Source organism: Chromobacterium sp. CCUG 30098 (assembly GCF_059916605.1).
In genome coordinates this window covers 1-56,697 of the sequence record NZ_JAUCGS010000014.1, presented here as the reverse complement: position 1 = coordinate 56,697, position 56,697 = coordinate 1, and the positions used below count along the sequence as shown (strand labels likewise).

Genomic DNA, 56,697 nt, shown 5'->3' with positions numbered 1-56,697 from the left:
CCTTCATCATCGTGCTGGTCCACCAGGCGATACGCGATCCGTTGACCGGGGTCTTCTCGCGCCGCAGCGGCGAGGAAATGCTGGGCCTGCTGGAGTTGCAGGCTCAGCGCAGCCGGCAGCCGCTGAGCCTGGCCTTCATCGACCTGGACCACTTCAAGGCGATCAACGACCACTACGGCCACCTGGCCGGCGACCAGGTCTTGCGTCATTTCGCCGAGCTGATGGAAGGCAGGCTGCGACGCAGCGACGTGCTGGTGCGCTGGGGCGGCGAGGAGTTCGTGCTGCTGATGCCCGGCGCGCAGTTGGCCCACGCCGCCCAGGTCATCGCCCGGCTGCGCGCCCAGGGCCTGGGCGAGCGGCCGGAAGGCCATGCGCTGACCGCCAGCATCGGCGTGGCGGAGTTGTTTCAAGACGGCAGCGCCGACTGGCGAGCCTTGGTGGATTTGGCCGATACCCGCATGTACCGCGCCAAGCAGACCGGGCGCAATCGGGTAGTGATCTCCGGCTGAAGCTTTACCCGCCGGGCGACTTTCCTTATCGTGGGCGGCATGACCGTTCTGACCGCCCCGCTCCTTCCCCGCTCCCGCGGCGTCGCCGCCGCGCTGCTGCTCAGCCTGTTGGCCCATGGCGCGCTGCTGTGGCTGAGCAAACCCGGCGGCCGCCCGGACGCCGCCGCGGCCCCGCCGCTGCGGATACAGCTGCGGCCACCGGCGCCGGCCGTCGTCCCGCCGCCGACGCGCCCCGCCGCGCCCGACCCCTCTGCCCGAAAACCGGCCGCTGCCCCGCGGCATTCAAACGCGGCGACGCACATCGCGGCCGCCGGCCCCGGCAAACGCAGTGTCTCAAGAGGGCGCGACGCTTCGGCGCCCGCCACGGCCTTGACCTTGGGCGGCCTGCGGCAGCAAGTGCGCGAACAAGCCGCCGCAGCGCCGGAAAAAATCGCCCCGCTGCCGGCCGACCCCGCCAAAACGAAATTGGCCCGCTCGATCGAGCGGGCCGAAAAACCGGATTGCAAAACGCGTTACGCCGGGCTGGGCCTCTTGGCCATCCCGGTGCTGGCGGTGCAGAGCACGCGCGAGGACGGCTGCAAATGGTGAGCCGCCCCGGCTTCCTCAAGAGGCCGCGTTCGCCCGCGTCACCCAGTCCTGAGTGGCGTCGGCGGCGCGGAACTCGCGCACGGCCTGTTGCAGCAAAGCAAACGCCGTCGGCGCGTCCAGCCGCCCGCAGGCCTCGTCCATGCTCGCCAACAAATCCCGCATCTCCGCGTCCGACAAGCAGTATTCCTGAGCGCGCATGATGCGTTCGTGATCGGTGGCCAGCACGTTGTCGCCGATCAGCAACTCCTCGTACAGCTTTTCCCCCGGCCGCAGGCCGGTGATGCGGATTTCGATGTCGCCGCCGGGACGGGCCGCGTCCTTCAGCTCCAGACCGGACAGATGCACCATGCGCCGCGCCAGATCGATGATGCGCACCGGCTGCCCCATGTCCAGCACGAACACGTCTCCGCCGTCGCCCATCGCGCCGGCCTGGATCACCAGTTGCGCCGCCTCCGGAATGGTCATGAAGTAGCGGGTGATGTCGGCGTGGGTCAGCGTGATCGGCCCTCCGGCCTTGATCTGGGCGCGGAACAGCGGCACCACCGAGCCGGAGCTGCCCAGCACATTGCCGAAGCGCACCATCACGAAACGGGTGGCGCTGCCGCGCGCGTGCCGGGTCTGCAGCGTCAGTTCCGCCATGCGCTTGGTGGCGCCCATCACATTGGTGGGACGCACCGCCTTGTCGGTGGAGATCAGCACGAAGGTGTCCACGCCGCAATCCTCGGCCGCGCGCGCGGTGGTGTCGGTGCCGAACACATTGTTGACGATGCCGGCCACCGGGTTGTGCTCCACCATGGGCACATGCTTGTAGGCGGCGGCGTGATAGACGGTGTCCACCTTAAAGGCCCGCATCACCTGGACCAGCCGCTGGTAGTCGGTGACCGATCCCAGCACCGGGGTGCGCGCCGGCGCCGCGGCGGCGCGGCCCAGTTCCTGGTCTATCGCGTACAGCGCGTATTCGGACTGCTCGAACAGGATGATACGCGCCGGCTGGTTCTTGGCGATCTGGCGCACCAATTCCGAGCCGATGGAACCGCCGGCGCCGGTGACCATCACCACCTTACCGCGGATATTGCGCGCCAGCAGTTCGGGCTTGGGCGGCACCGGGTCGCGGCCCAGCAGGTCTTCGATCTCGACCTCTTTCAGCTCCTCCACCCGCGCCTCGCCGGACACCAGGTCCGCCATGCCCGGCAGCCGCTTGATCGGCACCCGCAGCAGTTCCAGGGTTTCCAGTATCTCGCGCTGGCGGCTGCGGCTGACCGAGGGCATGGCCAAGAGAATGCATTTGGCCTCCAGGTCCTTGACCAGCTGCGGCAGATCCCGCGGCGGATGCACCGCCACGCCGCGGAAGGTGCGGCGATGCAGTTCGGGGCTGTCGTCGACGAAGGCCATCGGCCGATATTCGCGGCCGGCCTGCAGGGCCAGCATCAGTTGCACGCCGGCATGGCCGGCACCGTAGATGATCACGTGCTCGCGCGGCGCGTCCACCGCGTCGATGCGGCGCACCAGGCCGCGCAGCAGAAAGCGGCTGCCGCCGATATAGGCCATGGCGAACACCCAGAAGATGATCACCGAGGTGCGCGGCATCGCCCAGATGTGAGCCATCTGCAGCACCGCCTGCAACACCAGCACCGACAAGGTCACGCCGGAGAACACGGTCAGGATGATCTTGTCGTCCAGATATTTGAGCACCGCGCGGTACAGGCCCAGCTTGATGAAGATGGGGATGGCCCACAGCGGCGGCACGATGAAGATCCACAAATGCGGGTTGAGCTTGGGATCCCAGTATCCGCCCAGGCGCAGGAAGACCGCGCTCCACAGCGCCAGCGGCAGCAGCAGCGCGTCCATCAGCGCCAGCATCGCCATCTTGTTGTGGCGGGAGAAGGCGAGCAGTTTTTCAAACATGGTCATTCTTTCGCGTCCGACGGCCGTTGATACAGCGCGTCCGGACAACATTCCTCATTATCTTGGCCGTCGCCCAGGCTCAGCAGCGCGAAGCCGTGCGCCTCGTAGAAGCGGCGCGCGCCCGCATTGGCCTGGAACACCCACAGCCGGCAGGCCGACGCCGGCGGCGTCAGCACCCGATCCAGCAAAGCCGCGCCCACCCCGACACCGCGATGCTCGGCGCCGACATAAAGCTGATCCAGCCATAACACGCCGTCTTGCAGCGATGCGGCGGCGAAGCCGGCGATATCGCCATGCCGCTCCGCCAGCCAGACATCGCCCGCCGGCAGCAGCGCATTGGCGAACCAGGCCTGCACCGCCGCATCACTATGCGCCAGCGGCGCGTAGCTCATCTCACGGCGACAGGCCAGATAAATGTCCGTTAAAGCGACGGCATCGCCGGGTTCGGCCAAGCGGATGGAAATCGTCATCGGCTGACGATCTTCATCAGCGTGGCGACGATGATGCGGATATCCTCCGCCAGACTGTGGCTTTCGGCATAGCGCACGTAATAGGCCAGTTTTTCCGGCAACACCTGCTCGATGTAGGCGCGCTCCGGGTCCTCGGCCCGACCCAGGATTTCGTTCTCGTCTATCATCTTGATCGACGCCCAATCGGTGATGCCGGGGCGCACCGACAATACGATGTCGCGGACTTCGTCCGGGTAGTGGGCGACGTATTTGGGCACCTCCGGCCGCGGGCCGACCAAGCTCATATCGCCGAACAACACATCGATCAACTGCGGCAGTTCGTCCAGCTTGGTCTTGCGCAGCAAGCGCCCGGCGCCGGTGACGCGCGCGTCCGCGCCCACGGTCAGCTGGCCGTGGCGCTCGGTGTCCACTTGCATGGTGCGGAATTTGTGGATGCGGAACAGCGTGCCGCTCCGCCCTACCCGCACCTGGCGGAAAAACACCGGCCCCGGCGAATCCAGCTTCACCCACAGCGCCACCGCGAGCAGCGGCAGCGCCAGTGCGGCCAGGCCCAGGCCCGCGGCGACGATGTCGAAGCCGCGCTTCAGCAGCCGCGAACCGTGGCGACGCGGACGGCAACACGGCGGCAGCAAGCCGCCGCTGTCTGAACCCCGCTCGCTCATGCGCTCAGGATCTCGCGCACCGCGGCGATGACCCGGCTTTGGTCATCGTCCGTCATCCGGGTGTATAGCGGCAGGGTCACTTCGGCCTCGAAGGCGGCGTCGGTCACCGGGAACTGTTCGCGCGTCAGCTGATAGCCGTCGCGCCACACCGGCTGACGATGCAGCGGGATGAAGTGCACCGAACAACCGATGCCCTTTTCCGCCATCCGGGCGATGAAGTCGTCGCGGCTGACGCCGGCCTCGGGCTTGATGCGCACCGGATACAGATGCCAGGCGTGGTTGCTGCCCGCGTCCTTCGGCCGCGCCGGCAGGATCAGCGGCAGGTCGGCCAGCTCGCGGTCGAAACGCTGGGCCATCGCCTCGCGCAATTCCTGGAAGCGGCGGATTTTCTTCAACTGGTGGATGCCCATCGCCGCGGCGGTGTCCGGCATATTGTATTTGAAGCCCGGGGCCACCACTTCGTAGAACCAGGCCGGTGTCTTGGACACGTAGCGGTCGAAGGCGTCGCGGCTGATGCCGTGCAGACGCATCACCTTGCAACGCGCGATGATGTCCTTGTTCTTGGACACCACCATGCCGCCCTCGCCGGTGGTCATGGTCTTATTGGCGTAGAAGCTGAACACGGTGACGTCGGAGTCCAGGGTCCCCACCAGCTTGCCCTTGTAATAAGTGGGCAACGCATGGGCGGCGTCTTCAACGACCTTCAGCCCGTGCTCGCGGGCAATGGCGATGATCTCGTCCATCTCGCAGGCGAGGCCGGCGAAGTGCACCGGCATGATCGCCTTGGTCTTGGCGGTGATCGCCGCGCGGATCGCGTCCGGGCTGATGTTGAAGGTGGCCGCGTCCATATCCACGCATACCGGGTCCGCGCCCAGGTAGCGCACCACTTCGGCGGTGGCGGTGAAGGTGTAGCTGGGCACGATGACTTCGTCGCCGGGGCCGATGCCTATCGCTTCCAGCGCCAGGTGCAAGCCGGCGGTGGCGGAGTTGACCGCGATCGCCTCGACGCCGTCGCCGATGAACTGCGCGAAGTCGGCCTCGAACTGCTTGGTCTTGGGACCGGTGGTGACCCAGCCGGAGCGCAGCGCATCGACCACTTCGTTGATTTCGTCCTCGCCGATGTCCGGCAAGGCGAAGGGCAGGAATTTTTGTTCGCTCATATCATTCTTTCCGCTATCGTAAGCACGGCGGGCCTCGCCTGCCGTCATATGAAATCTTTTAGCCCCGCCCGGCGCCTTAGCGTCGGCAATCTCCAGAATCACCGTCATACGGCAACACTCGCGGAGCCCCCAAGCGCACGACTTTCAACAAACGCGCCGTGTCGTTCACGTCGCTAGGTGTCAAGTCGGCGATATAACGATCCACCTGCACCGTCGCTTTGCCCCTCAGTTCGCAGGTCTGTTTCAGCTTCAGCAAGGGTAAGACATTAAACATGCGTTTGGCCTGGGCGGTATTCTCAAAACAGAACCAACGACTTCTATCATCGCCTCGCTCTCGCGGAATCCGCTTCGCGGACGATTTCGTCGGCGTGAAACAGAATTGATCGCCCACCATATCCATATCGCTTGCGCCACGGGCGTAAGCGTATTCCCCCTCCAGCTGCACCGAGCCGGAATAGAAATATTGGCTACCTTCCACTTTCTGTTTCACCAGACCATCGGCGCAAGCCGGAGTCACGCATGCGGCGACCAGCAAGCCTAGATCCTTTTCCACCTTGCCAAAGTACTGCAGCCGCTTCTTGTAGGCGTCGCGTACGCACAAGGCATCCTCGCACTTGTTGCGCACCTGCTTCAGCCAGCGCGCTTGCTCTTTGCCGTAAGGATCAAGTCGTTTGCCGGTATCGCCGTCTATGCCTTGAGTCTCACCCTGAATCACGGTGAAGCGCTTGGCCAGTTCCGAATCCAGCGACGACAGCTCTGCGTCGGCACAGATCATTTTCTCCACCTCCAGCTTGGCGTAAGCGCAGTTGAAGCCGGCGGACTGGGCTGGCAGCGTAACCAAGCCTATGCAGACGGTCACCCCCGCCATCCAGATTTTCTTCATCATATTGTTCTCTTTCTTCTTATCGCCACATCTAGCGGAACACCCGAACACAGGCCTCCTGGCTACAGTTCGGTTACCGCGTCACCGCCGCTAGGAAGCGCCGCGCCAGCACCGCGTAATCATGATGCTCCAGCACATAGGCCTGACCCGCCGCGCCCATGCGCACGCGTTCCTCGGCCGGCAGCGCCGCCATCCGCCGCGCCGCGTCGGCAATCGCGGCCGGATCCTCGGCGCCCACGCTGATCCCGGCGCCGGCGTCCCTCACCATATCGTTGCCGGCTTCCACCGAGTGGATCACCGGCTTGCCCGCCATCAGGTAGTCGAACAGTTTATTGGGATTGATGCCAAAGCGGTAGATCGGTAGCTTGCGCCAGCCTATGTAGAGCGCATCGCACTCCGCCAGGAAGACCGGCACGCTGCGTTTGGCGATGGATGGCAGCAACATCACATTGTCCAGCCCCAGCTCGGCCGCGCGCGCCGCCAAGGCCGCCTTGTCCGGACCGTCGCCGACCAGCACGAAAGTCACCGGCGCGTCCCGCATCAGCGCCGCCGCCTCCAGCAGATAATCCAGCGCATTGGCCAGGCCGTGCCCGCCGGCGTAGCCGATCAGGAAGCGCCCCTGCGCTTTCAGTTCCGCCAGCCGCATCCGGTGCTCGGTCGGCAGGGCCTCGGCCTCGCCGCGCCATTCGGCGACGTCGACGCCGTTGGGGATCACCGCGTACTTGGCCGGATCCATGCCGTGCGCCACCATATAGTCCTTAGCGCAGGGCAACATGGACACCACGGTGTCGGCCTTGCGGTAGCCGAAATCCTCGGCCCATTGCAGCAGACGGATGAAGGGATGTTTGGGCGACATGCCGCCCACCTCCACCGGGGTCAGCGGCCACAGATCATGCACCTCGTACACCAGCCGCGCGCCGGTCTTGGCGGCGATCCAGGCCGCCGGCACCGTGTCCAGCGGATAGGTGGACGAGGCGATCACCACATCCGGCTTCCACTGCTTCAGATAGCGGCCGGACAAGCCCATCACCCGGGCCAGAAAGCTGAAGATATTGAGCACGCGGCCAATCCCGTTGCCCTCGTAAGGGCGGGTCTTGCACCAGGTATAGCGGATGCCGTCTATGTCTTCATCCCGGTATTTGCCGTCCAGCTGCGGATGGGCCTGGCGCAGATGGGAGGCATCGGCGGCCAGCATATTGACTTCATGGCCGGCCTGCGTCCATTCCCGCGCCAGATAGTAGGGACGGAATTCCATGCCGTGCCGGGGGCTGCCGGCATAGTGGTTGATGTAAAGAATTTTCATGGTTTACAAGGTTGCGTACAGCTTGATCAGCTTGTCGGCCTCGGCCGCCCAGCTGTATTTGTTCAATACCGCCTGCTTGCCGGACTCGCCCAACGCGCGCATGCGCGGCTCGTCGGCCATCAGTTCGTTGACGGCGGCGGCGATGGCGGCCGGGTCCTGCGGATCCACCAGCAGGCCGCAGCCGGCGTCGTCAACGATCTCGCGCCACACCGGAAAGTCCGACGCGATCACCGGCATGCCGGCGGCCATGTATTCGAACAGCTTGATCGGCAAGGCGTCGACGTAGTTCGGCGTAGGGAACAAGGTCACCAGGCCGATCTTGCTCTTGGCCAGCACCTCGGCCACGCCCTTGCGGTCCAGCACGCCGAGGTCGTTGACCCGCGCCCAACCCGGCCGCGCCGATACCCGGGCCTTCAGATCGCTCTCGCTCCACGGCCCGGCCAGGTTCAGCCGTGTCGCGGTGTCCGGCAAGGCCTCGACGATGGGTTCGATGCCGCGGATGCGCGAGATGCCGCCGATATAGCACAACTCGTTGCGACGCTGCTCCCACGGCGTGTCGCGCACCAGTTCTTCCAGGATGGGGAAGTTGCACACGTCCAAGGCGCGCGCGCCCAGCTTCTCGAAGCGCTTGCGGATGTGCGGCGTCGAGGTCACCACCGCGTCGAAGCGGCGCGCCGCCCAATCTTCCAGCGTCTCGAAACCGCTGGACACCAGGGGGCGCACCGCGCCGGGTATCCAGTGCTTGGCCAGGATCTGGCGCGGCACGTCTTCGTGCACGTCGTACACCACCTTGATGCCGGCCTGTTTCAGGCGCAGCGCGGCGGGAATCAGTTCCGGGTCGTGGAAGTGGACCACGTCAGGGCGCAGCTTCAGCGCCGCCTGATACACGCGCTTGACCGTGCCGGTCATCCGCGCCAGACGACCGCCGGTTTTGGGGCCGACGTCGTGGAAACGCACACCGCGGTTGATCTCCTCGCCCTGGCCGTCGGCCACGATCAGCGTCACCTCATGCCCGGCGGCGGCCAGGCTCGCGCACTCCTTGATGAAGATGCGGATGTCGTGACGCGGATGGGCGGAAGTGAGATGGGCAATTTTCATGGGTAAACCTTGTTTACGCCACGCAAACACACAGAAGGGACTTCGGCTTTACATCGCATCCTGCCTGCGGCAAGGCCAGCATGGCCTGGAGATGGCGATGCCGTTTGGTCCCTGTCTTTCCGTGTGCTTCCGCGGCTAAATTCATTCCTTAAATCAGCTCCCGGTACAACTGGGCGAAGCCGGCCATATTCGGCAGATGCAGACCCTTGTCCGCCACCAGCCGGCGGTTGAGCGCGGCGATTTCGTCCAGCCGCGCATCCTCGCCGGCCAGTTCCATCGCGCGCAGCAGTTCCTCGCCCAAGCGTCCGACGTCCTCGGCGATCACGCCGTTGAGGCCGTCTATCACCCATTCGCCGTTGGCCGGCAGATTGGACAATAGCGGCAGGCAGCCATGGCCCATCGCCTCCAGCAGGCTGACGCTGGTGGCGTCCGAACGCGGCACGCTGACGAAGACCCTGGATTCGGCATACATCCGCCCCAAGGTCGCGCTGTCGACGAAGCCGGCGAAATCCACGCGGCTCAGGCCCAGCTCGGCGGCCAGGCGCTTCAGGGCCTCGGTCTCGCTGCCGCTGGCGGCCACGGTCAAGCGCCAATCGCCGAAACGCTCGCACAGCTCCACGCTCTGCCAGGCGCGCAGAATGGCGTCGATGCGATAGAGCGGCTTGTGCAGCCGGCAGGACAGCACCCTCTTGCCCTTGTCCGCGCTGGCCGCCGGCTCCGGCATGGCGTCCATGCCGTAATTGAGCAGGCGGATGCGGCAGCCCTCGCCGGCCAGCTCGCGGATTTTCGCCGCCATGTGCAGCGAATCCGAGGTGATCGCGTCGGCGGCGGCCAGATTGGCGCGCACCATCGCCCGCATCAGCCGGCTGCGCTCCGGCAGCAAGAGCACGTCGGAGCCCCAGGCGGTCAGCGCCATGGGCAAGTCCAGGCTGACCGCGGCGCGGCTGCCGTGCCAGGCCACGCTATTCGCCTGATGGATGTGCAGCAGCTGCGGCCGCGTTTCGCGCAGCCAGGCGCGCAGACGCGACACCGTGCCCAGCGCAGCCAGACGGAAATCCACGCGCAGGCTGCCGGCCAGCAAGGGGGCCACGTCGGCCGGAACCTCGCCGTTGCAGGCCAGGTAGAGCTGGTCCACATGCGGCGCGATGCCGCGCAGGAAACGCCAGGTGTGCACCGAGGCGGAAGCCAGCACCGCGACGCTGGCGATCTTGTCCCTCACCGGCTCAGTCATGCGCCCAGGCCTCGTACAAGGCCAGCAGCTCGGGATGTTCGTCCAGCCACTTGGCGTCCATCTCCCGCGTATCGCCCACTACCCGCGCCGGATTACCGGACAGGATGGCGAAATCGGGATACACGCCGGCCGGCACATAGCTGTAAGCCGACACCATGCTGCCCTTGCCCAGTTCCACGCCCGGCATCAGCACCGAGTGCGGGCCGACGAAGCTGTACGGGCCCAGCTTGGTGGGTTTTTTCAGATAGCCGACGTGATTGTTGCTCTCCAGATAGCGGTCGCCGTACAGGCGAATGGCCACATGGCTGGAGTGGGTCAGCAGCGAAACATAGTTGGTGATCTGACAACCTTCGCCGATGTAAAGCCCGCCGGAGGCGTCGATCAGATTGAAATGGCCGATGTAGACGTTGTCGTCCACCATCAGCTTGCCGACATGTTCGATTCGGGTCATGTTGGACACCCGGGTGCGTTTGAGGAACACCCCGTCGCCGCGGGTGAATCCATACACCATTCTGGGCTGCACCCACGCCGACAGGCGGAAACGGATGCGGCTGAATAGAGCGTGCCAATTCATCGGGCTGCCTTGTAAAGCCATGCAAAATAAGCCAGGAAATAAGCGGCCATCACCACCGACACCAGTTGGAAGGTGGGCACCGCGTCGTTCCACAGCGAAAAACCCGCCCACATCGTGCCCAGGAACAACAGGGCCTGCAGCAAGGACCACAGGAAGGCCTGACGCTGGCGGTTGATCACCGGCGGCACCATGCCCAACGGCGAGGCGACGAAGTGGAACAGGATGTAGAGCGACATCGCCTCCGCGTAGCGGCCGGCAGTGGCCCAGTTCTGGCCGAACACCAGCGAGAACAGGGGTTCCCCGGCCAGTTGTATCACCAGGAAGGGCAGCAAGGCCATGCCGCTCAAAGTCAGCATCATCTTGCGCAAAATCGGGCGCAGCGGCTGCCCTTGATTACGGGCGTCGGCCAGCTCGCGGTAGGCCACTTGCGCCACCGCCTGGCCGATCAGGGCCGCCGGCAGCTTCAGCACCCGCATCATCAGGCCGTAAAAGCCCACCGAGGCGGTGCCGGCCAGCATGGTCAGCGCCACCAGCGTCGCCGAATCCAGCAAGGCGGTGCTCAAGGCGTGCGGCGCATTGATCTTGGGAAACTCGATATAAGCGCGCGCCACCTCGCGCATGCCGGCGCGGCTGAGTTCGTGACGCCAGGCGAAGCGGCCCTTGAGGTCCTGCCAGGTTTGCGCCAGCAAAGAGCCGAACTGGCCGGCGAGCTGGCCCAGGATCAGGCCGGCGGCGCCCGCCCCGGCCCAACCCAAGCCGACCTGGGTGGCCGCCATGCTCAGCGACTGCAGCATGCGGCCGTTGGCGTTGGCCTGGTAGCGGCGGTGGCGGTTGTTCCAGTTGGTCCAGGCTTGCATCAAGCCCGCCAGCGCGACGGACAGCGGCAGCAGCAGCAGCCAGGGCTCCAGCTCCGGCGCGCCCAGATGGCGGGCGATATGGGCATGGCCGTCGAAGGCCACCGCCACGCCCACCAACAAGGACAAGGCCAGCGCGCAGGCGATGGACAGGCCCATCAGATTGCCGGCCCGCCTCTCCTCGGCCGGCAGCACGATGGCCATCTCGTAACGGGCGGTGGCCAGCACCGCCAGCGTGGACAGCCAGGAGACGTAGACCGCCTGCACCCCCACCTCGTGCGGGTTGTACAGGCGGGTGATCAGGGGCGACACCAGCAGCGGAATCACCTGCGCCACCGCCGCCCCGGTAATCAGAGTGACGATGTGGCGGATGAAGCCGCTCTTGGGCAGGCGGGACAACAACAGGCCCATGCGCTCAGGCCAGAGCCTGCTTGACCGCGGCGACAATGGCGTCTTGCGTCGCCTCGTCCAGGAAGGGGTGCATGGGCAGGCTCATCACGCGGCGGCCGGCGGCCTCGGACAGCGGGAAACTGCCCTCGGGCAGGTTCAGATGGGCGAAGGCCGGCTGCAGATGCAGCGGAATCGGGTAATGCACCGCGGTGGGCACGCCCAGTTCTTTCAGCTTGGCCTGCACCGCCTCGCGATCGTCCACCTCGATGGTGTACTGCGCGTAGACATGGCTGTTGCCCTCGGCGATCACCGGCACCCGCGCCACCTCGCGCAGCAGCGCGCTGTAGCGCGCGCCGATGCGTTCGCGCGCCGCCACTTCGTCGGCGAAGCTCGGCAGCTTGGCCAGCAACACCGCCGCCTGTATCGTGTCCAGCCGGCCGTTGAGGCCGATGACGGGATGGTGATAGCGGCGATCCTGGCCGTGCACGCGGATCTCGCGCATTTTCTTGGCCAGCGCGTCGTCGTTGGTGAAGCAGGCGCCGCCGTCGCCGTAGCAACCCAGGGGCTTGCTCGGGAAGAAGCTGGTGCAGCCTATGGTGGACAGATTGCCGGACTTCTTGCCGCGCTGGCCGGCGCCGAAGCTCTGCGCGCCGTCCTCGATCACCGCGATGCCGTGCTTGGCGGCGATGGCGTTGATGGCGTCGAAATCGGCGCACTGGCCGTACAGGCTCACCGGCATGATGGCGCGGGTGCGCGGCGTGATCGCCGCTTCCAGCAGCGCCGGGTCCAGGTTGTAGCTGATCGGGTCGATGTCGACGAACACCGGCTTGGCGCCCAGCAACGCGATCATCTCGCCGGTGGCGATGAAGGTGAACGGGGTGGTGATCACCTCGTCGCCGGGGCCGATGTCCAGGGCCATCATCGCGATCAGCAGCGCCTTGGTGCCGTCGCAAACGCCGATGGCGTGCTTGGCGCCGGTGTATTCCGCCAGCCCCTGCTCCGCCTCCTTCACTTCCGGCCCCATGATGTACTGGCCATGGTCCAGCACCGCGTGGATGCGGGCGTCGATATCGGCTTTCAGATGCTGGTATTGCGCTTTCAGATCAATGAACTGGATGGACATAAGAGGATCAACCCCAAATCAATTTTTGAAAGATATCGCCCATATAGCGACACGCGGAACGACGGAGAAGCGCCCTGAAGCAAGGCCGCATCAGGGGGGCTTGTCAGTCGTTCTTGAGCGGCGAGCAGTGATTGCCGCCCACCTCGTAATGCTTGGCGCAGGCCGGGCAGCTATGGGTGCCGATATCGTTGGCCAGCCGTTCGCCGCAGGAACACATCCAGCCAATGCGCTTGGCCGGCGTGCCCACCATCAGCGCGTAGGCCGGCACATCGCGGGTCACCACGGCGCCGGCGCCGATAAACGCGTACTCGCCTATGGTGTGGCCGCACACCACGGTGGCGTTGGCCCCGATGGACGCGCCTTTTTTCACCAGGGTGCGGCGGTATTCATGCTTGCGCGCAACGTGGCTGCGCGGATTGTTGACATTGGTGAACACCATGGACGGGCCGCAGAACACGTCGTCCTCCAGCGTCACCGCGTCGTAGATGGATACATTGTTCTGCACCTTGACGTTGTCGCCGATCAGCACGTCGTTGCCGACGAACACGTTCTGGCCGAAGGAACAGCCGGCGCCGATCTGCGCGCCGTCGCAAATATGGGTCCAGTGCCAGACACGGGTGTTCTCGCCGATCTGCGCGCCGTCGTCGACGATGGCGCTGGGGTGGATGTGAACCTGGCTCATTTTTGCCGCTCCCATTTGTCCAAAATCTTATCCAGGCGGATTAGTTGTTGCTCGGAGCGCGCCATGGACTGCTCCTGGCGCTCCAATAATTTCTCGCTGCGCGACCATTGATCTTCCACGCCGCCGGATTGAACCGCGCGGGCGTCGGACTGGCGTCCTGCCTGCTGATGGCTGTTGAAGGCCGAGAACATCAGCATCAAACCGCCGCCGACCAGCCAGAACCCCAAGCCCCACAGCGCACCGTCCAGAATCTTCCGCATCATGCCTAGGCCTCAGTAATCCAAAGGCAGGCTGACGCGGCGGCCATCGCGGGCGGACAGATACATCGCGATCAACAACTCCAGCGACTTCAGCCCTTCGCGGCCGTCGGTCTCCGGCTCGGCTTCGCCGCGCATGGTCTTGATCACATTGTCGTAGTACAGCGGATGACCGAAGCCGTAAACGCTGGTGGTGGCGTAGCTGGCCTGCTTGATGTCCTCGTCCATCGCGTGCGGCTCGGAAAACTCCCAGTGCTGGATTTCGTTGACGGCCATGCCGCCGACGCGCACCGAGCCCTTCTCGCCCAAGATGGTGATGCTGCCTTCCAGGTTCTTCGGATAAGTCAGCATGGTCACGTTCATGCTGCCCAGCGCGCCGCTGCGCCATTTGACGCTGACGGTGCCGGTGTCCTCCACCTCGATATTGCGCGCCAGCGTCGCGGTGTAGGCCTGCACGCTTTCCACCGGGCCGATCAGCCAGTCCAGCAGATCCACGTAATGGCTGGCCTGGTTCATGAAGGCGCCGCCGTCGAACTCCCAGGTGCCGCGCCAGCCGGCCGCGTCGTAATACTCCTGCGGACGGGTCCAGAACACATTGACGTTGACCATGTAGACGCGGCCGAATCGCTTCTCCTGCATTGCCCGCTTCAGGAGCTGCAAGGTGGCGTTGCGGCGGTTTTGCTTGACCACGAACAGATGCTTGTTGGCGCGGTCGGCGGCTTTGACCATTTCCAGGCCGTCTTCCCAGCGGGTGGCCATCGGCTTTTCCGTCATCACGTGGAAACCGGCTTCCGAGCAGGCGATGCTCTGGCTGGGATGCAGGCCGGACGGCGTGGTCAGAATCACGATGTCGGCGTCGGTCTTGGCCAGCATGTCAGCCAGATTGGCGTGGCCGCGCGCGCCGGTGCGCTCCTCCGCCGCCTTCAAGGCGGCCGGGTCGATGTCGCAGACATCCACCAGCTCGGCGCGGTCGGCGTGCTTTTCCAGCGCGCCGAAGTGGTTCTGGGCGATACGGCCGCAGCCCACCAGCGCAAAGCGGATCTTGCGGTCGGTAATCGGAGGAAGGTGCAGAGAGTGCATGAGTTTAAACCCTAAATTCAGTGAGCCACGGAAGCACACGGAACAACACGGAAGCCCCCAAATACCCAAGATACGAGAGAGCCCTCAAGTCATCGTGACCTGCGGGCCCCGGCTTTGTCCGTGTCTTTCCGTGGCTAAAAACAATCAGGCCTTGACGATATTGTCCGCCGGCTCCAGATACTTGCCCCGGCTGTCCACCACCAGCTGCGCGTGCGCCTTGATCTGCGCGTAGTCGAACTTGTCGTGGTCGGTGGCCAGCAACACGCAGTCGTAGCCGGCGATGGCTTCATTGCTCAGCGCCACGCTGGACAGCTCGAAACGGTGCTCGCGCATCTTGGGGAACACCGGCACGTGCGGATCGCTGTAAGCCACTTCCGCGCCCAGATCGCGCAGCTTTTCCATCAGGAACACCGACGGGCTTTCGCGCATATCGTCGACGTTCTTCTTGTAGGCGATGCCCAGCACCAGCACGCGGCTGCCGTTGATCGCCTTCTTGCGCAGATTCAGCGCGGCGGCCACTTTGGACACCACGTAGTCCGGCATATTGCTGTTCACTTCGCCGGCCAGCTCGATGAAGCGGGTGTTGACCCCGTATTCGCGCGCTTTCCAGGTCAGGTAGAACGGGTCGATCGGGATGCAATGGCCGCCCAGGCCCGGGCCCGGATAATAGGGCACGAAACCGAAAGGCTTGGTGGCGGCGGCGCGGATCACTTCGTGAATGTCGATGCCCATCTTGTCGGCAACGATCTTCATCTCGTTGACCAGGCCGATGTTCACCGCACGGTGGATGTTTTCCAGCAGCTTGGTCATTTCCGCGGCGCGGGTGGAGGACACCGGCACCACCTTGTCGATCACCGCGCTGTACAACGCCACGCCGATTTCCTGGCAGGCCGGAGTTACGCCGCCGCACACCTTGGGAATGGTGCGGGTGGTGAAGTTGGGGTTGCCCGGATCTTCACGCTCCGGCGAGAACACCAGGAAGGCGTTGTCGCCCACCTTCAGGCCGCGCGACTCCATGCGCGGCAGCAGTTCTTCATCGGTGGTGCCCGGATAGGTGGTGGACTCCAGCGACACCAGCTGGCCTTCGCGCAGATAGGGCACCAGGCTGTCCATGGTGTTGAGCACGAAGGACAGGTCCGGCTCGCGGTATTTGTTCAGCGGCGTCGGCACGCACAGAATCAGGGTATCGGCTTCCGGCACGCGGCTAAAGTCGGTGGTGGCCTCGAAGCCGCGCTCCAGCGCGGTGGCGATGCTGTCGGCGGAGATATGTTCGATATAGCTTTGGCCGGCCATCAGGGCGTCCACCTTGCCCTGGTCGATGTCGAAGCCCAGCACTTTGTAGCCGACTTCAGCGAAACGCAGCATCAGCGGCAGGCCGACATAGCCCAGGCCCACGATGCCGATGACAGCGGATTTGTCTGCAATCCGATTGAGCAGTTGCTGCTTGATCACGGTGTAAGTCCCAACAGTATGTAAATACGATAGCGGCGGACCGGACATTCAGGACGAGCGGCGCGGAAGCGAAATCGCCCGCGCCGCGCCTGTCCTAAACTGTCCGGTCCACCGCCATAAAGTTCATTCAACGGCAAGCCAGCTTGCCGTTTTCCGTTTCTGTCCGTACTGATCTGCCTCAGAGCTCTCTGCATCCGAACTCGTTTCGTGCAGCGCGCCATCCGTCCCAAGCCGGCGTGGCCGTAATGCCGGCATTATACGCCTCTTCCCGCGCGTCATTGGGTAAGCAAATGTACGCCGGCGCCCCGCTTCAGACCAGTAAATGCCCCGCCGTGTGCTGATTGGTCATTTTCAAACGGCTGACGAAATCGACGAACTCCAGACCGAAGCGCCCCTCCAGCTCATCGGCCCGTTTTTTCAAGGCCTCCCACTGCGTCAGCGTCGGGCTCTGGCGGAAAGCCATCACCGCCACATTGCCGTGGCTGGCCGCCGGCAGTTCCAGCACCCGGCCCTCGAACACGTTCAACAGGCGCTCGATGAAGGACTGATAACGCTTGTCCCCGCTCCACCAATTGGTGACGAACACGCCCTTGGGGCTGAGCGCGCGCTTGCAGTCCTCGAAGAAGTCCTCGGTGGTCAGCGCGTCGACGATCTGCAGGCCGTCGAAGCCGTCCACCAGGATGGCGTCGGTGGAGCCGCGGAAGATCTTCACGTAATCGGCGCCGTCGGCCTCGACGATCTCGAAGAAATCGCCCTCCTCCGGCAGCTGGAAAAAGGCGCGCGCCACCGCGATCACCTGCGGATTGATGTCCACCGCCACGCTGACCGTGTCCGGCAGGTATTCATCGATGAAGCGGGCGAAGGAACCGCCGCCCAGGCCGATCTGCAAAATATGCTGCGGCGCGTCGTTCCACAGCAGAAAACCCATCATCGCCCGGCTGTAACTGAGCACCAGGTCGGCCGGGTCGTCCAGATCCATGGAACTCTGTATCGTTTCCGAGCCCAGGTGCAAAGAACGGATATTGTCCGCCTCCGAGATCTCCACCTCCGGCATTTCCTCCACCGCGGGGCGCACGCGGCGGCGGAACGGATGCAAGGCCCTACGCGCCACAGCCCGAGTCCTCTCCCGCCGGTTTGCGCGAATCCAGAATGCTGATGGTGCGCTTCTTCGGTGCCGCGTCGGCCTCGTCGTCCTGCGGCGGCGGCGGATCGCGGAATTCTTCCTTGTCGAAAGCGGTGTCGCCGTCCTCGAACGGCGCGTCGCCGGTCTTCAGGCCGGCGAAGTCGAACAGGCCGGTGTCGGCCAGATGGGACGGCACCACGTTCTGCAGCGCGCGGAACATGCTCTCCAGACGGCCGGGGAAGCGGCGGTCCCAGTCATTGACCATGTCCTTGACCACCTGGCGCTGCAAATTGGGTTGCGAGCCGCACAGATTGCAAGGAATGATGGGGAATTCGCGCAGCGCGGCGTAGCGCTCGATATCCTTCTCGCGGCAGTAAGCCAGCGGGCGTATCACCATGTGGCGGCCGTCGTCGGACACCAGCTTGGGCGGCATGGACTTCAGCTTGCCGCCGTAGAACATATTCAGGAACAGGGTGTGCAGAATGTCGTCGCGGTGGTGGCCCAGCGCGATCTTGGTCGCGCCCAGTTCGTCGGCCACGCGGTAGAGAATGCCGCGGCGCAGCCGCGAACACAGGCTGCAAGTGGTCTTGCCTTCCGGCACCAGGCGCTTGACGATGGAATAGGTGTCTTCTTCGACGATGCGGTATTCGACGCCGATGGAATCCAGGTATTCCGGCAGCACGTGCTCGGGGAAGCCCGGCTGTTTCTGGTCCAGATTGACCGCCACGATGGAGAAATCGATAGGCGCGGACTTCTGCAAGCCGCGCAGAATGTCCAGCAAGGTGTAGCTGTCCTTGCCGCCGGACAGGCAGACCATCACGCGGTCGCCCTCTTCTATCATATTGAAGTCATTGATGGCGTCACCCACATGGTGGCGCAGGCGCTTGGCCAGTTTATTGCCTTCAAACACGGCCTTTTTGGCCTTGTCGTCGAGGACGCTGCTTGCTTCGGACATGGAGTACGGCTAAGAAATTGAAAAACAGGCGATTTTACTTTTTTTCCGCGGCGAAATCCACGACGGCGAACAAGGCGCGCGCGCGGCCCGCCCGCGCAGCGGCTACAACACCACGCTGCGGCCGCCGTCCACCGCCAGAATCTGACCGGTGACGTAGCCGGCGTCCAGCAGCAGAAAGGCCACCGCCCGGGCGATGTCCTCCGGCACTCCGGTGCGGCGCAAGGGAATGCTGGCCTCGATCGCCGCGCGCTCCGCCGCGTCGAAGGACGCGTCGTCCTCCGGCCACAGATTCACTCCGGGCGAGACCCCGTTGACCCGCACCGCCGGCGCCAGCTCTATCGCCAGGCTGCGGATCAGCTGCGCGTGGCCGGCCTTGGCCAGGTTGTACACCACATGGCGGGCCATCGGCCGCTCCACGTGGATGTCGGCGATGCCGACAATGGCGCCGCGACGCTTGGCCAGCTCAGGCGCCAGCGCCTGGGACAGGAATAGCGGCGCCTTCAGATTGCTGCCCATCAGATCGTGCCAGGCCGCCTCGTCGATCCGGCCCACCTCGGTGGGGAAGAAGCTGGACGCGTTGTTGACCAGGCCGTCCAGCCGGCCGAACGCCGCCACCGCCCGCGCCGCCAGCGCCGGCAAGGCCGCCGTGTCCAGCAAATCGCCCTGCAGCAAGCGCGCGGAATCCGGCCGCGCCGCGTTCAGTTCCGCCGCCAAGGCCTCCGCCTCGCCGCGCGAACCGCGATAGTGCAACACCACCCGCAGGCCGCGCGCGTGCAAATGCCGGGCGATGCCCGCGCCCACGCGCCGCGCCGCGCCGCTGATCAGCGCCACCCGCTGCTCTCCTGTCGTCCCCTGATCCGCCATTTCCGCTCCTCTGAATCTTCGCCCGCCGCCGCAGGCTCCCACACGCGCCTTACGCCGCGATGACGCCGGCCGCGCGCTCTATTTCTTGCCCATGCACGGCTGGGCCGCCGCCAAGGCCGCCTGGCTGGACGGCGGCAAGACGAAACGCGCCACCAGCTTGCCGTGCTTGCGGCTGGCGCCGTCTATCGTCACCAGCAGTTCCTTGTGCGCGGCGGACTGCCAGGCGAAGAACTCGCCCCGCGACGGCCACTCGAACACGAAGCGGCCGCTCGCCTCGTACCAGCCGGCGAAATGACTGTCCACGCCGCGGCGCAAACCGGCCAGGTTCAGCTTGAGCTTGCGCCGCTCGCCCAGGCCGCCCGGCCCCTCGTACGGACGCACGTCCCAGCCGCCCAATTGATCCGACACGTGCAAGGACAGCCGCAAGGGCGGGCTGTCCGCGCGGCAAGCCACGTCCAAACGCGCCGGAAAGCGGCTGCGTCCCACCGTCGCCTCGCCGTCCAGGCTGGCCACTTGCAAAGGATTGTCCGGATACGGCTTCGACACCGCCCACTGCGGCGCCGCCAGCGCCGGCCCCAGCAACAGGCCGCCCGCGCAGCCGGCCATCCAACGGTAAAATCCGCTCACCCTCTTCTCCTGTCCGTCAGTTTCCACCACAATCGCGGCACATTGTAGCAGGATGACCGCCATGACCACCTTACCCGCCGCCAGCGCCGACGCGCTGGCCACCAGCCAAAGCCTTGTCCACGCCATTCAGGCGGAAATCCGCCAGCAGGGCGGCTGGATGCCGTTCTCCCGCTACATGGAGCTGGCGCTGTACGCGCCCGGCCTGGGCTATTACGCCGCCGGCAGCCGCAAGCTGGGCGCGGCCGGCGACTTCACCACCGCGCCGGAAATGAGCGCCTTGTTCGGCCGCGCGCTGGCGCGCCAGCTGGCGGAACTGCTGCCGCAAACCGCCAATGTGGTCTATGAGTTCGGCGCCGGCACCGGCAAGCTGGCCATCGACATTCTCAGCGAACTGCAAGCGCTGGACGCGCTGCCGGAACGCTATTGCATCGTCGATCTGTCGCCAGACCTGATCGAACGCCAGCAAAGCAATATCCGCCAGGCGCTGCCGCAACTGGCCGAGCGCGTGCAGTGGCTGAGCCAGCTGCCGGAGCGGCTGGACGGCGTGATCATCGGCAACGAAGTGCTGGACGCCATGCCCTGCGAGCTGATCCGCTGGAGCCCCGAGGCGCAACAGCGCGGCGTGGCGCTGGACGGCGAGCGCTTCGTCTGGGAAGACCGTCCCATCCAGGATCCGCAACTGCGGCAACTGGCCCAGGCCATCCAGCCCCAGCACGACGACTACGTGTCCGAAATCAGCCCGGCCAATATCGGCTTCCTCCACACCCTGGCGCAAAAACTGGATCGCGGCGCCGTGCTGCTGCTGGACTACGGCTTCCCCGCCGCCGAGTACTATCACCCGCAGCGCCATATGGGCACGCTGATAGGCCATTACCGCCACCACACCGTGGACGATCCCTTCTTCCTGCCCGGCCTGATGGACTTGACCTGCCACGTCGATTTCAGCGCGGTGGCCCAGGCCGGCATAGACGCCGGTCTGGACCTGATCGGCTACACCACCCAGGCTCAATTCCTGATCAACGCCGGCATCACCCAGTTGCTGGAGCAGCTGGACCCGGCCGACGCCGCCGGCTATCTGCCGCAGGCCGCCGCGGTGCAGAAGCTGCTGTCGCCGTCGGAAATGGGCGAGTTGTTCAAGGCCATAGGCTTCGGCAAGGGGGTAAGCATAGACTGGAGCGGTTTCCTGCGCGGCGACCGCTGCTACACCCTGTAAGCCGGCGGCCGCGAGAATCTTGTTGACAGCCGGCTTTCGGCTGCGTATATTTCGCGTCTCGGTGCACTCGTGCATCGAAAAACGTGGCGAATTAGCTCAGTCGGTTAGAGCGACGGAATCATAATCCGCAGGTCCGGGGTTCGAGTCCCTGATTCGCCACCACAGTTTGCGAAGAGTTGTTTTCGACAAGTCTTCACGGCGAATTAGCTCAGTCGGTTAGAGCGACGGAATCATAATCCGCAGGTCCGGGGTTCGAGTCCCTGATTCGCCACCAAAATGAAAAGGGTCAGCGCAAGCTGACCCTTTTCGCATTCCCGCCGCCTTCGGCCCCTTCCCGTTTATCCACATATCCGCACGGCTACGCGAAGTTATCCCCAGCCTCCGCCCGGCTATAGTAAAGCATCCCCCGCCGGAGCCTCGCCATGCGCCGACTTTTCCGCCTCGCCGTCCACGGCCTGGCCTCTGCCGCGGCGCTATGCGCCGGACCGGTCCCGGCCGCGCCTCAGCCGGCCGTCAGCGCCTGCGTCCGGGAATTAAGCGTCGGCTGGGACAGTTGGCCGCCTTACCACTATCTATCCGCGCGCCAGCAACTGGACGGCTACGCCGTCGCCGTGCTCAACGAAGCCGCGCGCCGGACCGGCTGCCGGCTCCACTACCAGCAAATGCCCTGGCCGCGGACCTTGCTGAGCCTGAAAAACGGTCTGGTGGACGTGGCGATGGAGGCGCTGAAAACACCGGAGCGCGAGTCCTTCTCCCACTTCGTCTGGGCCTACAGCCCCACCACCGTGCGCTTGTGGAGCTTGCGCGGCCGCGCGGCGCAATGGCCGACGCACCGGCTGGAAGATTTGGGCAAACACGGCAAGCTCATCCTGGGCGTCACCCGCGGCGACAGCTACGGGGCCAGCCTGGACGCCTGGCTGAAACTCCCGCCGCCAAGCGTCGCCGTGGACATCGGGCCGACGCTGGACATCAATATCCAAAAGCTGCGAGCCAGGCGGCTGGACCTGTTGCTGGCCAACAGCGCCACCCTGCGCGCGGCGCTGCAGGCCGAACCGACGGGAGCGGAGATCGTGCCGCTCGCGCCGGTCTGGAATATCGGCGGCGCGTATTTCATCTTCAGCAAAAGCAGCGTGCCGCAGCCGGTGGCGGACGCTTTCCGGCAGGCCCTGACCGGCATGCGGCGCGACGGCTCGATCCAGACGCTGTATCAGCGCTACTTCGAAGCGCCGTATCCGGAGGAATGAGCCGGCGCCGGCCGCCTCACTCCGCGCCGCCGCCCTGCAGCCGCTCCGCCAGCGGCGACAGCAGGGTTTCCGCCAGCTGCGCGAACAGAGGATCGTCCAGGGGCTGTTGATTGCGGAAGGCCAGCGCGATCGCCGCCTCGTCCTTTTGCGCCATGCCGCCTTCGCGGACAAAGCCGGGGTCCCATTTTTCCAGCGCTTTCCGCATCGCCTTGTCGCGCCGCTCCGGCTCCGCCGCCAAAGCTTCGGCATACGCCCAGCTGGTGCGGCCGAACCAGGGCAAGGCTTGATCCTGGCCCTGACGCCAGCGCGCCAGCCACGGCTCCAGCAAGGCCAAGGCCTCCGGCTCGTCCTCCAGCAGCAGGCTGCCCGTGTCGTCGTAGCAGGCGGTGCGGCAGACCACGCCCGGCGGCCGCGCCGCGCACAGAATCAGATGGCTCAGCCACAGGGCCACGCGCTGGGCGGCGTTGATCTTGCCGACGACGAAATCCAGCTGGCCTTCGGGGCGCAGCCCGGTGAGCTCGCCCACCAGGGTGAGGCCGGCCGCATGCAGATGGACCGGCTGCGGCGGCAGAACGTCCCGGCTCAGCGCGGCCGGCAGCCGCGCCGCCAGCTTGACGCTGGAACGCGCCTCCTCCACCAGCCAGGCCCGGCCCAGCGCGGCCGGCGGCAGCAGACCGGCGGCGGCGACGCGCTCGCGCACCGGCGCTTGCGGACGGCGATGCAACATGGCGTCCACCAACTGCCTACGCACCACCTGGCTGGCGTCGCCGTCCACGGCGAAAGGCTCACGCACCGGCAGCTCCTCGTCGCCGCCGAACAAACGGATGGCGAGCCGGTCCGCCAGCCAGGCGCGCACCGGATTGCGCCAGAAACGGATGAAGTCGTGCAGATTGACCACGCCGCTGAGCGCCGCCGGCGGCAAGGCTTCGGCGAACGGCCGCGGCGCGGCCTCCGGCTGCGACAGGGCGGCGGCGAAAGTGGGCTCGAAGCTGGCCAGCCGCGGGTCCGCGCCGTCGTAGGCGGCGGGCGAGAACGGCTGCAGCGGGTGGCGCACCGTCAGCGCCCGGCCAAGATCCTGGCCGCACATGGCGGAGAAGCAATCCAGCAATTCGGCGATCAGCGGCGAGGGCGGCAGGGTTTCGCCGCTGCGGGCGGACTGGCCCACATAGGACAGATAGAGCTTTTCCCGCGCGGAGAGAATGGCCTCCAGGAAGAGGTAGCGGTCGTCGAAACGGCGCGAGCGGTCGCCGCGGCGCGGATGGCGCGCCACCAGGTCGAAGCTGACCGGGCGTTCGTCGCGCGGATAAGCGCCGTCGTTCATGCCGATCAGGCACAACACGCGGAAGGGAATGGAGCGCATCGGCACCATCGCGCAGAAGGTGACGCCGCCGGACAGAAAGCCCAGCGGCGAGGCCAGGGTCAGTTTGCGTTTGAGCCAATCCCGCACCGCCGGCAGGCCCACCTCTTGCTCGAAGCCGGCCAGCTCGGCGTCCTCCGCCAGTTCCGCCAACGCGGCGCGCAATACCTCCAGCGCTTTCTCGTCGTCGGCGTCCGCGTCGAACAGCCGCTCGCAAGCCTGTTGCAAGCGCTCCGCCCACCGAGCCGGAGCGGCCGGACGCGCCCACTCCTCCGCCACGCGCTCCAGTTCGCGATAGCAGGCGGAAAAGCGCCCCAGCGCTTCCGCCAACTGGCCCTGAGCGCTGCTGTGCGGCAGCAGGCCGGCGTACAGGCCGCTGTCGTCGCCGGCCAAGGCCGGCGGCAGCACCGCGCCCAGCAACAGCCGGTCCAGGCCCCAGCGCCAGGTGAACAGCGGATCCGCCGGCAAACCCAGCGCCGCCTTGTGCGCGGCGTTCCGTCCCCAGCGGATGCCGGCCTCGCGCACCCATTGCTGCACAAAGGGCACGTCGGCGTCGTCCAGGCCGAAGCGGCGCAACAAGGCCGGCGCGTCCAGCAAGGCCAGCACCTGATCGGCGGCGAAGCGGGAGTCGGCCAGGTCCAGCAAGGCCGCGTAGCTGGCCAGCAGCGGTTCTTCGCGCGCGATGCGGCGGTCGGCGATGCTGTAGGGAATGTCCGGCGCCGCGTCCTCCTGCGGACGAGCGCCGAACACCGCGTCGATATAAGGCGCGTAGCTGTTGATGTCCGGGGTCAGCACGGCCACGTCGGCGGGATTGAGGCCGGGGTCCTCGCGGAACATCGTCAGCAAGCGGTCTTTCAATACTTCCAGTTCGCGCATCGGCCCGTGGGCGGCGTGGATCTGCACCGAATCATCGTCCGCCGCCAGCGGACGCGGCGCGTCCTTGGGATCGTTCAATTGCAGGATGTCGCGCTGCAAGCGCGCCAGCAGCGCGTCGCCGCGGGGAATGTCGAATAGGGGCCGCGCGTCCAGCTCGCTGTCTTCGGCGATCAGTTCGAAGAAATCGCGGCCCTGCTTGCCCAGCGAGGCCAACAAGGGATGGCCCTCGGTGGCGAACAAATCCCCCTTCTGCTGCAGCTTGAGCTTGCGGCGGGCGTCGACGATGTCGCCCCAGTAAGCTTCGCAGGGATTGAGGGTGAACAGGCAGACGTCGGTAAGCTGGGACAGGCGCTTGACCAGGGCCAGATACATCGGCGCCAAGCTGGCGATGCCGAACAGCGTCACCCGCTCCGGCAGATGCTCGGCCCTGAGTTCGGCGAAGAACTCGTCCAGCATGCGCACGCGGTGGCGGCTGGGATCGCTGTCGGCCAGCCGCCGCCACAAGGCGGCCTGCCAGGCCTCGTCGTCGCCCAGGCCCAGCAACTGGCCGGCCTCCCAGGCGCGGATCCAATCCGGCCGGAACACCAGATATTGGTCGAAGATGTCGGCCACCTTGCCGGCCAGCTCGAAACAGGCGGCCTCGCCGCCCTCCAGATAGCGCGACAAAGCGAGAAAAGGCTCGCCCTCCAGCGTGGGCAGCAGCTCCATCAGCCGCCAGCTCAGCACTTCCGGCGCGAACGAGGATTTGCGCGGCAGATCCGGCATCACCCGCTGCATCAGCCGCCAGGCGAAGGCGGCCGGCAGCACGAAGTCCAGATTGGCGGCCACGCCGTTGCTGCGGGCCAGGTCCAGCGTGATCCAGCGCCCCATGCCGCGGCTCTGCACGATCACGGTTTCCGGCGCGAACGAGTCGGACAGCGGCAGGCTCTGGCTCATGCCGCAAAACAGCTGACCCAATTGCTCCAAGCGGTTGGACTGGTAAAGAAGCAGCATGCGGGGATAGGCGGTAGGTGAAATCAGCCCAAGTGTAGCATCCGCGGCCCGGATCGGCCGCATGCGCCGCGCGCGGCAGATTATGCCGCTAGGCGGCGCTCAGACGGCGGCTTGCTTCTCGCCAAGATATTTACAAAGCATATTGATGCCAATCAATACCAATGTGAGTCCAATAACGCTAAAATATGACGTTTATTTAGCAAGGCGATGTCGTGAGCGCATCCGTCCGGCCGCAAGGCCATTCCGGCTTCACCCTGATCGAGATGATGGTGGTGGCCGCCATCGTCGGCATCCTGCTCTTGGTGGCGGTGCCGTCTTATCAGCGCCATGTGCAGGCGGCCAAGGCCAATACCGCCAAGAGCGATCTGATGGCCCTGAGCCTGGCGCTGGAAAACCACAAACTGCTGCACCTGGCCTATCCCGCCTCCAGCGCGGACAACGCCAGCGCCATCCGCGCCGCTTTGGGCAATAACAGCTGGCAGCCGGCGCAAGCGGAATTCAGCTACCGCTACCAGCCGCAGGGCGCGTCCTTCCTGCTCACCGCCAGCGGCGTCAGCTCTCAGTTGTCCGGCTGCGTGCTGAAGCTCGACGGCGCGGATCAAAGCGCCAACACCAGCAGCGCCGACTGCCGGACCCAATGGTGACCCCGCCCCGCCGCCAGCGCGGCCTGACCCTGATGGAGCTGTGCGCGACGCTGGCGCTGATCGGCCTGTTGGCGCTGCTCAGCGTGCCGCTGGCGCAAGGCTGGAGCGACGCCCACAAACTGGCGCTGGGCCGCAGCCAACTGGCGCGGGCCTACGCCCAAACCCAGGCCGCGGCGCTGAGCAATCCGCTGGCGGCCGCGCCGGACCAGCCCGCCGCGGTGCTGATGTCCAGCGCTGAAGGCCAGCTGTGCGTCTTCGCCGGCGCGCCGGCCAGCGGCAGCCAGGGCGAGCGTTGCCACGGCGCGGCGCTGTGGCGCGCCGCCGCGCCGCGCCCGGTGAGCTTGGGAAAAAGCTGCCTGGCGACCCCGGCCGCGCAATGCCTGGCCCTGAACAACCAGGGCCAGCCGCTGGCGGCGCAGGCGGCCGGCGTCGCCTGCGGCACGCGGCCGGCCTACTGCATCCGCGGCACGCAGCAGGAGCTCAGCGGTGATTTGTAAAACGCAAAGCGGCCTCAGCCTGCTGGAAAGCCTGATCGCCATGTTGCTGCTGATGCTGACCGGCCTCGGCATTGTTTTCGTCAACGCGCGCAGCCTGGGCAGTCAACAGCAGCTGCAACAGCACGCGCTGGCCCTGAGCAAGGCGCGGGAACAACTGCAACAGGGCGGCCTGCCCTGCGACAGCGCCAACGACTGGCCGCTGGCCAGCGGCGTCAGCGCCACCGCGCGGCTGAGCTGCAGTTCCGCGCCCGCGGTGACCCTGCGCGGACAGCCGCAGAACGGCGGCGCGGACATCAGCGCCAAGGCCGCGCTGAGCGGCCGGACCTTGCAGCTGCGGGACGCGGCCTCCTCCACCCTCAGTCTGAGCAATCATGAATAAGCGCGCCGCCGGCTTCAGTCTGCTGGAGCTCTTGATCGGCATGCTGCTGGCGCTGATCACCACGCTGGCGATGCTGACCCTCTACCGCCAGACCGCGCGCAGCGTGTTCGATCCGGACCAGGGCAGCGCCAAGCTGGCGCAGCGGGACGGCCAATTGATGGCGGCGCTGCTCAGCGTGCAGCAGCAGGCGCAGGAAGCCGGTTTCGGCGCCGCCGGCGGCCGCGAACAAAACCTGCAACTGCTGTCGATAAGCGATTTGAGCGTCGACGCCGACGGCGCCGTCTCCGCGCTTAGCGCCGCGCCGGCGGCTTCCGGTGCCGCCAACGCGGCGGTCTGGCGTTACCGTCCGCAATTGGACGCCGGCGCTTACGCCTGCCGCGGCGTGGCCAGCGTGGACGGCGCCGGCCAGAGCAGCGTGTTGTACCAGTTGCAGGCGGACGACTGCGCGGCCATCGCCGACGCGCTGACCCAGCCCTCGCAATGGCGGGCGCGGGCGCTGACCGGCCCGCTGCCGCCGCGGCACAAGCTCGGCATGGCCTTGCGGCTGGAACAAGCCTGCTGGCCCTACGCCGTCGCCGCGGCGGCGAGCCAGACCTTTCCGCAGCTGCTGCTCAACTACGACAACACCCTGCAAGGCGAGAGCCGCAGCTTCGCCAGCTGTCTGACCAATCTGGCGGCCCCCGCATGAAGGCCCGTTCCCTCCCGCCGCGCCGGCAGCGCGGCGTCGCCGCGGTGCTGATGGTGCTGCTCACCGGCATGGCCCTGACCGCGCTGGCGCTGGGCGGCATGCATCATCTGCGTGGCCAGCAGGAACTGACCCGCTCGCTGCGCGGCAATAGCGAGGCGCAATGGCGCGCCTGGACCGGCGCGGAACTGGCGCGGCAATACCTGTCGGCGCTGACACCGGCGCAAATCAAGGCGCTGGAGCTGGACGGCGCGGCGCTGAGTCTGGAGCGCGCCAGCTTGCCGCCGGAAAGCCAGGCGCTGGCCGACGCCCTCCAGATCAAGCTGCTGCCGGCGCCGCGCGCCGCCGGCGCCGTGATCGAGGACGACAAGGTCGCCGCCTGGATCATCGCCCGCAGCGGCGACGCCACGGTGACGCTGGAGGTGGTCTACCAATTGAACGGCGCGCCGACGCCGCCGGCCGCCAACGCCGCGGCGCAAATCCGCGGCGGCCTGTCCACCAGCGGCAATATTGTGGTCACCGGCGCCAAGGACGCGCTCTTGCAAGTGGAAGGCGCGGTGGACACCAGCGGCAGCCTGAGCGGCGTCAGCGCGATCCAGGCCACCGGCGACATCCTGTTCCAGGGCAATCCGGCCCGCGGCGACGGCCAGGCCCCGCTCAGCCTGTGGAGCAACGGCGACATCCGCGTCAACAGCGGCCAGTTCCTGACGCTGAAAGCGCGCGGCAACATCGTCATGGGCAGCGGCAGCGACGTGGAGACCGCCGCCGCCAACGGCTCGGTCAGCAGCAGCGGCGAACGAGTGGGCCGGCTGTCCGCCATCGGCGACGTGACCCTGGCCGGCAACGTCGCCGTTTCCGCGCAATTGCTGAGCCAGGGCGATGTGCGCACCAGCAGCAGCAACCGGCTGAACGCCTTGCGCGCCCAGGGCCTGCTGGACAGCCGCGGCAACGCCAATATCGACGACGGCCTCATCGGCGGCGCCTTCACCCACAACGGCGCGCAGATCTTCGACGCCGCCGGCCAAGCGCGCCAGCCGCCGCCGAACACCGTGCGGGTGCGCCATCAGGCCGGGCTGAAAGTGCCGCTGGAGCCGGTGCCGGAGTTCCGCCTGGGCGCGACCCGCGTCAACGCCAACGATTACCGCGACGCCGCCAACCTCATCGTCTACTGGGATGCGGCGGACCGTTCCGCCGACGCGCTGCAGCGCATCCGCGTCCGGCTGCAACATGTGGCCGGCGTGCCGGACGGCGCGGTCTACCGGCTGGGCCGGCAGCGGGCCGACGACTGGCAGCGCAACGATCTGTGCCCGGCCTTGCAAGCCGACGGCAGGCGCTGCGCCCCGGTGGCCGGTCAGCCGGCCTTGCGGCTGTGCGAGAGCGACGCGGAGAGCTGCTTGTCCGGCAGCACCGCGCAGCAATGGCTGCTGCGCCTCAAGCCGCCGCAAGGCATGCTGCCCGGCGTGGCGCTGTTCGAAGGCAATCTGTCGCTATACGGCCGGCTGGACAACGCCATTCTCGCCACCGGCCACATCGAAACCAGCAGCAATGTGGAACTGTGGAGCCTGCGCCAGGCCGGCGCGGCGCGCGTGTGCCGCAGCCCGGACTTCCCGGACGTCTATCCGCTGAACCACTGCGCCGCGGACCGGAACTCGCTGCGCGAATCCCCGCTGCTCGGCATCGCCCTGCTGGCCGGCGGCTACGACGCCGCCCAGGCCTTCGGCGGCGGCAAGATCCGGCTGGGCGCCAGCAACCGCATCCACGGCGCGGTGCTGGCCGGCGACACCCTGGACACCGCCGGCAGCACCCATATCTTCGGCCCGGTCAGCGCGGGGCTGCAAAGCCGCCCGCCCGGCGCGCCGCCGCCCTCCCGGCCGCTGAACAGCCTGGGCGCGGAAACCGTGATCGACATCAGCGGTCAGAACGGATTGCCGGGCGAAGGCGGCGGCGGCACGCCGAACCCGCAAACGGGCGCGGCCCGGGTATTATGGGCGCGCTATCGTTAAGCGCCGTCTAAGAGCCTGTTTACGATCCGCCATGCCTTGCCAGAGCGTAAACCCGTTCTCACTCCTCAACTTTGGACGCCTATGTACCCTTATCTGATCGTCAAACACGCCCATATGGGCTTCGCCTATCTATCGATCCTGCTGTTCGCCGTGCGCGGCGGCCTGATGCTGGGCGGCAAGCAACACATCCTGGCGCTGAAACCGGTGCGCATCCTGCCCCACGTCGTCGACACCCTGCTGCTGGTCTGTGCCATCGCCCTGGTGGTCATGGGCGGCTGGCCCATTCTGCAAAGCCCCTGGCTGCTGGCCAAGATCGTCGGCCTGGTGCTGTACGTGGCGCTGGGCACCATCGCGCTGCGCCGCGGCAAAACCCCGCAAACCCGCTTGATCGCCTTCCTCTGCGCGCTGGCGACGGTGTTCTACATTGTGCTGGTGGCCAAGACCAAGCTGGTCTTCCCTTTCTTCTAGGCCCTCCGCCTGCGCTTGACCCAGAACAAGGCCCCGCGACGCGGGGCTTGTTATCGTCGGCGGGTTTTGAACCGGACCGACCAAGATGGCTCTGCACACATTCCTGCCCGAGCTGGTCTGCCCCGCCGGCAGCCTGCCGGCGCTCAAGGCCGCGGTGGACAACGGCGCCGACACCGTTTACCTGGGCCTTAAAAACCAGACCAACGCCCGCAACTTCGCCGGGCTGAATTTCGACGACGCCAGCGCGCGCGAAGGCATCGCCTACGCGCACCGCCACGGCCGCAAAGTGCTGATGGCGATCAACACCTTCGCCCAGGGCGGCGACTCCAGCCGCTGGCGCGCGGCGGTGGACCAGGGCGCGGCGCTGGGCGCCGACGCGCTGATCCTGGCCGACCTGGGCCTGATGGCCTACGCCGCCGAGCGCCATCCGCAGCTGCGCCTGCACATGTCGGTGCAAAGCTCGGCCACCAATTACGAAGCCATCAATCTGGCGCGCGACATGTTCGGCATCCGCCGCGCGGTGCTGCCGCGGGTGCTGACCCTGGACCAGGTGCGCCATGTGATCGAGCACACCGACGTCGAGATCGAAGTCTTCGGCTTCGGCAGCCTGTGCGTGATGGTGGAAGGCCGATGCCAGCTGTCCAGCTACGCCACCGGCGAATCGCCCAACACCCACGGCGTGTGCTCGCCGGCCAAATTCGTGCGCTGGGAACCGGGCGAGCGGCGCATGAACGCCCGCCTCAACCACATCCTGATCGACAGCTACCGCGACGACGAACCCGCCGGCTACCCGACGCTGTGCAAGGGCCGCTTCCAGGTGCGCGACGAAACCTATTACGCGCTGGAAGAACCCACCAGCCTCAATGTGCTGGACATGCTGCCGCAAATCATCGCCAGCGGCGTGGCCGCGATCAAGGTGGAAGGCCGCCAGCGCAGCCCGGCCTACGTGGCCCAGGTGACGCGCGCGCTGCGCGAAGCGCTGGACGCCGCCGCCCGCGACGGCGCGCGCTTCCAGCCGCGCCCGGCCTGGCACCAGGCGCTGAACAAAGTGTCGGAAGGGCAGCAGCAGACGCTGGGCGCCTACAACCGGCCGTGGAAATGAGCGCCGCCCCCGATGGAAAACCGCCAATGACAAGCCTTAATCTGCAATTGACGCTGGGCCCGGTGCTGTTCTTCTGGCCGCGCGACACCCTGCTGGACTTCTACGCCGCCGCCGCCGACTGGCCGCTGGACCGGATCTACCTGGGCGAGGTGGTGTGCTCCCGCCGCCAGCAAATGCGGCCGCAAGACTGGATTTCGCTGGCGCGCGATCTGGCCGCCGCCGGCAAGCGCGTCACGCTCAGCTGCCAGGCGCTGCTGGAGAGCGAATCCGATCTGCGCCGCGCGCGCCAGTTGGCCGCCAACGGCGATATCGCGCTGGAAGCCAACGACCTGGGCGCGATCAAGCTGGCGCGGGAACACGGCCTGCCCTTCGTCGCCGGCCCGCATCTGAACATCTACAACGCCGACACCCTGAAGCTGATCCGCGACTGGGGCGCCGAACGCTGGGTGCCCCCGGTGGAAATGGACCGCGCCACGCTGGCCGAGCTCTTGGCGCGCTACGCCGAGATCGGCGCCCCCATCGCCACCGAGCTGTTCGCCTGGGGCAAGCTGCCCCTGACCCTGTCCGCGCGCTGCTTCACCGCCCGCCATTACAATCTGAGCAAGGACGATTGCCAGTTCCGCTGCCTGGAACACCCGGACGGCCTCGCCATGCGCACCCAGGACCAGCAGGACTTCCTCACCCTCAACGGCATCCAGACCCTGTCCGCCGGCTGCCACAGCCTGCTGCCGCATTTGCGCGAGCTGGCCGCCATCGGCGTCGACGCCGTGCGCCTCAGTCCGCAGTCCCGCGCTACCGGCGATATCGTCGCCCTGTTCCGCCAAGCGCTGGACGGCGCCGACCCGGCGGCGCTGCAAGCCGCCAGCGGCCGGCACGCCGACGCCGAACTGGTGGACGGCTATTGGCGCGGCCAGGCCGGCAACCAAGCCATAGGAGCCCCCCATGCGCATTCCTGATCTCGCCCTGCCCGCCGCCGCGCTGCTGTCCCGGCTGCCCGCCGCGCCGCCGGCCTGGCTGCTGGTCGCCAGCCTCAATCAATTGGCGCGGCGCGGCGTGCTGCCGGCCGACATGGCGCTGCTGGCCGGCCGCCGCTTCGCCATCCGCGTGCTGGACGCCGGCCTGACCCTGCGCTTCCGCGCCGATGAACAAGGCTTCCACCGCGACCGGGACGACGGCGCCGCCGATTTGCAGCTCTCCGCCACGCTGGCCGACTTCGCCCGGATGATGCTGCGTGAGGAAGACCCGGACACGCTGTTTTTCCACCGCAAGCTGCTGATTGAAGGCGACACCGAGCTGGGCCTCATCGTCAAGAATCTGCTGGACAGCGTGGACTGGAGCGCCACGCCGCTGGCGCGCTTCATGGCCGTGTAATCCCCTATTCAAGCTTTCGCGGCCGGGGACGAGGCAAGGGCGCGGATGGCGCGCAAGCCTTTCCAAGGCGTTTTCAAGGCCCTTTTCCATCCATCCCGCCGGCGCGCGGCGGACTTTGACGCGCTGCTTGGAGCGCCTCGTCGGCGCTCGCCCCTTGTGGCTAAGCCAAGTTTGGGCTAATCCGAAAAGAATCAACGCAATCAAGCCGCCTCCCGGCGGCCTGCACTCATCGGAAACGGCCCAAGCCCCATGAAGCCACGCCTGTTCAGCCTGCGGCAGATCTTGTTCGACTTGGCCATCCTGCTCATGGCCAATCTGCTGCTGCTCTGGCTGGCCCAGCGCTACCAACTGCTGTCCGCGCTGGGGACGGGGCCCGGCGACGGCAATGCGCAAACCATGGCGCTGGCGTTGCTGCTATGCGTGAACCTGGCCGTGTCGCTGGCGCTGTTCGCCTACCGCCGGGCCCGCGAATCCCACGCCATGCTGCAAGAGCTCAACACCATCGCCGGCCAGGACGCGGTCACCGGCCTGGCCAACCGCCGCCAGGCCAACACCATACTGGAGCGCGAAACCGAGCGCTCCTACCGTACCCGGCGGCCGTTTTCGGTGCTGCTGCTGGACATCGACCACTTCAAGGACGTCAACGACAACTACGGCCATCTGGCCGGCGACCAGGTGCTGGCCGCTTTTGGCCAGCTGCTGCAAAAACGCGCGCGCCAGCTGGACACGGTGGCGCGCTGGGGCGGCGACGAATTCCTGGTGATTTGCCCTGAGACCGAGCAAAGCGGCGCGCTGGCGCTGGCCGACGACATCCGCCAGCGGCTGGCTCAGACCGAGCTGCCGGCGGTGAAACGCCTGAGCGCCAGCATAGGCGTGGCCACCCAGACCGTGGACGATATGCCGGAAACCTTGCTGCACCGCGCCGACATGTATCTGTACGCAGCCAAGAACGCGGGCCGCAACCGGGCGGTGGGCGAAGCCGGCAGCGCCAGCCGCGAACGCCGCCTCGCCCCCGACGAATAACTCACAGCCCCAGACGGTCCCGGAGCCCGTACCACCACGCCCCCATGCTCAGCATCGGCACGCGGAGCGCGCGTCCGCCGGGGAAGGGATAGTGCGGCAGACCGGCGAATTGATCGAAGCGCCGGCTGTCGCCGTGGATGGCTTCCGCCAGCAAGCGACCGGCCAAATGGGTATACGTGACGCCGTGGCCGCTGCAACCCTGAGAGTAATAGACATTGTCGCCGATGCGCCCGGCCTGCGGCAGCCGCGACAGGGTCAGCGAGAAATTGCCGGTCCAGCCGAACTCGATCTTGTAATCCGCCAACTGCGGAAAGGTTTTCAGCATCTTGGGGCGGATCAGCCGCTCCACCTCGCCCGGATCGCGCGCGCCGTACACGGTGCCGCCGCCGTACAACAGCCGGTGGTCGGCGGTCAGCCGGTAATAATCCAGCAGGAAGTTGCAATCCTCGACGCAGTGATCGCCCGGCAGCAAGCTCTTGGCCAGCGCCTCCGGCAAACGCTCGGTGGTCACCACCTGAGTGCCGCAGGGCAGGCTCTTCTCCGCCAGCGCCGGCAGCAACTCGCCCAGATAAGCGTTGCCGGCCACCACCAGGAAGCGGCAACTGACCTCGCCGCCGGCGGTCTCCACCCGCACCCGGCCGCCCGGATGAATCTTCAAGACCGCCGACTGCTCGAAAATCCGCCCGCCCAGCGACTCCAGCGCCGCCGCCTCGCCCAAGACCAGGTTCAACGGATGGATATGTCCGCCCCAATTGTCCAGCAAGGCGCCGGCGTACTGGTCCGACGCCACGATGCCGCGCATGCCCTCTCGATCCACCAGTTGCAGGCCGGTATGGCCGTAGCGCTCCCACAGCCGCTTCTTGGCCGCCAGCTCGTCCAGCTGCTTCTGAGTGAAGGCGGCGAACACATTGCCGGTTTTCAGATCGCATTGAATGCCGTATTGCGCGATGCGCTCGCGGATGATGCGGCCGCCTTCGAAAGCCATCGCGCCCAGCGCCTCGGCCGCCGCCCTGCCGTGCCGCCGCTCGATCACGTCCATGTCGCGGCTATAGCTGTTGACGATCTGCCCGCCGTTGCGGCCCGACGCGCCCCAGCCCACCCGCGCCGCCTCCAGCACCGCCACCTGATAACCGCGCTCCGCCAGATGCAGCGCCGCGGACACCCCGGTATAGCCGGCGCCGATCACACAGACGTCCACCTGCTCCGCCCCTTGCAAAGATGGACGCTCCGGCGACGGATGGGCGGATGCGGCGTAATAAGAGCTTGTGTGTTCCAGTCTGGCCGGCGCGTTCATGGCTGTCTCCTTGGCGAAGCGAACGCGGAGCGTCCGTTCATGATTGGTATAAAAATACAATACACGCGCTCATTATATTTAACAACACCTGGGAGAAAGGATGGGTCGCGGCGACAAAAAGACATGAAAAAAGCCAGCGCAAGCGCTGGCTTCGGGTTCAGACGGAGACGGGATCAGATCGCGTTTTTCTGGGCCGCCTTGCGCTTGGCGCTCAAATCCAGGCCCGGCAGGTCCGCCATGATGTCCGGATGGTCGGCCAACTTCTCCACCACGAAATCAACGAAGACCCGGGTACGCGGCGCGATGTGGTCGCGATGCGGGAAACAGATGTAGATAGAACGCTCCAGCGACACCATATCGGTCAGCACCGGCTCCAGTTCGCCGGAGCGGATCAGATGCACCACCTCATGGCCCGGCAACTGGGCCACGCCCATGCCCAGCCGCGCCAGCTCGGCCACCGCCTCCATCTCGTTCAGCGTATACGTGCCGTTGACCTCCAGCGGAATCCGCTCGCCCTTGCGGTCGAACTCCCACTTGAACAGACGGCCGGACGTGGGGAACTGGAAGTTGATGCAATCGTGGTTGCTCAACTCCTCCGGCGCGCTCGGGCGGCCGTGCAAATCCCAGTAGCCGGGCGAAGCCACCACATAGAGCGGCATCTGCGCCAGATTGCGCGCCACCATGCGGCTGTCCGGCATCATGCCGGAACGCACGCCCACATCGTAGCCGTCCTCGATCAGATCGCTGAAATGATCGTCCAGGCCGAAGAAGACCCGCACCTTGGGATAGCGCTCGCAGAACTCGCCCATGATGGGCAGGATGAAACGCCGGCCAAAGGAGTTCGGCATGCTGACCCGCAGATGGCCGGCCGGCTCGTCGCGGCTGGCTTTCAACTGATTGATCGCCGAATCCAGATTGTTCACCGGCCCGCGGCACTGGGCGTAGAAACGGCGCCCGTCCTCGGTCAGCGTCAATTGGCGCGTGGTGCGGTTGAACAGGCGAACCTCCAGTTCCTGCTCCAGCCGGGCGATGCTCTGGCTGATAGCGGCCGGCGATACGCCCAGCTTGCGCGCGGCGTCGGAGAAACTGCCGTTTTCCGCCGTGGTCATGAAGACCATCAATGCTTTTAAGGTGTCCATAATCAGGGATGTTCCAGGCTCGGCATCGCCTACCCTTCACGCCCGGACGGACGCCCTGGATTTGACAATGCTGATAACATTATTAAGTAGTATCTCTTTAAAAAGGGTACACCATACCCTTTGATGATTAAAGAAGAACTTGCAAATTGTTGTGAATGCATCTTCATGGACAAATCCACGCCAGGAACAGAACCGACCGCAGCTTCCCCACTGCACCGCTCGCGGAGCGCACTTTGTCATATAGTTTTACAGCTTAGTTGAAAATACATTGCCCTATTTTCTATGCAATCCAAGTATGCACCTGATTCGGTCTGAATGCCATGAGTTTGTTGCAACAGACTCAATGAAACAGCATCAAGTTGGCAACAATATGCCGCAGCCCCGCCCACGTCGCCCTTGAGCGCCACAGCCGGCCCCAATCCAGCATAAGTCATGCGCTGTCGCAAACAACATGACATTGCGCTCCCAATGGCCAGGTTTTCGCCCCGGAATCCAGCCTCCGCCGTCGTCAAAAGCGCCTCGCTTGATCCGCGTCAAGTTATCGCCACCTCAGCCACACAGCGCACAAAACACAATTTATAGTGGCGCTCATTCGACAACTTCACTAGATATAGAAATGAGCACAGCCTCCGCGCCCACCGCCATGGTGGATGCCATCTCCGCGATCGACGAATATCTGGACCGGGCCGACTGGCGGGTCAACGCCAACGCCAATCAGGGCTACAGCCTGGGCGGCCTGATTCTCAACATCGCCGGCAAACTCACCGCCAATTACTGGCTGGAGCGGGTGCTGGCGCCGGAAGCCGCCCTCGCCCACCGCCAAGGCGATCTGCACATCCACGATCTGGACATGCTGTCCGGCTACTGCGCCGGCTGGTCGCTGCGCACCCTGTTGCAAAATGGCTTCAACGGCATTCCCGGCAAGGTGGAATCCGCTCCGCCGCGTCACTTGTCCTCCGCCTGCGGCCAGATCGTCAACTTCCTCGGCACCTTGCAAAACGAGTGGGCCGGCGCCCAGGCCTTCAGCTCCTTCGACACCTATCTGGCCCCCTTCGTCAAAAAAGACGGGCTGAGCTACGCGGACGTGCGCCAGTGCGTCCAGGAACTGATCTACAACCTCAACGTGCCCAGCCGCTGGGGCACCCAGACCCCGTTCACCAATCTGACCTTCGACTGGACCTGCCCGGACGACATCGCCGAGCAGATTCCAGTGATAGGCGGCGAGGAAATGAGCTTCCGCTACGGCGATTGCGCGCGCGAAATGGCGATGATCAACCGCGCCTACATCGAAGTGATGCTGGCCGGCGACGCCAAGGGCCGCTCCTTCACCTTCCCGATTCCCACCTACAACATCACCCGCGACTTCGACTGGCACGGCGAAAACACCGATCTCTTGTTCGAGATGACCGCCAAATACGGTCTGCCCTATTTCCAGAACTTCGTGAACTCCGACCTGGAGCCGCAGATGGTGCGCAGTATGTGCTGCCGGCTGCAATTGGACTTGCGGGAACTGCTCAAGCGCGGCAACGGCCTGTTCGGCAGCGCCGAACAAACCGGCTCCGTCGGCGTGATCACCGTCAATTGCGCGCGTCTGGGCCACCGCTTCGCCGGCGACTACGCCGCGCTGCTGGCCGAAACCGACCGCTTGCTGGAATTGTCCCGCGACGCGCTGGAGAAAAAACGCGGCGAAGTGCAAGCGCGGATAGACGACGGCCTCTACCCCTACACCCGTCACTTCCTGGGCTCGCTGCGCAATCATTTCAGCACCATAGGCGTCAACGGCATCAATGAAATGATCCGCAACTTCAGCGGCGACCGCATCGACATCACCAGCGAGGAAGGCCACCAACTGGCCTGCGACTACCTGGATCACATCCGCCAGCGCATGGTGGAGTTCCAGGAAAGCACCGGCCACCTGTACAACCTGGAAGCCACCCCGGCGGAAGGCACCACCTACCGCTTCGCCAAGGAAGACCGCAAACGCTACCCCGGCATCCTGCAGGCCGGCAGCGACGCCCATCCTTATTACACCAACTCCAGCCAACTGCCGGTGGGCTTCACCGACGACCCCTTCGAGGCCCTGCAGCGCCAGGAACAGCTGCAGCGCAAATACACCGGCGGCACCGTGCTGCACCTTTATATGACCGAGGCGGTCAGCAGCGCCGACGCCTGCCGCGAACTGGTGCGCCGCTCGCTATCCCGCTTCCGCCTGCCCTATATCACGATCACCCCGACCTTCTCGATCTGCCCCAAGCACGGCTATCTGTCCGGTCACCACGAATTCTGCCCGCGCTGCGACGCGGAACTGCTGGCGCGCCAGCCTTCATAAGCCCTTAAGAAAGGAAAGCTCATGACTCCCCCCACCCGCATCCCCGGCCAAGACGCCGCCCCGCTCAACAACGAACAGCGCACCCGCTGCGAAGTCTGGACCCGCGTAATGGGTTATCACCGCCCGGTGCAGTCTTTCAATATCGGCAAACGCGGAGAATTCGACGAACGGGTCTGCTTCAGTGAACACGCCGTCCGCTGACCCCGCAGCAGCCCGCATCGGCGGGCTGACGCCGTTCTCCAGCTGCGACTGGCCGGGCAAACTGTGCGCCGTGGTCTTTCTCGCCGGCTGCCCCTGGCGCTGCGGCTATTGCCACAATCCCCACCTGCTGCGGCGCCAAAACGGCGAAACCCGCTGGCCGGACACCCTGCGCTGGCTGCAAAGCCGGGTCGGCCTGCTCGACGGCGTGGTGTTCTCCGGCGGCGAACCGCTGCAGGAGCCGGCGCTGCCGGCGCTGCTGGAACAGACCCGAGCGCTGGGCTTCGCCACCGGCCTGCATACCGGCGGCGCGTATCCGCAGCGCTTGCGGCGGGTACTGCCGTTGCTGGATTGGGTCGGCCTGGACATCAAGACCGATTTCAGCGCCTATCCGGCGCTGACCGGCTTGCCCCGCAGCGGCGAGCAGACCGAGGCCTCGCTGCACTGTTTGTTGCAAAATAACAGCAATTTTGAATGTCGCAGCAGCATACATCCGTACTGGCACAATGAGATCCAACTGACCGCGCTGGCGCGGCGGCTGGCGGCGCTGGGCGTCGCCGACTATCACTGGCAGCAACTGCGTCCCCCGCCCTCCTTCGCCCTGCCCCCGGCCCCGGCCGGCTGGCCCGCGCCGCAACTGATAGAAGAGATCGCGCCTTTGTTCCAGCGCTTCAGTTATCGGGAACACTGACAGAAGGTCCAGTTTTCCAAGCTTGTCCCAGCGTCTTCCTTATGACGCCCCAACTTCCCGCCTAGTTTGTCCCCCGCCAAATAGCACCAAATAAGTCATTGATCAATATAATTATTTCTACTTACGGATTTTTGGACAGGCAATTTGTTATAATGTCGGCGACGAATGCAACAGTCGCTGTTCTTAGCACCAGAACAAGGAGTTAGCGCTTCCCATGCCTTTTGCATGTGGGCTACTATCCAGCAGCGTAAAACCACAAGATCAAGAAAGATTTGCTCATGGTCATCTCAAATTCCGCGATAGCACGGCCGCTGCCCAGCGGCTTGTCCGCGAGTCAGCAATGGACGTTGCTGGAATGGATTCACCTTGCAGGACAAATCGAAACCGAAGCCGAGCTCAGGGCTTTCCTTGACGTCATCATCAGCCAGGCGCCTTCCGAGCACATTGTTCTGGCTTTGGGTCGAGTCAACCAACAACAGCAGATCCAACGCTTGGAACGCGTGGTGAACGTTAGTTATCCGGTTGAGTGGACCGAGCAATACATGAAGGAAAACTACTCCCAATGCGACCCCATTCTGCGCATTCACTTGGGTCAGGGCCCGGTCTCGTGGAACGACAGGTTTAGCCGCGCAAAGGGCAAGGATGAGAAGAAATTCATTGCCGAGGCCTCGTCCGTCGGCTTAGGCGATGGTTTGAGTTTTAGCGCGGTGTCGCAACGCAACAACCTCGGCTGCATTTTCTCGCTGAGCGGCAGCGAAACGATTAATGACAGCAATCTGGTGGCCATGCTGGATTGCCTGACTCCGCACTTGCATCAGGCCGCGGTTCGCGTAGCGAATTTACCGCCGGCAACTCCCAGCTCCATGCCCCTGTCCCAGCGGGAATACGATATTTTCCACTGGATGAGCCGCGGCAAGGCCAACTGGGAGATCGCCACCATTCTGGATATCAGCGAACGTACGGTGAAGTTCCACGTCGCCAACGTCATCCGCAAGCTGAACGCCAACAATCGCACCCACGCCATTGTGCTTGGCATGCATCTTTTGCCGCCTCCTGGTCTTGTCGTCAGCGGCCCTTAGCTTAATCGTGTCAAATTAGATGCGGCATTGAGGCGTGCTGCGCTTCAAATTCCCGCCAAGCGCGAGCCAATTCCCTTGGCGCCTCAATGCCCTTCCGCAGCCCCAGGATGAACTCGGGCTCCGCCTGAGACCAGTCCACATAGCCGGCCATGGAAAGCACCCCGCCATCCAGATGCATGGGTACGCCCACCGGCACCACGGGGAAGCCCATCCGGACAATATGTCGGTAAAAAACCGGCTCAACCACGAAATACATGCGTTCGATGCCTCGCGGCAACGACCATTCCAATAGGCTCAGATAGAGCAAGCGCCCAACTTCCTTCATTTGCTGCGGCGAAATGCGTTTGTCTACCGCAAAGCGAGTGATCTCCGCTGTTCTCGCGCCTTTCAGGATTTTCTCGCCCGAGGCCAATAATCGGGAAAATTCTCTCTCTATCATAAAAGGGTGCGTGCCATGGGTCAGACGCACCGACCCTAATACCCCATGCATGTCTTGGACGGCGAGATTGTCGGAAAAATCATCATACTCGTCACGGTCCAGGCCATCGGCGCTTGGCGCCACCCAGTGCAGCTGTTCGCGAAAAACATGATGACGGAATTTCAACAAGTCCGTCTCCCGATCCATTCCATTCACTCTGCTGATCAGCGTATTGCCTAGCTTGATAGGAAAAAAACGCGCCATAACTATCTCCTAATCCGTTTTTCTAACCGCAGAGGCAATGTAAGTGCTGGTTTCCACAGAGAAATCTGACCGAATGGCCAGGAAATGGAGTTGAAAGATGTGCTAGCCGTTTTTGGCGCGGCCCTTTAGTGCCCTCGATGAAAAAAAGCCTATGCAATCCATTTTTCGTCAAAATGTAATGACAAGGCCATAATCAGAAAATCAAAAACAAATGACTTAGAAATATCCTTACTGAAATCAAAAGCTTGCACTCTCTTATGCTAAGCATAAAAATACTCAAGTCTTTGAAGCGTCAATAGTTTTTCCGAGTTAAAAAGCGAGCCATCCTTAGTTTTTTGCTCTAGAGCAAAGACTCTTAAGGCCGCCATGCCTAAGATCGCCTTTTATTCATCCGCCCCGGCATCGTTGCTAAATGACCACAAATTTCCCGCTCTACGCTCCCTTGCAGATAGGACAACGCGTCCTGCTTCCCATCGTGCAGGGCGGCATGGGCATAGGCGTCTCAGCCAAAAGCCTGGCCGGCCATGTCGCGCGCGAAGGTGCGCTGGGCACGGTCGCCAGCGTCGACCTGCGTCATCTGCACGCCGATCTGCTCGAGCAGTCGCAATACGCGCGCGGCCAGGCCGAGCTGGACCGCCTCAACCTGATCGCGCTGGATCGCGAAGTGAAGGGCGCGCTGTGCTACGCCCAGGGCCGCGGCATGGTGGCGGTCAATGTGATGAAGGCCGTGGCCTCCTATCCGGACTATGTCCGCCAGGCTTGCGAATCCGGCGCCGACGCGGTGGTGATGGGCGCCGGCCTGCCGCTGGATCTGCCGGACATGACCGCGGGCTTTCCCAAGGTGGCCCTGATTCCCATCCTGTCCGAGGCGCGCGGCATCGGCATCGTGCTCAAGCGCTGGATGAAAAAGGGACGGCTGCCGGACGCCATCGTGATCGAGCATCCCAAGCACGCCGGCGGCCACCTGGGCGCGGCCAGCCTCGCCGAACTGGACGCCGAGCGCTTCAGCTTCCAGAAAGTGCTGGAAGACACCCGCCAGCTGTTCAAAAGCCTGCAACTGGAGAGCGAGCGGATTCCGCTGATCGTCGCCGGCGGCGTCAACAGCTTCGAAAAGATGAAGGCCTGCATCCAGGACTTCGGCGCGTCCGCGGTGCAGATAGGCACCGCCTTCGCCGTCACCCGCGAGGGCGACGCGCACGACAACTTCAAGCGCACGCTGGCCGAGGCCAAGCCGGAAGACATCGCGGAATTCATGAGCGTGGCCGGCCTGCCGGCGCGCGGCGTGCTGACGCCCTTCCTGAAAAGCTATCTGAAGCGCGAGGCCAAGCTGCAGGCCAACGCCAAGGCCGATCCGGCGCGCTGCACCCAAAGCCTCAACTGCCTGAGCGCCTGCGGCCTGCGCGACGGCGTGGCCAAGATGGGTCAGTTCTGCATCGACCTCAAACTGGCGGCCGCTTTCCGCGGCGAAGTGGGCAAGGGCCTGTTCTTCCGCGGCGCCGATCCGCTGCCCTTCGGCAGTTCGATGCGCAGCGTCAGCGAAACCATCCGCTACTTCCTGACCGGGGAGAAGCCGGCCGATCTCGCCGCGTCATGAGCCGGCGCGGAAGACGCCGACAAGACAAAGCCCCGCTCTGCGGGGCTTTGTCGTTCAAACCCAGGCATGCCGGGCGCCTCCTAAAAAGAGGCTCAGAAAGCGGGGATCACCGCGCCCTGATACTTGCTCTCGATGAACTTGCGCGCTTCCGGGCTGGCCAGCGCGGCGGCCAGCTTCTTCACGCCGACGCTGTCCTTGTTGTCGGCGCGCGCCACCAGCAGGTTGGCGTACGGCGAGGTGGTCTCGATGAACAGCGCGTCGCGCTTGGGATTGAGCTTGGCTTCCAAGGCGTAGTTGGCGTTGATCAGCGCCAGATCCACCTGCGGCAGCACGCGCGGCAGCGTGGCGGCTTCCAGTTCCTTGATCTTCACCTGCTTGGCGTTGGCCACGATGTCCTTCACCGTCGGATACAGATTGTTGCGGTCTTTCAGCTTGATCACGCCGCCCTGGTCCAGCAGCAGCAAGGCGCGGCCGGCGTTGGTCGGATCGTTGGGAATGGCCACGGTCGCGCCCTTGGGCAGGTCCGCCACTTTCTTGAACTTGCTGGAATAAGCGCCGAACGGCTCGATGTGCACCGGCTTGCTGGCCACGACCAGCTTGGTGCCGCGGTCCTTGTTGAACTTGTCCAGATAGGGGATGTGCTGGAAGAAGTTGGCGTCCAGACGCTTCTCGGACACTTGCAGATTGGGCTGCACGTAGTCGTTGAACACCTTCACCTCCAGCTTGACCCCCTGCTTGGCCAGGGTGGGCTTCAAGGCTTCCAGGATTTCCGCGTGCGGCACCGGAGACGCGGCCACAGTGACGGTCACCGGATCGGCGGCCAGCGCCTGCGCGCCCCACAGCGCGGCGACAGCGGTAAAGGCGAAGCGAGCGATATTCTTTTTCATGATGCGATTTCCTCTATTCAACACAATGTTGGGTTCAAATCTCTTGGGTTTCCGATGCGGCCGCAGCGCCGGGCGCTCAGAGCCAACTCACGATCTCGCGAGCTCAGGCGAGACAAGGCGTTGCGGCTGAGAAAGCGGAATGTACACACGGTACATGAGCATTTCGAAGACGATTTCAACGCCGTATCGCCGACGCGCAGCAGATCGTGAACAGGTTCTCAGCCGCGTTGACAGCGCAGCACCAGCCGGTCGCCAAAACTCTGGATCAACTGCACCAGCAACAGCAGCAATACCACGGTCACCACCATCACCTCGGTCTGGAAGCGCTGGTAGCCGTAGCGCACCGCCAAGTCTCCCAGGCCGCCGCCGCCGATGACGCCGGACATCGCGGTGTAGGACACCAGCGCCACCGTGGTCACCGTCGCCGCGCCCACCAGGCCGGGCAAGGCCTCGGGCAGCAAGACATGGCGCACGATCTGCCACAGGCTGGCGCCCATGGATTGGCTGGCTTCTATCACTCCGCGGTCCACTTCGCGCAGCACGTTTTCCACCAGCCGCGCGAAGAAGGGCGAAGCGCCGGCCACCAGCGGCGGAATCGCGCCGGCCACGCCGATCGAGGTGCCCACCAGCTTCAAGGTCAGCGGGATCATCACGATCAGCAGAATCACAAAGGGCAAGGAGCGGAACACATTGACCAGGAAGGACAGCGTCGCGTACAGGCGCGGCCGCGACAGCAATTGCCCCGGCGAGCTGACGTACAGCACCACGCCCAGCGGCAGGCCGAACAGCACGGTGAACAGCAGCGAGGCGCCCAGCATGGTCAAGGTGTCCAGCGTGGCCTGGCCTATCTCCAGCCAGTCCATGCTCAATAATTGGGCCCAGTCGAAACCTTCCATCACAGCACCTCGCAACGCACGCCCAGACGGGCGAATAACTCGGGCAGGCTCTCCAGCGGGGCCTCCGATTCGATCACGCCGGCCACCAATTGGCCGAACGGCGTGCCCTTGATCTCGGACAGCGTGCCGCTGACCAGATTGAAGCGAGCGCCCGCCTGCTTGCCCACCACGTCCAGCACCGGCTGCAAGGTGGGATCGCCGACGAAGGTCAGCTTGATCAGCGGCGCGCCCACGCGCTGCTGCCAAGTCTGGCGCGCCTCTTCTTGATACAGCCCGGTTTCCGCCAGCAGGCCGCGGGTCACCTCGTGCTGCGGATGCAGGAACACGTCCAGCACCGGCCCCTGCTCCACCACGCGGCCGTGCTCCAGTACCGCCACCTGATCGCACAGCTGGCGGATCACGCGCATTTCATGGGTGATCAGCACAATGGTCAGCCCCAGCTGACGGTTGATGTCCGCCAGCAAGGTCAGAATGGAATCCGTGGTTTCCGGATCCAGCGCCGAGGTCGCCTCGTCGCACAGCAATAATTCCGGGTGATTGGCCAGCGCGCGGGCGATGCCGACGCGCTGCTTCTGGCCGCCGGACAGCTGCGCCGGGTATTTGTCGCGGTGGCCAGCCAGGCCCACCAAGGCCAGCAGTTCTTCAACGCGGGCGTCCATCTCGGCCGCGGACGCGCCGCCGGCCAGCTCCAGCGGAAAGCGCACATTGGCGGCCACGGTGCGCGACTTCAGCAAATTGAAATGCTGAAACACCATGCCGATGCGCTGACGGCGCAATTGCAATTGCCGGCCGTCCAGCGCGGTCAGATCGGTGTCGCCCAGGCGCACCGCGCCGCGGTCCGGACATTCCAGCAGGTTCAGGCAGCGCACTAGGGTGCTCTTGCCCGCGCCGGAGCGGCCGATGATGCCGAACACCTCGCCCTTGGCCACGCGCAGGCTGACATTGTCCAGCGCCGGCACGTCGCGGCCGTCCACCCGGTAATGCTTGTATAAGTTCTCTATTTCAATCATGCCTTGCCTCTGAATCCCGCCGTCCGTCAACGCCACTGCCTGGCGATTGCGAATCAGTCTATAAGCAAGTCACATAAAACCTAAAGAACTATAAATTTAATCATTTATTCAAATTAGAAATATAAGGAGAAATCGCCGCGGAATTGACCCCGCTCACCCCCGTCCCCGGGGATTTTTGCTACATTGTGTCTTTGCTTGCCAACCGAATACAGCACGTCATGACCGCCTTTACCAGCTGCAACCCCGCCACAGGAGAAGTTGTCTACACCCGCGCCGCCTGGCCGGAACCCCAACTGCCCGCCGCCCTGGCGCAGCTGCGCCAGGCCCAGCGCCATTGGCGCGAGCTGAGCGTGGCCGAGCGCGCCGCGCAACTGCTGCGTCTGGCCGACCAATTGCAGGCCCATCGCGAAGAACTGGCCGGCCTGGTCACGCTGGAAGTGGGCAAGCGCACCGCGGAATGTCTGGCGGAAATAGACAAATCCGCCCAGCTGATCCGCTACTACGCCCAACTGGCGCCGGAACTGCTGGCCTCGCTGGAGATTCCCACCCAGGCCAGCCGCAGCGGCGTGGCCTTCGAACCGCTGGGCACGGTGCTGGCGGTGATGCCGTGGAATTATCCGATCTGGCAGGTGCTGCGCTTCGCGGTGCCGGCGCTGATGGCCGGCAACGCCTGCCTGGTCAAGCCGGCGCCTTCGGTGCCGCAATCCACCCAAGGCCTGCTGGAGCTGGCGCGCGCCGCCGGCCTGGCGGTGCTGGACGTGGCCTGGATCGACCATGATCAAGTGGAAGAAGCCGTCCGCCAGTGCGACGCGGTGGCCTTCACCGGCTCCACCCAGACCGGGCGCGCCATCGCGGCGCTGGCCGGCCGCCATCTGAAAAAGACCGTGCTGGAGTTGGGCGGCAGCAATCCCTTCATCGTGCTGGCCGACGCCGATGTCGCCGCCGCGGCCCAGGACGCCGCCAACTCCCGTTTCCGCGACGCCGGCCAGAGCTGCAACGCCGCCAAGCGCATGATCGTGGCGCCGGAAATCGCCGACGCCTTCATCGAGGCCTTCTGCGCCGAAGCCGCCAAGCTGCGCGCCGGCGATCCGCGCCACCCGGCCACCACCTTGTCGCCGCTGACCCGCGCCGACCTGCGCGAAGCGCTGCACGCCCAGGTGCTGGACGCCGTCGCCCACGGCGCGGAACTGCGGCTGGGCGGGCAGATGCCGGCCAGCCCCGGCTTCTTCTATCCGGCCACCGTGCTGGACCGGGTCAATCCCGACTGTCGCGTCTACCACGAGGAAGTGTTCGGCCCGGTGGCCAGCATTTTGCGCGCGCGCGACGAGGCCGACGCGCTGCGGCTGGCCAACGACACCCCCTTCGGCCTGGGCGCCAGCATTTACAGCGCGGACAAGGAACGCGCCTGGACGCTGGCGCGGCAGATCGAAGCCGGCAGCGTCTTCATCAACCGCCACACCAGCTCGGACCTGCGCCTGCCTTTCGGCGGCGTCAAATCCTCGGGCTATGGCCGCGAGCTGTCCGAGTTCGGCCTGTACGAGTTCGTCAACGTCAAGACCTACTGGCAGAAATAAGCCCGCCGGCGGCCGACCGGCCCTCAGTCTTCCGCCGGAAAACGCGCCACCAAGGCGTCGCGACGCGCCTGCCATTGCAGCAGGCGCTGTTGCAGGGCGAGCAAGGCTTCATCCTGGCGCGCCCATTCCTCCACCAGCTTGCGTTGCTCGCTCATCGGCGGCACGGGCAGCGGCATTTCCGCCAGCGCCTCGAAGCCGAACTCGACGCCTTCCACCGCCGCGCCCAGCCGCTCCAGGCAAAAGCGCCAGCCTTCCGACTGCCGGTAGCACTCCAGGAAAGCCGGCGAGATCCGCGCCTCGTCCAGCGCGAAAGCCTGCTGGTCCGCCGCGGCCAGCGCCGGGGCCTCTCCGACATGCCGCGCCAGCGCGCCCTGATACAAGCGCGCCGGATCATAGGCGAAAGCGTTGGGCGGCAAGGCCGTGCCCAGGCCCGCGCCGGCCCGGCGCCAGCTGCCGCCCACGGTGGCCTCCAATAATTCGCCCTCGGCGGCGGCGGCCAGCGGCGCGGCCAGTTCGCCCAGCTTGCACACCTCCCAGTTGCCGGGAATCACCCCCAGCGCGCTGGGTTTGAACGATTGATGCGGGCTCCACTTGCCCATGCGCCGGGTGCCGTAGCCGCGATTGAGCAAGGCCTGGATGCGACTGGGGCGCAGCTTGCGCTCGGCCGCGTATTGGCTGGACAGCAATTCCAGCTTTTCGTCCGTCAAGGCCAGGCAGCCCTCCAGCTCGCCCTCCTCCGCCCGCCAGCCCTCTTCTTCGCTGAAGAAGGCCGCCAGCCGCGCGTCCAGCGCCTGCTCCTGCTCCGTCAAGGCGGCCAGCTCGGTGGCCAGCGCCTCCGCGTCCACCACCTCGGCCGCCTCGTCCTGGGCGAAGTAGCGCTGCACGTTCAGATTGCCCCGGTGGCCTTGCTTGATCTCGCGCAGCCCCACCAGGCGCAGATAGTCCGGCTCTTCCGTTTCCTCGTCCACCGCGGCGCGGTAAGCGCGCAGGATATGTTCGATGTCCTCCTGCCGCAGCGTGTTTTGCACCCGGCCGCGGCCGTACTCCTTGCTGGCGTCGACGATGATCACCTTGTTGCGCAGGCCCGCCGGCTTGTTCTTGTTCAACACCACCACGCAGGTGGGCATGCCCGAGCCGTAGAACAGCGCCGGCGGCAAGGCGATCACCGCCTCGATGCGGTCGCCGGACTGGCCCTGGCTGCCAAACAGCAGGCCGTTGCGGATGCGGCCCTCGTCGCCGTCGCGGAACAACACGTCGTGCGGCATCACCAGCGCGGCGCGGCCGTCCTCCTTCAGCGTGGCCAGCACATGCTGGACGAAGGCGTAATCGCCGAAACTGCGCGGCGGAATGCCATAGCCGAAGCGCTGGTGCTCATCCACCAGCTTCTTGTAATTGGGTTCGGCCGGACGCTTGCGGCGACGCTTCTTGCCGTCGGCGGGCGGCGGTTCCACCACCTCGGCCTCCAGCGGCGTCCACCAGTTTTTCACCGTGAACGGCAGCTGCGCCACGATGCGGTCGAAGCGAGGCAGCCAGCCTTCCGGGCTCAGATGCCTGGGCTCCACCAAGGTGTCCCCCAGTTCCAGACTCATGTCCACGCCGTGGAAATAAGCGCACAGCTTGGCCATCGCCCAGGTGGCCGGCAGCTTTTCCTGGCCGAACAGCGCCGCACCGCCGTCCGGCTGCCCGCCCAGCATGCGCCAGGCGTCCAGCAAGGTGCCGGCCGCGCCGCAGCTGGGATCGTACAGGCTGTGGCCCGGCAGCGGCTCCGCCAGCCGCAGCAGCAACTGGCTGACCGGTCCCGGCGTGGAAAAGGCCCCGCCGCGCTTGCCGGACTCCGCCGCGTAGCGGCGCACCAGCCCTTCGCAGACCTCGCCCAGCCGGGACGGCGCCTCCAGATCAGCGTCGCCCAGCTTCAGCGCGCCGATATGGTTCATCAAGGGATGCAGCACCTCGTCGCTCAAGCGCTTGTGGCCCTGGTATTGCGCCACGCTGAGCACCCCGGCCAGCGCCGGTTGATGCTCCTCGACGGCGGCCACCGCCTTGTCCAGCGCCTCGCCTATGCCCTTCTTGCGCTCCTGCAGGCCGGGCCAGCGCGCCGTCTGCGGATAGATCCCGTATTGCTCCTGCACCACGCCGTCGGCGCGCTTGCGGCTCATGCCCTCGGCCGCCACCAAGGCCTGTACCCGCTCCACGAACACATCGTGCAGGCGCTTGAGCACAAACAGGCCGAACACGTGATTCTTGTAGTCGTACAGGTCCACTTGCTCGCGCAGCAGTTCCGTGGACGCCCACAGCGCCTGTTCCAACTGGTCCGGGGATAGCAAAGTCATAAGCCGACAACCAAATTAAATGACAAACCCGGCCATTTTAGCCGCATCGCCGGCCAGCGTCGGCAAAGAATGGTCGCGCCGAGACGCTTCATGACAAGACAATTCATCTCCATGTCATCCTCCCGTCATCCCGCGCGCCTAGACTGCGGCACTTCCCGCATCGCAACGTACGACACCATCATGACATTGGCCAAACGTCTGTGGCTGACCATCCTCGTCACTCTCGCCAGCCTGGCGCTGGCCCTCATCCTCACCGGACAACAGTTGAGCGGCCTGACCCGCGCGGTGGACCGCCACAGCGCGCGTCAACAATTAAGCGCCGGCCTGTACCAACTCAAGGCCGGCGTGCTGCAGCTGTCGCGGCTGGACCCGCTGCTGCCGGACAGCCCGGCGCGGCTGCGGGAAACCAGCCTGACCGTCGCGCGGCTGACCGGCGAGATCGCCGCCGGCCTTCCCGCCAATGAAGCCGCCGCCTTCCGTCAGGCCGTGGGCCGGCTGTGGCAGGATTACGAGCGCAATCTGAGCAGCGCGCTGGCCATCGCCGAGACCGCGCCGCAGGACGCGCTGTCCATACCGGAACAGGCTTGGCAGCAAAGCTTGCAGCCGCTGGCGGCCCTGCTGGACCGCCAGCAGGCGCAGGAGCAAAACCGGCTGGCCCAGGAAACCGCGCAACTGCAGGACACGCTGCAGGGCCTGGCCTGGCTAACCCTGGGGCCGCTGGCGCTGGCCAGCCTGGTGGTGACGGCGATGCAGCTGACGCTGGCGCGGCGGCTGAAACGGCAGTTGCAAGCGATGGCCGCCTCCGCCGACGCGCTGGGGGAAGGCAATCTGGCGATGCGGCTGCCGGCCCAGGGCCGCGACGAGCTGGCCGCCACCGCCGGCCGCCTGAATCAGTTCCTGAACAAGCTGAGCGATTTGCTGCGCAGGGTGGAGGCCGACGCCCGCCGCAGCGGCGCCGATTGCCAACGGCTGCAATTGCTGACCTTGCAAGCGGCCGACGCCAGCCGCCAGCAAAGCGCCAAGGCCAAGCTGAGCAACGAGGCCGCCCACGCGGTGGCCGACAGCGCCCAGATCGTGGCCGGCCATCTGCAACAGGCGGACGCCCATACCCGGCAGGCGGCGGACGATACCGGACGCGCGCGCGAACTGGGCCGGCTCAACGCCGAGACGATGCGGACGCTGGCCGACAATATGGGCTGCGCGCAGACGGAAATGCGCCAGCTCCAGCACAGCCTGGACGACATCGCCGGCGTCAGCGGCCTGATCCGCGACGTGGCCGAACAGACCAATCTGCTGGCGCTCAACGCCGCGATCGAAGCCGCGCGCGCCGGCGAAAGCGGCCGCGGCTTCGCCGTGGTGGCCGACGAGGTGCGCAAATTGTCGGAGCGCACCCGCGCCGCCACCGGCAGCATCTTCGACGCGCTGGGCCGGGTGGAAGGCGCCACCGGCTCGCTGCACGCCGCGCTGGAGCAAGCCGGCGGCGCCTGCGCCGACAAGCTGGATTCGCAGCAGGCGCTGGATCAGGCGCTGCTGCAAGTGGACGCCGGGCTGGAGCGCTTGAACCGCTTGATGGCCGACATCCGCGAACACAGCGCCGCCCAGGCCCGCGCCGGCGGCGACATCCGCCAGCACGGCCACGAGGTCGCGCATCTGGCCGCCTCCATCGATCAACAGATGCAGCAAGCCGCGCCGGTGATGCAGCACTTGGCCGCCGCGGCCCAGGACTTGAACCAGACCCTGAGCTGGTTCCGCATCGACGCGCCGGACCCCGCCCCCTCCCCCGCCGCGGCGCCGGATTGGCCGCTGCGGCAGCAGCCGGCCTAACCGCCGCGCCGGCGGCAATTAGGCAGGAAATTGCCGCCGGATCAAACATAGAGCATTTATTCAACACAAACGCTTGCCATTGGCCTAAGCGCGCAATAGATCGCCCTTTGACTCGCCATTTTCAATCTTTTGTCATGTTTGAAATAAGCTAGCGAGTACATTTCGTTACATACTGTAATGAAAAGCAAAGGTAGATTAGCCCCCTCTTATAAAAGAGCACATCAGACCGGGCCCACCCGGCACCCGGGACAAGCTCGCCGACGCCCTCCGCGCCAGCGTCTCCAGCGCACCGACACCGCCCCGCTCCGCCCCCGTCCGCACAAGGACGGCGGAGCCGCCGCGCCGTGGCCGGAACTTGTCCCCATCGCTTGCCCGCCGCGTCCGGAGCTGACTCCGCCGGACCGTCGGGTTTTCAGAAGCTGTTTACGATCTCGCGAGCCAGGGCGGGACAGGGCGAAAGCGGCTTCAGCATTCTGAAGCGGTACTCGCCGTGTGACGCCTCACGACGCGCAGCGGATCGTCAGCAGGTTCTTTTGACAGGAGATACCTTTGACACAGCAACACTCCCGCCATATCGGCCCCATCGCCCTGATGCTGACCGGTCTGGGCTCCATCATCGGTTCCGGCTGGCTGTTCGGCGCCGCCCACGCCGCCCAGATCGCCGGCCCGGCCGCCATCGTCGCCTGGATAGTCGGCATGGTGATCATTCTCTCCATCGCGCTGAGCTACGCGGAACTGGGCGCCATGTTCCCGGAAAGCGGCGGCATGGTGCGTTACGCCCGTTACTCCCACGGCTCCCTGCTCGGCTTCATCGCCGGCTGGGCCAACTGGATCGCCATTGTCTCGGTGATCCCGATCGAGGCCGAGGCCTCGGTGCAATACATGAGCTCCTGGCCGTATCCCTGGGCCCAGCAGCTGTTCTCCAACGGCGAACTGACCCCGCCCGGCCTGATGCTGTCCGCGCTGCTGGTCATCGTCTACTTCATGCTCAACTACTGGGGCGTGCGCCTGTTCGCCAAGGCCAATAGCGCCATCACCATCTTCAAGGTGATCGTGCCGGCGCTGACCGTGGGCGCGCTGATCTACAGCGGCTTCCATCCCGGCAATCTGGGCGGGAACACCCCGGGCGGCTTCGCGCCCTTTGGCTGGGCCAGCGTGATGACGGCGGTGGCCACCAGCGGCATCGTGTTCAGCTTCAACGGCTTCCAAAGCCCGATCAACCTGGCCGGCGAGGCCCGCAACCCGGGCAAGAGCGTGCCCTTCGGCGTGGTGGGCTCCATCCTGCTGGCGGCGGTGATCTATGTGGCGCTGCAAGTGGCCTTCATCGGCGCGCTGTCGCCGGCGGACCTGGCCCACGGCTGGCAGGGCCTGAACTTCAGCTCCCCCTTCGCCCAACTGGCGATGGCGCTGGGCCTGAACTGGCTGATGCTGCTGCTGTACTTCGACGCCTTCGTCAGCCCCAGCGGCACCGGCGCCACCTATATGGCCACCACCTCGCGCATGATCTACGGCATGCAGCGCAACGGCACCATGCCGGAGATCTTCGGCCGCATCCACCCGCTGTACCAGATCCCGCGCCCGGCGATGTGGTTCAACCTGGCGATCTCCTTCGTGTTCCTGTTCTTCTTCCGCGGCTGGGGCACGCTGGCGGCGGTGATCTCGGTGGCCACGGTGATTTCCTACCTGACCGGCCCCATCAGCGTGGCCTCGCTGCGCCGCTGCGCGTCCGACCTGCCGCGCCCGCTGCGCCTGGCCGGCCTCGGCGTGATCGCGCCCTTCGCCTTCGTCTGCGCGTCCCTGGTGCTGTACTGGGCGCGCTGGCCGCTGACCGGCGAGATCATCTTCCTGATCGTGGCCGCCTTGCCGGTGTACTTCTGGTATCAGGCCCGCGCCGGCTGGCCGGAATTCAGCCGCGAGCTGAAAGGCGCGCTGTGGATGGTGCTCTACCTGCCGACGATGGCCCTCATGTCCTATATCGGCAGCCGGGACTTCGGCGGCATCGGCCTCTTGCCCTACGGCCCCGACATGGCGGTGGTGGCGGTGATCTCGCTGGGCTTCTACTACTGGGGCGTCAACAGCGGCTGGCGCACCCGCTATCTGGACGCCGAGCACGACGCCGGCGCGGTGGCCGATATGGCGGCCGCCGAGAGCGCGCCGCGCGGCAAGCTGGCCGGCCAGCAAGCCTAAATCCTACCGGGGGCCGCTCCGTCGGCCCCGCAGCGGGCGGCCTCGCGCCGCCCGCGCCGTCTTATTCCCTATCGTCCTCCGCTCCCAACTCCTTCCCCAAGGCATCCAGCAAAGGCATCAGCGCACGCGCCGCGGCGCTGCGATATGCGTCTTTGCGCGTCAGCGCCGCCGCCGTGCGCGCCGGCAAGGGCGTGCTCAAGCCCACCGCGCTCAGCGCCGGATGCTGTCGCGTGATCGCTCGCGGCAAAATGGTGGCGCAATCGCCGTGGCGGACGATTTCCATCACCGCGCTGATGCTGTTGGCCTGGACCGCGATCCGCGGCTTCAGACCCAGCGCCAGGAAGTAACGATCGATATGGCCGCGGGTGGCGAAATCCGCGCTCAACAGCGCCAAGGGCGCCTGCGCCAGCGCTTCCGCGCCTATCGCCCCCGCCCGACGCCATGGATGGCCGTCACCCACCACCACGGCCAGGGTTTCCCGGAACAAGGGCCGCGCGTCTATCTCCGCCGAGCGCGCCTGATCGAAAGCGATCCCGACATCGATCTCGTCCTCCAGCAAGGCCCGTTCAATCGCGTCCAGCGTCGCCTCGCGCACGCATAGCTCTATGCCCGGATAGAGCCGGCGCAGCCGCGCCGCCAGCGGCCCCAGCAGATAACTGGCGAAGGTCGGCGTCATCGCCAGCCGCAAGCTGCCGCGCGACAGATCGCCCACGTCCCGGGTGGCCCGCTGCGCCGCCTCCAGCTCGCGCAGCGCGCGGCGCGCGTATTCCAGATAGGCGGCCCCGGCGTCGGTGGGCCGCACCGTCCGCCCGCTGCGGTCCAGCAACTGCGCGCCCACCGTCTCTTCCAATTGCTTGATCTGCTGCGACAGCGTGGGCTGCGACACATGCAGCGCCTCCGCCGCCCGGGTGAAATTGCCGTGTTCGGCCACCGCTTGCAGATAACGGATATGTCGAAGAATCATGCGTCCAAACTATAGGAAATAATTATGGAAATCATTCTATATCGGTCTTGGACCCTATGATGAAAAAGCTTCATCCTTGGCGCATCCCTTCCCCGCCAAGGAGCAAGCCATGCAAGCCCTCATCGACGGTTTTCTGAAATTCCAACAGGAAGCCTACCCCCAGCGTTCGGCGCTGTTTCGCCAACTGGCCGACAGCCAGGCCCCCGGCGCGCTGTTCATCACCTGCTCGGACAGCCGCGTGGTGCCGGAGCTGCTGACTCAGCAAGAGCCCGGCGAGCTGTTCGTGATCCGCAACGCCGGCAACATCGTCCCCAGCTACGGGCCGGAACCGGGCGGCGTCACCGCCTCCGTGGAGTACGCGGTGGCGGCGCTGGGCGTCGCCGACATCGTGGTCTGCGGCCATTCCGACTGCGGCGCGATGACGGCGATCGCCAACGGCCGCTGCCTGGACCATCTGCCAGCGGTGGCCGGCTGGCTGCGCCACGCCGACTCCGCCAAAGTGGTGAACGCGGCGCGCCATCACGACGACGCCCGCCAGCGGCTGGACGACATGGTCAAGGAAAACGTCGTCGCCCAGCTGGCCAACCTCAAGACCCATCCCTCGGTGGCGCTGGCGATGCGCCAGGGCCGGCTGACCCTGCACGGCTGGGTCTACGACATTGAAACCGGCGCCGTCCTGGCCCTGGACCACGCCAGCCAGCGCTTCGTTTCCCTGGCGGATTTTCCGCTGACCCGCGCCGCCTGAAACCGGCGCCTCCCGCAAACCTGAAGAAAGGACCACACCATGCAACACGCCAATATCCACCAAGACCCCCGCCTGGAATTGACCGCCCGCGCCCTGGCCGCCAAGGCCTTGAAAGACCTGAGCTGGGAGCAGTTGGCCGCCGGCACCGGCCTCAGTCTGGCCTATGTCACCGCCGCCGTGCTGGGCCAGCACGCGCTGTCCAAGCTTGCGGCGGAGCTGGTCTGCGAACGGCTGGGCCTGAACGCCGCGGACGCTCTGCAGCTGCAAACCATTCCGCTGCGCGGCAGCATTCCCGGCGGCATCCCCACCGACCCCACCATTTACCGCTTCTATGAAATGATCCAGATCTACGGCACCACGTTGAAGGCTTTGGTGCACGAGAAGTTTGGCGACGGCATCATCAGCGCCATCAACTTCAAGCTGGACATCCGCAAAGTGGAAGACCCGGACGGCGGCGAGCGCGCAGTGATCACCCTGGACGGCAAGTTCCTGCCCAATAAGCCCTATTAAGCAACCGTTCACGCCCGCAAGGGCGTGAACACGTTCTGACGGCTTCCCCCTACCCAACGCGGCCTCAACCGTAGGGTGGGTGGAGCGCAGCGATACCCACGCGGAAACGGATTCAACGCCACAGGCTGCCGGACAGCCGCCTGTTTGGTGGGTATCGCCTGACGGCTCCACCCACCCTACCCAAACGCGGCCCCAAACACGGCTCCAACCGTAGGGTGGGAGGAGCGCAGCGATACCCACGCGGAAACGGATTCAACGCCGCAGGCCGCCGGACAGCCGCCTGTTTGGTGGGTATCGCCTGACGGCTCCACCCACCCTACCCAAACACGGTCCCAACCGTAGGGAGGGAGGAGCGCAGCGATACCCACGCGGAAACGGTTCGACGCGATAGGCTGCCGGACAGCCGCCGATTTGGTGGGTATCGCCTAACGGCTCCACCCATCCTACCCAAGCGCGGCCCCAACGCGGCCCCAACCGTAGGGTGGGGGCGCGCAGCGATACCCGCGCGGAAACGGTTCGACGCGATAGGCTGCCGGACAGCCGCCGATTTGGTGGGTATCGCCTGAGGGCTCCACCCACCCTACCCAAATGCGGCCCCAACGCGGCCCCAATCGTAGGGTGGGAGGAGCGTAGCGATACCCACGCGGAAACGGATTCAACGCCGCAGGCTGCCGGACAGCCGCCTGTTTGGTGGGTATCGCCTGACGGCTCCACCCACCCTACCCAAATGCGGTCCCAAACACGGCTCCAACCGTAGGGTGGGAGGAGCGCAGCGATACCCACGCGGAAACGGACTCAACGCCACAGGCCGCCGGACAGCCGCCTGTTTGGTGGGTATCGCCTGACGGCTCCACCCACCCTACCCAAACGCGGCCCCAAACACGGCCTCAACCGTAGGGTGGGAGGAGCGCAGCGATACCCACGCGGAAACGGATTCAACGCCACAGGCTGCCGGATAGCCGGCTACGGCGTTTCCCACGCGGCGCGTTGGCGTTGGACGGCGTCAGGGTCCGGTATCGGCGCGCCCACCAGCGCCAGACGCGCGGTAGTTACGTTGCGGAAGCCCGCCAAGAGATAACATCGCTGCGCGCAGAGATCGCGGCTGCTCCATTTCCCGGA

50 protein-coding genes, 2 tRNA genes and 2 pseudogenes (1 of these 54 only partly in view) are annotated in these 56,697 nt (G+C 65.6%); 25 read left to right on the top strand and 29 right to left on the bottom strand.

Translation table 11 applies throughout. The features are described 5' to 3' along the window. Positions 1-509: the 3' portion of a GGDEF domain-containing protein gene (locus QUG03_RS21650; RefSeq protein ID WP_227106673.1), read on the top strand. It extends 670 nt beyond the left edge of the window; only the last 509 of its 1,179 coding nucleotides appear in the window; the start codon falls outside the window, past its left edge; the stop codon is at positions 507-509. A gap of 39 nt (positions 510-548) precedes the next feature. Then, entirely contained in the window at positions 549-1,097 is a 549-nt protein-coding gene (locus tag QUG03_RS21645; RefSeq protein WP_500820968.1) for a hypothetical protein, read from the top strand. 15 nt (positions 1,098-1,112) lie between these two features. Here QUG03_RS21645 and QUG03_RS21640 read toward each other — a convergent pair whose 3' ends face one another. From QUG03_RS21640 to QUG03_RS21550, 19 genes are all read right to left on the bottom strand, one after another. Further along, positions 1,113-3,002, bottom strand: coding sequence for a polysaccharide biosynthesis protein (locus QUG03_RS21640; RefSeq protein WP_107798001.1), 1,890 nt, complete (start codon positions 3,000-3,002; stop codon positions 1,113-1,115). A gap of 2 nt (positions 3,003-3,004) precedes the next feature. Further along, a complete protein-coding gene (locus QUG03_RS21635; protein WP_500820967.1) occupies positions 3,005-3,472 on the bottom strand; it encodes a GNAT family N-acetyltransferase in 468 nt (155 codons plus the stop codon). Then, positions 3,469-4,134, bottom strand: a complete 666-nt coding sequence (locus tag QUG03_RS21630) for a sugar transferase (protein WP_486636464.1) — start codon at positions 4,132-4,134, stop codon at positions 3,469-3,471. Before QUG03_RS21630 ends, QUG03_RS21635 begins: the two co-directional genes overlap by 4 nt. After that, on the bottom strand, positions 4,131-5,294 hold the full coding sequence (locus tag QUG03_RS21625) for a DegT/DnrJ/EryC1/StrS family aminotransferase (RefSeq protein WP_500820966.1): 1,164 nt from the start codon (positions 5,292-5,294) through the stop codon (positions 4,131-4,133). Before QUG03_RS21625 ends, QUG03_RS21630 begins: the two co-directional genes overlap by 4 nt. 76 nt (positions 5,295-5,370) lie before the next feature. Continuing rightward, a complete protein-coding gene (locus QUG03_RS21620; RefSeq protein ID WP_500820965.1) occupies positions 5,371-6,180 on the bottom strand; it encodes a lysozyme inhibitor LprI family protein in 810 nt (269 codons plus the stop codon). 70 nt (positions 6,181-6,250) lie between these two features. Then, positions 6,251-7,480 (bottom strand): glycosyltransferase family 4 protein, encoded by a 1,230-nt coding sequence (locus tag QUG03_RS21615; RefSeq protein WP_500820964.1) that lies wholly within the window; start codon positions 7,478-7,480, stop codon positions 6,251-6,253. 3 nt (positions 7,481-7,483) lie between these two features. After that, positions 7,484-8,578, bottom strand: coding sequence for a glycosyltransferase family 4 protein (locus QUG03_RS21610; protein WP_500820963.1), 1,095 nt, complete (start codon positions 8,576-8,578; stop codon positions 7,484-7,486). 148 nt (positions 8,579-8,726) lie between these two features. Continuing rightward, entirely contained in the window at positions 8,727-9,809 is a 1,083-nt protein-coding gene (locus QUG03_RS21605; RefSeq protein WP_500820962.1) for a glycosyltransferase family 4 protein, read from the bottom strand. Next, positions 9,802-10,383 carry an acyltransferase gene (locus QUG03_RS21600; protein WP_107797995.1) on the bottom strand — a complete coding sequence of 194 codons (582 nt, stop codon included), beginning with the start codon at positions 10,381-10,383 and terminating at the stop codon, positions 9,802-9,804. The genes QUG03_RS21605 and QUG03_RS21600 overlap by 8 nt, the downstream gene beginning before the upstream one ends. Next, entirely contained in the window at positions 10,380-11,648 is a 1,269-nt protein-coding gene (locus tag QUG03_RS21595) for a lipopolysaccharide biosynthesis protein (protein WP_235084721.1), read from the bottom strand. The genes QUG03_RS21600 and QUG03_RS21595 overlap by 4 nt, the downstream gene beginning before the upstream one ends. 4 nt (positions 11,649-11,652) lie before the next feature. Continuing rightward, positions 11,653-12,750 (bottom strand): DegT/DnrJ/EryC1/StrS family aminotransferase, encoded by a 1,098-nt coding sequence (locus QUG03_RS21590; protein ID WP_488906544.1) that lies wholly within the window; start codon positions 12,748-12,750, stop codon positions 11,653-11,655. 103 nt (positions 12,751-12,853) lie between these two features. After that, the gene (locus QUG03_RS21585; protein ID WP_500820961.1) at positions 12,854-13,432 is read right to left on the bottom strand and encodes an acyltransferase; all 579 of its coding nucleotides are present in this window, start codon (positions 13,430-13,432) and stop codon (positions 12,854-12,856) included. Next, entirely contained in the window at positions 13,429-13,695 is a 267-nt protein-coding gene (locus tag QUG03_RS21580) for a hypothetical protein (RefSeq protein ID WP_227106654.1), read from the bottom strand. The genes QUG03_RS21585 and QUG03_RS21580 overlap by 4 nt, the downstream gene beginning before the upstream one ends. A 9-nt stretch (positions 13,696-13,704) precedes the next feature. Beyond that, positions 13,705-14,769: a Gfo/Idh/MocA family protein gene (locus QUG03_RS21575; protein ID WP_500820959.1), complete on the bottom strand. Its 1,065-nt coding sequence runs from the start codon at positions 14,767-14,769 to the stop codon at positions 13,705-13,707. 144 nt (positions 14,770-14,913) lie between these two features. Further along, entirely contained in the window at positions 14,914-16,218 is a 1,305-nt protein-coding gene (locus QUG03_RS21570; RefSeq protein ID WP_500820973.1) for a nucleotide sugar dehydrogenase, read from the bottom strand. Positions 16,219-16,531: 313 nt separating this feature from the next. After that, complete coding sequence (locus QUG03_RS21565; RefSeq protein WP_500820972.1) at positions 16,532-17,275, bottom strand: polyamine aminopropyltransferase; 744 nt, start codon at positions 17,273-17,275, stop codon at positions 16,532-16,534. A gap of 46 nt (positions 17,276-17,321) precedes the next feature. After that, positions 17,322-18,299: a tRNA 2-thiocytidine(32) synthetase TtcA gene (gene ttcA / locus QUG03_RS21560; RefSeq protein WP_227106653.1), complete on the bottom strand. Its 978-nt coding sequence runs from the start codon at positions 18,297-18,299 to the stop codon at positions 17,322-17,324. A 102-nt stretch (positions 18,300-18,401) separates the two neighbouring features. Beyond that, positions 18,402-19,163, bottom strand: coding sequence for a pteridine reductase (locus QUG03_RS21555; RefSeq protein ID WP_227106652.1), 762 nt, complete (start codon positions 19,161-19,163; stop codon positions 18,402-18,404). A gap of 78 nt (positions 19,164-19,241) precedes the next feature. Next, a complete protein-coding gene (locus tag QUG03_RS21550; RefSeq protein WP_146176552.1) occupies positions 19,242-19,790 on the bottom strand; it encodes a hypothetical protein in 549 nt (182 codons plus the stop codon). 61 nt (positions 19,791-19,851) lie between these two features. Here QUG03_RS21550 and QUG03_RS21545 point away from each other — a divergent pair, with 61 nt between their 5' ends. The 4 genes from QUG03_RS21545 (at position 19,852) to QUG03_RS21530 (ending at position 22,247) form a co-directional block, all read left to right on the top strand. Beyond that, the gene (locus QUG03_RS21545; protein ID WP_500820958.1) at positions 19,852-21,003 is read left to right on the top strand and encodes a class I SAM-dependent methyltransferase; all 1,152 of its coding nucleotides are present in this window, start codon (positions 19,852-19,854) and stop codon (positions 21,001-21,003) included. A gap of 85 nt (positions 21,004-21,088) precedes the next feature. Continuing rightward, a tRNA-Met gene (locus QUG03_RS21540) sits at positions 21,089-21,165 on the top strand. Positions 21,166-21,200: 35 nt separating this feature from the next. Further along, a tRNA-Met gene (locus QUG03_RS21535) sits at positions 21,201-21,277 on the top strand. Between the two features lie 148 nt (positions 21,278-21,425). Beyond that, positions 21,426-22,247: a substrate-binding periplasmic protein gene (locus tag QUG03_RS21530; protein ID WP_500820957.1), complete on the top strand. Its 822-nt coding sequence runs from the start codon at positions 21,426-21,428 to the stop codon at positions 22,245-22,247. A gap of 16 nt (positions 22,248-22,263) precedes the next feature. Here the strand turns inward: QUG03_RS21530 and recC are convergent, their stop codons facing one another. Beyond that, positions 22,264-25,473: an exodeoxyribonuclease V subunit gamma gene (gene recC, locus QUG03_RS21525; RefSeq protein WP_500820956.1), complete on the bottom strand. Its 3,210-nt coding sequence runs from the start codon at positions 25,471-25,473 to the stop codon at positions 22,264-22,266. A 212-nt stretch (positions 25,474-25,685) separates the two neighbouring features. Here recC and QUG03_RS21520 point away from each other — a divergent pair, with 212 nt between their 5' ends. The 10 genes from QUG03_RS21520 (at position 25,686) to QUG03_RS21475 (ending at position 33,645) form a co-directional block, all read left to right on the top strand. After that, on the top strand, positions 25,686-26,117 hold the full coding sequence (locus tag QUG03_RS21520; RefSeq protein WP_107797982.1) for a type IV pilin protein: 432 nt from the start codon (positions 25,686-25,688) through the stop codon (positions 26,115-26,117). Further along, the gene (locus tag QUG03_RS21515; protein WP_500820955.1) at positions 26,114-26,614 is read left to right on the top strand and encodes a prepilin-type N-terminal cleavage/methylation domain-containing protein; all 501 of its coding nucleotides are present in this window, start codon (positions 26,114-26,116) and stop codon (positions 26,612-26,614) included. Before QUG03_RS21520 ends, QUG03_RS21515 begins: the two co-directional genes overlap by 4 nt. Then, positions 26,604-26,993: a hypothetical protein gene (locus tag QUG03_RS21510; RefSeq protein ID WP_107797980.1), complete on the top strand. Its 390-nt coding sequence runs from the start codon at positions 26,604-26,606 to the stop codon at positions 26,991-26,993. The genes QUG03_RS21515 and QUG03_RS21510 overlap by 11 nt, the downstream gene beginning before the upstream one ends. After that, on the top strand, positions 26,986-27,681 hold the full coding sequence (locus QUG03_RS21505) for a hypothetical protein (protein ID WP_488877523.1): 696 nt from the start codon (positions 26,986-26,988) through the stop codon (positions 27,679-27,681). Before QUG03_RS21510 ends, QUG03_RS21505 begins: the two co-directional genes overlap by 8 nt. Then, a complete protein-coding gene (locus QUG03_RS21500; protein ID WP_500820954.1) occupies positions 27,678-29,681 on the top strand; it encodes a hypothetical protein in 2,004 nt (667 codons plus the stop codon). Before QUG03_RS21505 ends, QUG03_RS21500 begins: the two co-directional genes overlap by 4 nt. 81 nt (positions 29,682-29,762) lie before the next feature. Next, positions 29,763-30,149 carry a SirB2 family protein gene (locus QUG03_RS21495; protein WP_500820953.1) on the top strand — a complete coding sequence of 129 codons (387 nt, stop codon included), beginning with the start codon at positions 29,763-29,765 and terminating at the stop codon, positions 30,147-30,149. 85 nt (positions 30,150-30,234) lie between these two features. Beyond that, positions 30,235-31,251 (top strand): ubiquinone anaerobic biosynthesis protein UbiU, encoded by a 1,017-nt coding sequence (ubiU, locus tag QUG03_RS21490; RefSeq protein WP_107797976.1) that lies wholly within the window; start codon positions 30,235-30,237, stop codon positions 31,249-31,251. Between the two features lie 26 nt (positions 31,252-31,277). Then, positions 31,278-32,207, top strand: a complete 930-nt coding sequence (locus tag QUG03_RS21485; protein ID WP_500820952.1) for a U32 family peptidase — start codon at positions 31,278-31,280, stop codon at positions 32,205-32,207. Further along, complete coding sequence (gene ubiT / locus QUG03_RS21480) at positions 32,194-32,622, top strand: ubiquinone anaerobic biosynthesis accessory factor UbiT (RefSeq protein ID WP_500820951.1); 429 nt, start codon at positions 32,194-32,196, stop codon at positions 32,620-32,622. Before QUG03_RS21485 ends, ubiT begins: the two co-directional genes overlap by 14 nt. 249 nt (positions 32,623-32,871) lie before the next feature. Next, complete coding sequence (locus QUG03_RS21475; RefSeq protein ID WP_107797973.1) at positions 32,872-33,645, top strand: GGDEF domain-containing protein; 774 nt, start codon at positions 32,872-32,874, stop codon at positions 33,643-33,645. 1 nt (position 33,646) lies between these two features. Here QUG03_RS21475 and QUG03_RS21470 read toward each other — a convergent pair whose 3' ends face one another. Then, positions 33,647-34,939, bottom strand: coding sequence for an NAD(P)/FAD-dependent oxidoreductase (locus tag QUG03_RS21470; protein ID WP_227106630.1), 1,293 nt, complete (start codon positions 34,937-34,939; stop codon positions 33,647-33,649). Between the two features lie 173 nt (positions 34,940-35,112). Then, the gene (locus QUG03_RS21465; protein ID WP_048413744.1) at positions 35,113-36,078 is read right to left on the bottom strand and encodes a LysR family transcriptional regulator; all 966 of its coding nucleotides are present in this window, start codon (positions 36,076-36,078) and stop codon (positions 35,113-35,115) included. Between the two features lie 451 nt (positions 36,079-36,529). Between QUG03_RS21465 and QUG03_RS21460 the strand changes: the two are divergent. From QUG03_RS21460 to QUG03_RS21450, 3 genes and pseudogenes are all read left to right on the top strand, one after another. Then, positions 36,530-38,608, top strand: a pseudogene (locus QUG03_RS21460) (ribonucleoside triphosphate reductase). Continuing rightward, on the top strand, positions 38,589-39,296 hold the full coding sequence (locus QUG03_RS21455) for an anaerobic ribonucleoside-triphosphate reductase activating protein (RefSeq protein ID WP_500820950.1): 708 nt from the start codon (positions 38,589-38,591) through the stop codon (positions 39,294-39,296). The pseudogene QUG03_RS21460 and the gene QUG03_RS21455 overlap by 20 nt, the downstream one beginning before the upstream one ends. Positions 39,297-39,574: 278 nt before the next feature. Beyond that, positions 39,575-40,375: a helix-turn-helix transcriptional regulator gene (locus QUG03_RS21450; RefSeq protein ID WP_500820949.1), complete on the top strand. Its 801-nt coding sequence runs from the start codon at positions 39,575-39,577 to the stop codon at positions 40,373-40,375. Between the two features lie 10 nt (positions 40,376-40,385). Here QUG03_RS21450 and QUG03_RS21445 read toward each other — a convergent pair whose 3' ends face one another. After that, positions 40,386-41,057, bottom strand: a complete 672-nt coding sequence (locus QUG03_RS21445) for an acyl-homoserine-lactone synthase (RefSeq protein ID WP_235084755.1) — start codon at positions 41,055-41,057, stop codon at positions 40,386-40,388. A 412-nt stretch (positions 41,058-41,469) separates the two neighbouring features. On the opposite strand from QUG03_RS21445, the gene QUG03_RS21440 reads away from it, so the two are divergent. Further along, positions 41,470-42,651 (top strand): NAD(P)H-dependent flavin oxidoreductase, encoded by a 1,182-nt coding sequence (locus QUG03_RS21440; RefSeq protein WP_500820948.1) that lies wholly within the window; start codon positions 41,470-41,472, stop codon positions 42,649-42,651. Between the two features lie 92 nt (positions 42,652-42,743). On the opposite strand, the gene QUG03_RS21435 is transcribed toward QUG03_RS21440, so the two are convergent. The 4 genes and pseudogenes from QUG03_RS21435 to QUG03_RS21420 all read right to left on the bottom strand — a co-directional run. After that, complete coding sequence (locus tag QUG03_RS21435) at positions 42,744-43,538, bottom strand: MetQ/NlpA family ABC transporter substrate-binding protein (RefSeq protein WP_227106625.1); 795 nt, start codon at positions 43,536-43,538, stop codon at positions 42,744-42,746. 218 nt (positions 43,539-43,756) lie between these two features. Then, positions 43,757-44,434, bottom strand: coding sequence for a methionine ABC transporter permease (locus QUG03_RS21430; RefSeq protein ID WP_235084762.1), 678 nt, complete (start codon positions 44,432-44,434; stop codon positions 43,757-43,759). Beyond that, positions 44,434-44,667 carry an NIL domain-containing protein gene (locus tag QUG03_RS21425; protein WP_449727710.1) on the bottom strand — a complete coding sequence of 78 codons (234 nt, stop codon included), beginning with the start codon at positions 44,665-44,667 and terminating at the stop codon, positions 44,434-44,436. The genes QUG03_RS21430 and QUG03_RS21425 overlap by 1 nt, the downstream gene beginning before the upstream one ends. A gap of 45 nt (positions 44,668-44,712) precedes the next feature. Further along, positions 44,713-45,444 (bottom strand): annotated as a pseudogene (locus QUG03_RS21420) (methionine ABC transporter ATP-binding protein); the annotation flags it as partial. Between the two features lie 218 nt (positions 45,445-45,662). Here QUG03_RS21420 and QUG03_RS21415 point away from each other — a divergent pair. Next, complete coding sequence (locus tag QUG03_RS21415; RefSeq protein ID WP_500820947.1) at positions 45,663-47,018, top strand: aldehyde dehydrogenase family protein; 1,356 nt, start codon at positions 45,663-45,665, stop codon at positions 47,016-47,018. A 23-nt stretch (positions 47,019-47,041) separates the two neighbouring features. Here QUG03_RS21415 and QUG03_RS21410 read toward each other — a convergent pair whose 3' ends face one another. Next, positions 47,042-49,348, bottom strand: a complete 2,307-nt coding sequence (locus QUG03_RS21410; RefSeq protein ID WP_500820946.1) for a type I restriction-modification system subunit M — start codon at positions 49,346-49,348, stop codon at positions 47,042-47,044. A 180-nt stretch (positions 49,349-49,528) separates the two neighbouring features. Here QUG03_RS21410 and QUG03_RS21405 point away from each other — a divergent pair, with 180 nt between their 5' ends. Then, a complete protein-coding gene (locus QUG03_RS21405; RefSeq protein ID WP_227106619.1) occupies positions 49,529-51,172 on the top strand; it encodes a methyl-accepting chemotaxis protein in 1,644 nt (547 codons plus the stop codon). A gap of 549 nt (positions 51,173-51,721) precedes the next feature. Then, positions 51,722-53,359 carry an APC family permease gene (locus tag QUG03_RS21400; protein WP_500820945.1) on the top strand — a complete coding sequence of 546 codons (1,638 nt, stop codon included), beginning with the start codon at positions 51,722-51,724 and terminating at the stop codon, positions 53,357-53,359. A 61-nt stretch (positions 53,360-53,420) separates the two neighbouring features. Here the strand turns inward: QUG03_RS21400 and cynR are convergent, their stop codons facing one another. Continuing rightward, positions 53,421-54,323 carry a transcriptional regulator CynR gene (gene cynR, locus QUG03_RS21395; RefSeq protein WP_235084776.1) on the bottom strand — a complete coding sequence of 301 codons (903 nt, stop codon included), beginning with the start codon at positions 54,321-54,323 and terminating at the stop codon, positions 53,421-53,423. Between the two features lie 109 nt (positions 54,324-54,432). On the opposite strand from cynR, the gene QUG03_RS21390 reads away from it, so the two are divergent. Both QUG03_RS21390 and cynS read left to right on the top strand, forming a co-directional pair. Continuing rightward, positions 54,433-55,068 (top strand): carbonic anhydrase, encoded by a 636-nt coding sequence (locus QUG03_RS21390; protein WP_107801599.1) that lies wholly within the window; start codon positions 54,433-54,435, stop codon positions 55,066-55,068. Between the two features lie 39 nt (positions 55,069-55,107). Then, positions 55,108-55,578 carry a cyanase gene (gene cynS / locus QUG03_RS21385; RefSeq protein WP_107797958.1) on the top strand — a complete coding sequence of 157 codons (471 nt, stop codon included), beginning with the start codon at positions 55,108-55,110 and terminating at the stop codon, positions 55,576-55,578. Positions 55,579-56,697: the final 1,119 nt, after the last annotated feature.

What these genes read in the sequence shown, in the direction of transcription:
- QUG03_RS21430 (WP_235084762.1), bottom strand. Translation starts at nt 44,434, where the DNA reads ATGGAAGGTTTCGACTGGGCCCAATTATTGAGCATGGACTGGCTGGAG.
- QUG03_RS21445 (WP_235084755.1), bottom strand. Translation starts at nt 41,057, where the DNA reads ATGGCGCGTTTTTTTCCTATCAAGCTAGGCAATACGCTGATCAGCAGA.
- ttcA (WP_227106653.1), bottom strand. Translation starts at nt 18,299, where the DNA reads ATGTCCGAAGCAAGCAGCGTCCTCGACGACAAGGCCAAAAAGGCCGTG.
- QUG03_RS21645 (WP_500820968.1), top strand. Translation starts at nt 549, where the DNA reads ATGACCGTTCTGACCGCCCCGCTCCTTCCCCGCTCCCGCGGCGTCGCC.
- QUG03_RS21530 (WP_500820957.1), top strand. Translation starts at nt 21,426, where the DNA reads ATGCGCCGACTTTTCCGCCTCGCCGTCCACGGCCTGGCCTCTGCCGCG.
- recC (WP_500820956.1), bottom strand. Translation starts at nt 25,473, where the DNA reads ATGCTGCTTCTTTACCAGTCCAACCGCTTGGAGCAATTGGGTCAGCTG.
- QUG03_RS21575 (WP_500820959.1), bottom strand. Translation starts at nt 14,769, where the DNA reads ATGCACTCTCTGCACCTTCCTCCGATTACCGACCGCAAGATCCGCTTT.
- QUG03_RS21470 (WP_227106630.1), bottom strand. Translation starts at nt 34,939, where the DNA reads ATGAACGCGCCGGCCAGACTGGAACACACAAGCTCTTATTACGCCGCA.
- QUG03_RS21610 (WP_500820963.1), bottom strand. Translation starts at nt 8,578, where the DNA reads ATGAAAATTGCCCATCTCACTTCCGCCCATCCGCGTCACGACATCCGC.
- QUG03_RS21630 (WP_486636464.1), bottom strand. Translation starts at nt 4,134, where the DNA reads ATGAGCGAGCGGGGTTCAGACAGCGGCGGCTTGCTGCCGCCGTGTTGC.
- QUG03_RS21580 (WP_227106654.1), bottom strand. Translation starts at nt 13,695, where the DNA reads ATGATGCGGAAGATTCTGGACGGTGCGCTGTGGGGCTTGGGGTTCTGG.
- QUG03_RS21475 (WP_107797973.1), top strand. Translation starts at nt 32,872, where the DNA reads ATGAAGCCACGCCTGTTCAGCCTGCGGCAGATCTTGTTCGACTTGGCC.
- QUG03_RS21635 (WP_500820967.1), bottom strand. Translation starts at nt 3,472, where the DNA reads ATGACGATTTCCATCCGCTTGGCCGAACCCGGCGATGCCGTCGCTTTA.
- QUG03_RS21465 (WP_048413744.1), bottom strand. Translation starts at nt 36,078, where the DNA reads ATGGACACCTTAAAAGCATTGATGGTCTTCATGACCACGGCGGAAAAC.
- QUG03_RS21485 (WP_500820952.1), top strand. Translation starts at nt 31,278, where the DNA reads ATGACAAGCCTTAATCTGCAATTGACGCTGGGCCCGGTGCTGTTCTTC.
- QUG03_RS21555 (WP_227106652.1), bottom strand. Translation starts at nt 19,163, where the DNA reads ATGGCGGATCAGGGGACGACAGGAGAGCAGCGGGTGGCGCTGATCAGC.
- QUG03_RS21405 (WP_227106619.1), top strand. Translation starts at nt 49,529, where the DNA reads ATGACATTGGCCAAACGTCTGTGGCTGACCATCCTCGTCACTCTCGCC.
- QUG03_RS21495 (WP_500820953.1), top strand. Translation starts at nt 29,763, where the DNA reads ATGTACCCTTATCTGATCGTCAAACACGCCCATATGGGCTTCGCCTAT.
- QUG03_RS21590 (WP_488906544.1), bottom strand. Translation starts at nt 12,750, where the DNA reads ATGTCCATCCAGTTCATTGATCTGAAAGCGCAATACCAGCATCTGAAA.
- QUG03_RS21440 (WP_500820948.1), top strand. Translation starts at nt 41,470, where the DNA reads ATGACCACAAATTTCCCGCTCTACGCTCCCTTGCAGATAGGACAACGC.
- QUG03_RS21500 (WP_500820954.1), top strand. Translation starts at nt 27,678, where the DNA reads ATGAAGGCCCGTTCCCTCCCGCCGCGCCGGCAGCGCGGCGTCGCCGCG.
- QUG03_RS21620 (WP_500820965.1), bottom strand. Translation starts at nt 6,180, where the DNA reads ATGATGAAGAAAATCTGGATGGCGGGGGTGACCGTCTGCATAGGCTTG.
- QUG03_RS21615 (WP_500820964.1), bottom strand. Translation starts at nt 7,480, where the DNA reads ATGAAAATTCTTTACATCAACCACTATGCCGGCAGCCCCCGGCACGGC.
- QUG03_RS21605 (WP_500820962.1), bottom strand. Translation starts at nt 9,809, where the DNA reads ATGACTGAGCCGGTGAGGGACAAGATCGCCAGCGTCGCGGTGCTGGCT.
- cynR (WP_235084776.1), bottom strand. Translation starts at nt 54,323, where the DNA reads ATGATTCTTCGACATATCCGTTATCTGCAAGCGGTGGCCGAACACGGC.
- QUG03_RS21505 (WP_488877523.1), top strand. Translation starts at nt 26,986, where the DNA reads ATGAATAAGCGCGCCGCCGGCTTCAGTCTGCTGGAGCTCTTGATCGGC.
- QUG03_RS21545 (WP_500820958.1), top strand. Translation starts at nt 19,852, where the DNA reads ATGACCACCTTACCCGCCGCCAGCGCCGACGCGCTGGCCACCAGCCAA.
- QUG03_RS21600 (WP_107797995.1), bottom strand. Translation starts at nt 10,383, where the DNA reads ATGAATTGGCACGCTCTATTCAGCCGCATCCGTTTCCGCCTGTCGGCG.
- QUG03_RS21390 (WP_107801599.1), top strand. Translation starts at nt 54,433, where the DNA reads ATGCAAGCCCTCATCGACGGTTTTCTGAAATTCCAACAGGAAGCCTAC.
- QUG03_RS21640 (WP_107798001.1), bottom strand. Translation starts at nt 3,002, where the DNA reads ATGTTTGAAAAACTGCTCGCCTTCTCCCGCCACAACAAGATGGCGATG.
- QUG03_RS21450 (WP_500820949.1), top strand. Translation starts at nt 39,575, where the DNA reads ATGGTCATCTCAAATTCCGCGATAGCACGGCCGCTGCCCAGCGGCTTG.
- cynS (WP_107797958.1), top strand. Translation starts at nt 55,108, where the DNA reads ATGCAACACGCCAATATCCACCAAGACCCCCGCCTGGAATTGACCGCC.
- ubiU (WP_107797976.1), top strand. Translation starts at nt 30,235, where the DNA reads ATGGCTCTGCACACATTCCTGCCCGAGCTGGTCTGCCCCGCCGGCAGC.
- QUG03_RS21410 (WP_500820946.1), bottom strand. Translation starts at nt 49,348, where the DNA reads ATGACTTTGCTATCCCCGGACCAGTTGGAACAGGCGCTGTGGGCGTCC.
- QUG03_RS21435 (WP_227106625.1), bottom strand. Translation starts at nt 43,538, where the DNA reads ATGAAAAAGAATATCGCTCGCTTCGCCTTTACCGCTGTCGCCGCGCTG.
- QUG03_RS21415 (WP_500820947.1), top strand. Translation starts at nt 45,663, where the DNA reads ATGACCGCCTTTACCAGCTGCAACCCCGCCACAGGAGAAGTTGTCTAC.
- ubiT (WP_500820951.1), top strand. Translation starts at nt 32,194, where the DNA reads ATGCGCATTCCTGATCTCGCCCTGCCCGCCGCCGCGCTGCTGTCCCGG.
- QUG03_RS21565 (WP_500820972.1), bottom strand. Translation starts at nt 17,275, where the DNA reads ATGCCGGAGGTGGAGATCTCGGAGGCGGACAATATCCGTTCTTTGCAC.
- QUG03_RS21585 (WP_500820961.1), bottom strand. Translation starts at nt 13,432, where the DNA reads ATGAGCCAGGTTCACATCCACCCCAGCGCCATCGTCGACGACGGCGCG.
- QUG03_RS21595 (WP_235084721.1), bottom strand. Translation starts at nt 11,648, where the DNA reads ATGGGCCTGTTGTTGTCCCGCCTGCCCAAGAGCGGCTTCATCCGCCAC.
- QUG03_RS21625 (WP_500820966.1), bottom strand. Translation starts at nt 5,294, where the DNA reads ATGAGCGAACAAAAATTCCTGCCCTTCGCCTTGCCGGACATCGGCGAG.